This window comes from Lysinibacillus sp. A1 (assembly GCF_000801965.1).
GTDB classification, from domain to species: Bacteria; Bacillota; Bacilli; order Bacillales_A; family Planococcaceae; genus Lysinibacillus; species Lysinibacillus fusiformis.
In genome coordinates, this window is the sequence record NZ_JSZM01000032.1 from 57,672 (window position 1) to 105,475 (window position 47,804).

The 47,804-nt window shown below is 37.6% G+C and carries 45 protein-coding genes, 1 pseudogene and 3 riboswitches (1 of these 49 only partly in view); of the genes and pseudogenes, 34 read left to right on the top strand and 12 right to left on the bottom strand.

Translation table 11 applies throughout. The annotated features are described in order from the left end of the window. The 5 genes from PI85_RS20300 to PI85_RS20320 all read left to right on the top strand — a co-directional run. A protein-coding gene (locus PI85_RS20300) for a ring-cleaving dioxygenase (protein ID WP_036120898.1) crosses the window boundary here: on the top strand, positions 1–933 show its 3' portion. Its footprint begins 51 nt before the window's first position; 933 of the gene's 984 nt are visible here — the last part of the coding sequence; its start codon lies beyond the left edge, outside the window; its stop codon occupies positions 931–933. Positions 934–1,001: 68 nt separating this feature from the next. Continuing rightward, complete coding sequence (locus PI85_RS20305) at positions 1,002–1,619, top strand: nitroreductase family protein (RefSeq protein WP_036120895.1); 618 nt, start codon at positions 1,002–1,004, stop codon at positions 1,617–1,619. Positions 1,620–1,682: 63 nt separating this feature from the next. After that, on the top strand, positions 1,683–2,225 hold the full coding sequence (locus tag PI85_RS20310; RefSeq protein ID WP_025117582.1) for an NADPH-dependent FMN reductase: 543 nt from the start codon (positions 1,683–1,685) through the stop codon (positions 2,223–2,225). A gap of 129 nt (positions 2,226–2,354) precedes the next feature. Next, positions 2,355–3,755, top strand: a complete 1,401-nt coding sequence (locus tag PI85_RS20315) for an ATP-binding protein (protein ID WP_036120891.1) — start codon at positions 2,355–2,357, stop codon at positions 3,753–3,755. Next, positions 3,727–4,428 carry a response regulator transcription factor gene (locus PI85_RS20320; protein ID WP_036120888.1) on the top strand — a complete coding sequence of 234 codons (702 nt, stop codon included), beginning with the start codon at positions 3,727–3,729 and terminating at the stop codon, positions 4,426–4,428. The genes PI85_RS20315 and PI85_RS20320 overlap by 29 nt, the downstream gene beginning before the upstream one ends. A gap of 41 nt (positions 4,429–4,469) precedes the next feature. On the opposite strand, the gene PI85_RS20325 is transcribed toward PI85_RS20320, so the two are convergent. Then, the gene (locus PI85_RS20325) at positions 4,470–5,054 is read right to left on the bottom strand and encodes a YdhK family protein (RefSeq protein ID WP_036120885.1); all 585 of its coding nucleotides are present in this window, start codon (positions 5,052–5,054) and stop codon (positions 4,470–4,472) included. A gap of 116 nt (positions 5,055–5,170) precedes the next feature. Next, positions 5,171–5,766: pseudogene (locus tag PI85_RS20330) on the bottom strand (biotin transporter BioY). Positions 5,767–5,919: 153 nt separating this feature from the next. Beyond that, positions 5,920–6,111: riboswitch (cobalamin riboswitch) on the top strand. A 195-nt stretch (positions 6,112–6,306) separates the two neighbouring features. Here PI85_RS20330 and PI85_RS20335 point away from each other — a divergent pair. Beyond that, positions 6,307–7,353 carry an iron ABC transporter permease gene (locus PI85_RS20335; RefSeq protein ID WP_036120883.1) on the top strand — a complete coding sequence of 349 codons (1,047 nt, stop codon included), beginning with the start codon at positions 6,307–6,309 and terminating at the stop codon, positions 7,351–7,353. 5 nt (positions 7,354–7,358) lie between these two features. Then, positions 7,359–8,150: an ABC transporter ATP-binding protein gene (locus tag PI85_RS20340; protein ID WP_036120881.1), complete on the top strand. Its 792-nt coding sequence runs from the start codon at positions 7,359–7,361 to the stop codon at positions 8,148–8,150. A gap of 77 nt (positions 8,151–8,227) precedes the next feature. Here PI85_RS20340 and PI85_RS20345 read toward each other — a convergent pair whose 3' ends face one another. From PI85_RS20345 to PI85_RS20355, 3 genes are all read right to left on the bottom strand, one after another. Then, the gene (locus PI85_RS20345; protein WP_036120879.1) at positions 8,228–8,542 is read right to left on the bottom strand and encodes a multidrug efflux SMR transporter; all 315 of its coding nucleotides are present in this window, start codon (positions 8,540–8,542) and stop codon (positions 8,228–8,230) included. Next, on the bottom strand, positions 8,542–8,895 hold the full coding sequence (locus PI85_RS20350; RefSeq protein WP_036120877.1) for a multidrug efflux SMR transporter: 354 nt from the start codon (positions 8,893–8,895) through the stop codon (positions 8,542–8,544). Before PI85_RS20350 ends, PI85_RS20345 begins: the two co-directional genes overlap by 1 nt. Before the next feature lie 71 nt (positions 8,896–8,966). Beyond that, a complete protein-coding gene (locus PI85_RS20355; protein ID WP_036127390.1) occupies positions 8,967–9,548 on the bottom strand; it encodes a TetR family transcriptional regulator in 582 nt (193 codons plus the stop codon). 142 nt (positions 9,549–9,690) lie between these two features. Here PI85_RS20355 and PI85_RS20360 point away from each other — a divergent pair, with 142 nt between their 5' ends. The 4 genes from PI85_RS20360 (at position 9,691) to PI85_RS20375 (ending at position 13,298) form a co-directional block, all read left to right on the top strand. Then, positions 9,691–9,861 carry a hypothetical protein gene (locus PI85_RS20360; protein ID WP_200878310.1) on the top strand — a complete coding sequence of 57 codons (171 nt, stop codon included), beginning with the start codon at positions 9,691–9,693 and terminating at the stop codon, positions 9,859–9,861. Positions 9,862–9,930: 69 nt separating this feature from the next. Further along, a complete protein-coding gene (locus tag PI85_RS20365) occupies positions 9,931–11,097 on the top strand; it encodes an endonuclease Q family protein (protein ID WP_036120872.1) in 1,167 nt (388 codons plus the stop codon). A gap of 102 nt (positions 11,098–11,199) precedes the next feature. Continuing rightward, positions 11,200–12,822 carry an S-layer homology domain-containing protein gene (locus PI85_RS20370; RefSeq protein WP_036120867.1) on the top strand — a complete coding sequence of 541 codons (1,623 nt, stop codon included), beginning with the start codon at positions 11,200–11,202 and terminating at the stop codon, positions 12,820–12,822. Between the two features lie 107 nt (positions 12,823–12,929). Further along, positions 12,930–13,298, top strand: coding sequence for an ion channel (locus PI85_RS20375; protein WP_036120862.1), 369 nt, complete (start codon positions 12,930–12,932; stop codon positions 13,296–13,298). Between the two features lie 48 nt (positions 13,299–13,346). Here the strand turns inward: PI85_RS20375 and PI85_RS20380 are convergent, their stop codons facing one another. Beyond that, positions 13,347–13,634 (bottom strand): DUF2653 family protein, encoded by a 288-nt coding sequence (locus PI85_RS20380; protein WP_036120860.1) that lies wholly within the window; start codon positions 13,632–13,634, stop codon positions 13,347–13,349. Then, positions 13,622–14,086 carry a hypothetical protein gene (locus PI85_RS20385; protein WP_008176901.1) on the bottom strand — a complete coding sequence of 155 codons (465 nt, stop codon included), beginning with the start codon at positions 14,084–14,086 and terminating at the stop codon, positions 13,622–13,624. The genes PI85_RS20380 and PI85_RS20385 overlap by 13 nt, the downstream gene beginning before the upstream one ends. A gap of 184 nt (positions 14,087–14,270) precedes the next feature. On the opposite strand from PI85_RS20385, the gene PI85_RS20390 reads away from it, so the two are divergent. From PI85_RS20390 to PI85_RS20435, 10 genes are all read left to right on the top strand, one after another. Then, on the top strand, positions 14,271–15,287 hold the full coding sequence (locus tag PI85_RS20390; RefSeq protein ID WP_036120855.1) for a YdcF family protein: 1,017 nt from the start codon (positions 14,271–14,273) through the stop codon (positions 15,285–15,287). Positions 15,288–15,358: 71 nt separating this feature from the next. After that, entirely contained in the window at positions 15,359–16,645 is a 1,287-nt protein-coding gene (locus PI85_RS20395) for an SEL1-like repeat protein (RefSeq protein WP_036120852.1), read from the top strand. A 626-nt stretch (positions 16,646–17,271) separates the two neighbouring features. Further along, a complete protein-coding gene (locus tag PI85_RS20400; RefSeq protein ID WP_036120850.1) occupies positions 17,272–18,564 on the top strand; it encodes a globin-coupled sensor protein in 1,293 nt (430 codons plus the stop codon). Between the two features lie 190 nt (positions 18,565–18,754). Continuing rightward, on the top strand, positions 18,755–20,149 hold the full coding sequence (hemG, locus tag PI85_RS20405) for a protoporphyrinogen oxidase (protein WP_036120848.1): 1,395 nt from the start codon (positions 18,755–18,757) through the stop codon (positions 20,147–20,149). Positions 20,150–20,251: 102 nt separating this feature from the next. Continuing rightward, positions 20,252–20,351, top strand: a riboswitch (SAM riboswitch). Positions 20,352–20,440: 89 nt separating this feature from the next. After that, a complete protein-coding gene (locus PI85_RS20410) occupies positions 20,441–22,288 on the top strand; it encodes a bifunctional homocysteine S-methyltransferase/methylenetetrahydrofolate reductase (RefSeq protein ID WP_036120845.1) in 1,848 nt (615 codons plus the stop codon). Beyond that, positions 22,281–25,712, top strand: a complete 3,432-nt coding sequence (metH, locus tag PI85_RS20415; RefSeq protein ID WP_036120841.1) for a methionine synthase — start codon at positions 22,281–22,283, stop codon at positions 25,710–25,712. The genes PI85_RS20410 and metH overlap by 8 nt, the downstream gene beginning before the upstream one ends. A 100-nt stretch (positions 25,713–25,812) precedes the next feature. Beyond that, the gene (locus tag PI85_RS20420; protein ID WP_036120837.1) at positions 25,813–26,313 is read left to right on the top strand and encodes a GNAT family N-acetyltransferase; all 501 of its coding nucleotides are present in this window, start codon (positions 25,813–25,815) and stop codon (positions 26,311–26,313) included. A 108-nt stretch (positions 26,314–26,421) separates the two neighbouring features. Continuing rightward, positions 26,422–27,453, top strand: a complete 1,032-nt coding sequence (locus tag PI85_RS20425; RefSeq protein ID WP_036120834.1) for a fatty acid desaturase — start codon at positions 26,422–26,424, stop codon at positions 27,451–27,453. 321 nt (positions 27,454–27,774) lie between these two features. Beyond that, positions 27,775–28,725: a sensor histidine kinase gene (locus tag PI85_RS20430; protein WP_012291982.1), complete on the top strand. Its 951-nt coding sequence runs from the start codon at positions 27,775–27,777 to the stop codon at positions 28,723–28,725. Between the two features lie 16 nt (positions 28,726–28,741). Further along, positions 28,742–29,353, top strand: a complete 612-nt coding sequence (locus PI85_RS20435) for a response regulator transcription factor (protein ID WP_008173706.1) — start codon at positions 28,742–28,744, stop codon at positions 29,351–29,353. Between the two features lie 44 nt (positions 29,354–29,397). Here the strand turns inward: PI85_RS20435 and PI85_RS20440 are convergent, their stop codons facing one another. The 3 genes from PI85_RS20440 to PI85_RS20450 form a co-directional block, all read right to left on the bottom strand. Next, the gene (locus PI85_RS20440) at positions 29,398–30,372 is read right to left on the bottom strand and encodes a proline dehydrogenase family protein (RefSeq protein WP_008173705.1); all 975 of its coding nucleotides are present in this window, start codon (positions 30,370–30,372) and stop codon (positions 29,398–29,400) included. A 73-nt stretch (positions 30,373–30,445) separates the two neighbouring features. After that, positions 30,446–31,198, bottom strand: a complete 753-nt coding sequence (gene fetB, locus PI85_RS20445; RefSeq protein WP_036120829.1) for an iron export ABC transporter permease subunit FetB — start codon at positions 31,196–31,198, stop codon at positions 30,446–30,448. After that, positions 31,195–31,926 carry an ATP-binding cassette domain-containing protein gene (locus tag PI85_RS20450; protein WP_036120826.1) on the bottom strand — a complete coding sequence of 244 codons (732 nt, stop codon included), beginning with the start codon at positions 31,924–31,926 and terminating at the stop codon, positions 31,195–31,197. The genes fetB and PI85_RS20450 overlap by 4 nt, the downstream gene beginning before the upstream one ends. A gap of 103 nt (positions 31,927–32,029) precedes the next feature. Between PI85_RS20450 and PI85_RS20455 the strand changes: the two genes are divergently transcribed. Then, a complete protein-coding gene (locus PI85_RS20455) occupies positions 32,030–32,530 on the top strand; it encodes a methylated-DNA--[protein]-cysteine S-methyltransferase (protein WP_036120824.1) in 501 nt (166 codons plus the stop codon). Between the two features lie 76 nt (positions 32,531–32,606). On the opposite strand, the gene PI85_RS20460 is transcribed toward PI85_RS20455, so the two are convergent. Both PI85_RS20460 and PI85_RS20465 read right to left on the bottom strand, forming a co-directional pair. Beyond that, a complete protein-coding gene (locus tag PI85_RS20460) occupies positions 32,607–33,908 on the bottom strand; it encodes an ammonium transporter (protein ID WP_036120821.1) in 1,302 nt (433 codons plus the stop codon). A gap of 15 nt (positions 33,909–33,923) precedes the next feature. Further along, positions 33,924–34,265 (bottom strand): P-II family nitrogen regulator, encoded by a 342-nt coding sequence (locus tag PI85_RS20465; protein ID WP_012291989.1) that lies wholly within the window; start codon positions 34,263–34,265, stop codon positions 33,924–33,926. Between the two features lie 312 nt (positions 34,266–34,577). Between PI85_RS20465 and PI85_RS20470 the strand changes: the two genes are divergently transcribed. The 12 genes from PI85_RS20470 to guaA all read left to right on the top strand — a co-directional run bounded on the left by PI85_RS20470 (position 34,578) and on the right by guaA (position 47,804). Then, positions 34,578–36,038 carry a nicotinate phosphoribosyltransferase gene (locus PI85_RS20470; RefSeq protein ID WP_036120816.1) on the top strand — a complete coding sequence of 487 codons (1,461 nt, stop codon included), beginning with the start codon at positions 34,578–34,580 and terminating at the stop codon, positions 36,036–36,038. Positions 36,039–36,057: 19 nt separating this feature from the next. Further along, entirely contained in the window at positions 36,058–36,882 is an 825-nt protein-coding gene (gene nadE, locus PI85_RS20475; RefSeq protein ID WP_036120813.1) for an ammonia-dependent NAD(+) synthetase, read from the top strand. 157 nt (positions 36,883–37,039) lie between these two features. Further along, on the top strand, positions 37,040–37,360 hold the full coding sequence (locus PI85_RS20480) for a hypothetical protein (RefSeq protein WP_036120810.1): 321 nt from the start codon (positions 37,040–37,042) through the stop codon (positions 37,358–37,360). 208 nt (positions 37,361–37,568) lie between these two features. Next, positions 37,569–38,210, top strand: coding sequence for a hypothetical protein (locus PI85_RS20485; protein WP_036120806.1), 642 nt, complete (start codon positions 37,569–37,571; stop codon positions 38,208–38,210). Between the two features lie 59 nt (positions 38,211–38,269). Then, positions 38,270–39,535 (top strand): nitrous oxide reductase family maturation protein NosD, encoded by a 1,266-nt coding sequence (locus PI85_RS20490; protein ID WP_225316091.1) that lies wholly within the window; start codon positions 38,270–38,272, stop codon positions 39,533–39,535. Between the two features lie 2 nt (positions 39,536–39,537). Continuing rightward, entirely contained in the window at positions 39,538–39,990 is a 453-nt protein-coding gene (locus tag PI85_RS20495) for a nitrous oxide reductase accessory protein NosL (protein WP_036120802.1), read from the top strand. Further along, positions 39,987–40,790 carry an ABC transporter permease gene (locus PI85_RS20500; RefSeq protein ID WP_235318520.1) on the top strand — a complete coding sequence of 268 codons (804 nt, stop codon included), beginning with the start codon at positions 39,987–39,989 and terminating at the stop codon, positions 40,788–40,790. Before PI85_RS20495 ends, PI85_RS20500 begins: the two co-directional genes overlap by 4 nt. Further along, positions 40,787–41,467, top strand: a complete 681-nt coding sequence (locus tag PI85_RS20505) for an ABC transporter ATP-binding protein (protein ID WP_036120799.1) — start codon at positions 40,787–40,789, stop codon at positions 41,465–41,467. Before PI85_RS20500 ends, PI85_RS20505 begins: the two co-directional genes overlap by 4 nt. Before the next feature lie 192 nt (positions 41,468–41,659). Then, positions 41,660–42,604, top strand: coding sequence for a MoxR family ATPase (locus PI85_RS20510; RefSeq protein ID WP_036120796.1), 945 nt, complete (start codon positions 41,660–41,662; stop codon positions 42,602–42,604). Next, a complete protein-coding gene (locus PI85_RS20515; protein ID WP_036120793.1) occupies positions 42,601–43,782 on the top strand; it encodes a DUF58 domain-containing protein in 1,182 nt (393 codons plus the stop codon). Before PI85_RS20510 ends, PI85_RS20515 begins: the two co-directional genes overlap by 4 nt. Next, a complete protein-coding gene (locus PI85_RS20520) occupies positions 43,779–45,962 on the top strand; it encodes a transglutaminaseTgpA domain-containing protein (protein ID WP_036120790.1) in 2,184 nt (727 codons plus the stop codon). Before PI85_RS20515 ends, PI85_RS20520 begins: the two co-directional genes overlap by 4 nt. A gap of 32 nt (positions 45,963–45,994) precedes the next feature. Beyond that, positions 45,995–46,096, top strand: a riboswitch (purine riboswitch). A gap of 154 nt (positions 46,097–46,250) precedes the next feature. Then, a complete protein-coding gene (guaA, locus tag PI85_RS20525) occupies positions 46,251–47,804 on the top strand; it encodes a glutamine-hydrolyzing GMP synthase (RefSeq protein WP_036120786.1) in 1,554 nt (517 codons plus the stop codon).

Here is a 47,804-nt window from a genome sequence, read left to right on the forward strand (position 1 = left end):
GAAGAAAATTATAAATTCTTTACCTATGTATTAGGAATGCGCTTAGTGAAGAAAACAGTCAATCAGGATGACATTCAAACATACCATTTATTCTTTGCGGATGATAAAGGGAGTGCTGGTACAGATATGACGTTTTTTGATTTCCCTAACATTCCAAAAGGTGTACATGGTACAAATGAAATTTCAAAGACTTCCTTTCGTGTGCCAACAGATGCTTCTTTAGACTATTGGGAAAAGCGCTTTGACCGATTACATGTAAAACATACAGGGATAAAAGAACAGTTTGGTAAAAAAACACTATCATTTGTAGATTTTGATGATCAGCAGTATCAACTTATTTCTGATGAGCATGATACAGGTATCGCATCAGGTACGCCATGGCAGGATGGACCTATCCCACTTGAATTTGCTATTACAGGTTTAGGGCCAGTATTTGTTCGTGTAGCTGATTTTAATTACTTTAAAGATGTATTAGAAAAAGTAATGCTATTTACAGAGATTGGGGAGGACGGACATTTCCACCTATTTGAAGTTGGCGAGGGTGGCAATGGAGCGCAAGTGATTGTAGAACACAATACTGTGTTACCAGTAGCTCGCCAAGGATTTGGTACGGTTCACCATGCGGCCTTTCGTGTAGAGGATCGTGCAATATTAGATGAATGGACTGCACGTTTTGAAAGCTTTGGTTTCCATACCTCTGGCTATGTAAATCGTCATTTCTTTGAATCCTTATATGCACGTGTAGCGCCACAAATTTTATTTGAGTTAGCAACAGATGGGCCAGGTTTTATGGGAGATGAACCGTACGAAACGTTAGGAGAAAAACTTTCATTACCACCATTCCTAGAACCAAAACGTACACAAATTGAAGGACTTGTTCGCCCTATAGATACTGTAAGAAGTTCCATTACGTTCGATAAAGAATATGAGTAATATTTTTAATTCAGTAGAGAAATTTTTTCTCTACTGAATGGTTACATATTGAATTGGAGGTTTATTGAATGGAATTTTCCAAATTGATTGATAAGCGTCGCTCGGCGAACAATTTTTTAATGGACGTTAAAATGACTGAGGAAGATATACGCCCAATTTTAGAGGATGTCAAACTTGCTCCATCGGCCTTTAACTTACAGCATGCCAATTACATCGTTGTGTTGGATGAGGCTATGAAGGAAAAAGTAAGAGAAGCTGCATATGGTCAATATAAAGTGCATTCGGCTTCTGGGGTCATTCTTGTATTAGGTGATAAAAAAGCGTATAAAAATACGGCAGAACTAAGTCAAGGTATGGTCGATTTAGGGATTATCACAACGTATGAGTTAGAAGAAATAGTTGCTGAGAATACTCACTTTTATGAAGACCGCGGCGAGGAATTTATGAAAGATGAAGCGATTCGAAATGCATCTTTGTCAGCCATGTTATTTATGCTAGCTGCGAAAAATCGTGGCTGGGACACTTGTCCAATGATTGGCTTCGATAATCAAAAAATGCGTGAGCTTTTCAATGTACCAGAAGAGCAAGAAATAGCGCTCATGATTACAATTGGAAAAGAAAAAGAAAGCAGTCGTCGTTTACGTGGTTATCGTAAGCCAGTTGAAGAATTTGCCATTTATTATTAAAGTGGTATAAAATACAATAGTTATTTAAATACTAAGAATTATGTACATTTAGGAGGAAACATCGTGAAAGTAGTAGCCATCGTAGGGAGTATCCGTAAAGAATCTTATAATATGCAATTAGCTCAATTTATTGAAAAACGTTATACAGAGAAATTGGATTTAGAAGTGTTAAGTCTGAAGGATTTACCAATGTACAATCAAGATATCGAAAATGAAGCACCACAAGCAGTTCTTGATTTTAAAGCTAAGGTAAAGGCTGCAGATGCAGTGTTATGGGTAACACCAGAATATAATGGAACTGTTCCAGGTGTCATGGTTAATGCAATTGATTGGTTATCTCGTGTAGATAAAGTAATGATTGGCAAGCCATCTATTATTATGGGTGCATCAATGGGAAATCTAGGTACTGTAAAAGCACAATTACATCTACGTGATATTTTATTCTCACCAGGCATTAACTCACCATTATTAAGCGGCAATGATGTTTATATTGGTGCTGTGCATACAAAATTTGATGCAGAAGGTAATTTGACGGATGAAGGTACAGTGAAATTCTTGGATGTAGTCATCGATAACTTCTTAAACTGGGCAAAAAAATACATTTAATTTAAAAGCTAACCCATGAGTATATACTATACTTATGGGTCTTTTTCTGCTTGGATAGAGATTTTTTCTGCATGAAATCTTCATATTTTGCCGATATACTAGTAAGAAACTCTAAAATGGTGGTTACAGATGAGAAAATTATCACTAAAGCTAGGCATCATCTTTTTCATTACATTATTTTGTATTGAAACATTTATGATGTTTTTTTTACACGCCTCATTGACTAATTCTAGAGTGGAGGAAGAATTAGCAAGTTTGCAAGCGAGAGGAAACTCACATCGCACAATATTAGAACAGAACTTTAATAAGGAAACATTAGCACATGTCGTCTTGATGGAATCGGAAGAATCTACAGATGTAGTAGTGACAGATGCTGAGGGGACCATTTTAGCCTCCTCTCAACTGCATCCTGAAATGAAGAATCTGATAAAGAAATTAGATGGAACTATACCATACGAGGGAAAGATTCTACAAGATAACTGGCAACGGGCAAAAGCTATAGCTACTATTAGTCCTATGCAAAAAGAGCAGACAACGATTGGCTATGTCTTTATGTTTCAAAATACAGACTCGATTCATGCATTAATGAAACGCTTGAATAAACATTTCCTTATCGTGGGCATTGTTTCTGGCTTAGTCACCATTGCAGTCATCATTGTGTTATCTAGAAAGCTTGCCGAACCATTAATTCAGATGAAAGAGGCCACGTTGAAAATGAGTAAAGGGGACTTTACGGTCGCTCTTTCTACAAATGGCAAAGATGAGCTTGGGGATTTATCGAATGCCATTCAGCTACTATCAAATGAGTTAAATCATTTAAGACAGGAGCGCAAAGAGTTTTTATCCAGCATTGCCCATGAGCTTCGTACACCGATAACCTTTATTAAAGGTTATACCGATATTCTTTATAAACGCGATTTATCCGTGCAAGATCGACAAAAATACTTAGCTATTATATTGGAAGAGACGAATAGACTCTCACGATTAATAAAAGATTTATTTGATTTAGCTAAGATGGATGAAAACTCATTTGTTATTGAAAAAAAAAATCTAGATTTACAGGATTTTTTTACTGGTATTAAAGGGAAATTAAGTCCTGCTTTTCAAGAAAAAGATATCCACTTTGATGTGTGCTGTGAAAAGGGATTAACGTTATGGGCAGATGAGGCAAGATTAGAGCAAATAATAATTAATCTATTAAATAACGCATTGACCTATTGCGGACAGGGAGATACTACCACGGTAGATGTAAAGAAGGTCAATGGCGTAATAACGATCATAATTCGAGATACAGGAAGAGGGATTCCCAACAAGGATTTACCGTTTATTTTTGAGCGCTTTTACCGCGTAGAAAAATCTAGAAGTCGTGCATTGGGTGGTTCTGGACTAGGACTTGCCATTGTCAAGGAACTCGTACATGCTCATGGGGGAGAAGTGACGGTTAAAAGTGAACTAAATAAAGGGACCGTTTTTGAATTATCGTTTAAAGGAGTAGGAGCGGATGAAAACCATTTTATGCATAGACGATGAACCAAGAATGTTAGATTTATTGACTCTTTACTTAGAGCCCAGTTTTCAATGTAGAGCAATGTCTTCCATTCAAGATGCGCTCATTTATCTAGAGGAAGAGCATGTGGATTTAGTTCTTTTGGATATTATGATGCCAGAGATGGATGGATTTCAAGTGTGTGAAGAAATCAGGAAGTTTTGGCATGTGCCTATCATCATGCTTACGGCTAAAGGAGAGCATTCAGATATTGTAAAAGGTTTAAACATGGGGGCAGATGATTATATAGTAAAGCCTTTTGATGAGGAAGAGCTATTAGCACGTATACATGCTGTATTAAGGAGAACCAAGATAGAAGACAAGGTGGTTGTCTTTGAGGGGTTATGCTTAGATAAAGAATCCTTTGAATTATATTATCAACAAGAGGCAATCCCATTAACACCAAAAGAATTTTCCATGATGTCCTTATTTCTAGATTATCAAAATAAAGTGTTTTCTAGAGAACATCTTATTAACACAGTTTGGGGTTATCATGTATCCATTGAGGATCGCACTATCGATTCCCATGTCCGTAATTTACGAGAAAAATTAAGGAAAAGTGGATTTCCTGCTGATGATTACTTGCAAACCGTTTGGGGAATCGGCTATAAATGGCAGAAGTTTGCGGATCGCAAGACTTTAGAACATAAAAACTAAAAAACAACCTCTGCCAAATATACTGGGAGAGGTTGTTCAGATTATTGCGCTGTTAACTCATCTTCTGTTACCCATTTATGATTTTTCACTGCTTCACCATTCGTGGTTGAAATGTAATCAATCATATAAACTGTGGTTGGTACAGCTTCTTCAATGCGGACGGTTGCGTTTTTCATGCCTTCCATATGAGTAGCAGTCGTTTTTACCTCTGTACCAGGGGATAGTGGTGCTTCCCCTATATCCATTAATTCTTCATGGATAATCCATTTATGATTCTCTACACGTTTGCCACCTGATGTTGGATCATAAGAAATGATATAGGCTGTAGTTTTATAGGCACCAACAATCGTCGCTTCGGCACCCTTCATACCCTCCATATGCCCATCTGTCATCATAGCGGTACTTCCAACCGGAAATGCTGGATCTTCAGCTTTTCTTAATGTAGCCGGTACTTCTGCTGAGCTAGAATGGTTCATTGTGGAGTGATCCATTTCTGTTTGTTGCTCAGTCTCAGGAGTATTGTCTGAAGTTGATGAAGGCTCCGTTTTATCTTCAGAGCAAGCGGATAAAGTAAGTAAAGCAACTGCTGATAATAGTCCACCTGACCATCTTCGCTTGAATATCATATGAGATCCTCCTTTCTATTTGCCCTTACTGTAACAAACAAATATGCAGAAAAGATGGACATTCATTATTACAAAAAACTTCTTTAGTCTATTGACTAAAGAAGTGGATGGAAGCGTTATTGAATGGGCATGATTTTCAATGATTTTTGTAGTCGGTACGCTAACATACCAGCGAAAATAGCTAAAATAATATCTTTTGGGAGTGGGGAATCATCCAGAGCCATGCTAATCCATAGGAAAAATCCTCTGGCGCACTGGCCCATAGTTTATACGCAATAAACATCCAGTTTGTACCTACTAAGTAATTGATAGCAGTTGCGATGAATGCGGCTAGCATAAAGCTTTTCTTTGTACCACTTCGCTCTACCATTAAACCGGCAACATATGCTGCTAAAATAAAGGTGATAATGAATCCAAATGTAGGGCTTAATAGTTGACTGAACCCTCCACCAAAGTGAGCAAAGACAGGTGCTCCTGCTAATCCAATACACATATAGACAGTGCAGGCAAGCGCTCCCCTCCTACTACCCAAAATAAGTCCAGCTAAAATGGCAAAAAAGGTTTGTAGAGTAATCGGCACTCCTCCCACTGTCATAAAGGGCACAAAGGAAGTTATATTGGCACCGATCATCATGAGGGTGGAAAATAATCCAATATATGCAATATCTACAGTCTTTAATTTTGGATGGCTTTGTTCGGATACTGTTGACATGACTTCACCTCTAATTTCAAAGTATTTATCGTTAGTGTAAAAACGAAAACAAATGTGTTAACTTTATTGTAAGTATAGGTTAACTTAAGCGTGTTGGAAATTACTTGTAGACTAACTATCTATAAAACTGTATGATAGAATCGTCATAATTTTTTAACTTAACATACTATTGGTGTGACATTTTAAACAATGTCGCTTAAAAGGGAAGTCGGTGGAAGTCCGACGCTGTCCCGCAACTGTAACGAGGAGTCCTATCATGTTTATTTGCCACTGTTAAAAATGGGAAGGCTATTTATAGGATGATGAATCGAAGTCAGGAGACCTGCCAATAAGTAATACCTGTAATGCCCACGAGGATGCAAGCAATTACGGACAATAGCTGGATTTTCTGACTTTGTTTATTCGAGGGTATTTTTGTGCGTATTTTTGCATGAAATGCCCTTTTTTTATTGAGTGTCATCTGAAGTAAGATCATCTGACCTACATTATGCGAACGTATATTTAATTGCTTCATTCATCATCTTAGTAGGAGTTTAATGAATGAATAAAAAATTTATGTTATTTTCTTTAGTGCTTCTTTTCGTATTAATTGTATCCATGACATTTGCTGTAATGGTTGGATCTGTTTCGGTGACGCCATTATATGTATGGAAAGTAATTCTTTCGAAATTACCATTTATACAACACACTATAGAGCAAGATTGGAGTCGCTCACAGGAAATTATTATTTGGCAAATAAGAGTACCTCGCGTTATCCTTGCCGCTATTGTAGGAGCGGGTTTAGCCATTGCAGGGGCAGCGATTCAGGCACTTGTACGAAATTCCATTGCGGATCCATATATTTTAGGAATTTCTTCAGGAGCAGCAGTTGGAGCAACTTCAGTAATTATTTTAGGTGCTTTTTCATTTTTAGGTATCTACGCACTTTCTGTATCAGCCTTTATAGGGTCTTTGCTCGCAATTGGTTTAGTGTTTTTCTTATCGCGCGTAGGTGGCCGTGTCTCGATTTTTCGCTTGCTATTGGCAGGGATGGCAGTTTCCTTTATATTAACGGCCATTTCTAATTTTATATTAATGATGTCAAAGCAAGAGGGTGCTTTAAAGGCTGTTATGTTTTGGATGTTAGGCAGCTTAGCGGGAGCAAAATGGAATAATATTATTATTCCAGCCTCCATCTTTTTCATTGTGTTTGGGCTTTTATGGCTATTCTATCGAAATTTAAATTTGCTATTACTTGGGGAAGAGGCAGCAGTAACATTAGGGGTGAATCTTCAACGATTTCGCATACAGCTCATTTTACTTGTCTCACTTTTAACGGGGGTACTTGTAGCAGTGAGCGGTTCTATCGGATTTGTGGGATTAATTATTCCGCATATAGTACGATTAATTGTCGGTTCTAACTATAAATATGTAATACCGGTCAGTGCTTTATTCGGAGGGATTTTCTTAGTTTGGGCAGATGCATTAGCTCGAATTATTATTGCTCCACAGGAAATGCCAATTGGTATTATTACAGCCTTTTGTGGGGGACCGTTTTTCATTTGGTTACTCCGTCGTAATAATTATTCTTTCGGTGAAGGAGATTAACTTCCATGACATTAGAAGCAAAACAAGTATCATTCTCCATTTACGATCAGCGAATACTTCATGAGGTAAGTGTAAAAATAAAGGAAAAGCAATTTGTCGGGTTAATTGGCCCCAATGGTAGTGGGAAGTCGACATTGCTTAAAAATATGTATCGTCTCCTAAAGCCTGAAAGTGGGACAGTCTTGTTAAATGAACAAGATATTTTAAAGCAATCTAGTAAATCCATTGCTAAAAATTTAGCCGTTGTTAGTCAAGAAACACCCGTATTATTTGACTTTACTGTTCATGATTTAGTCAGTATGGGAAGGACTCCACATAAAAAGCTATTAGAGCTTGATCAGGAGCAAGATTTTCAAATTGTAAAAGATGCTTTGAAGCAAACGGGCATATTGCACCTAGCGAAACGAAGCTTTAGCTCACTTTCCGGTGGGGAGAAGAAGCGTGTTATGGTGGCAAGAGCACTCGCTCAGCAAGCACAGATACTTATATTAGATGAACCAACAAATCATTTAGATATTCAACATCAACTTCAACTGATGGATTTAATTCAAACTTTGCATCTAACAGTAGTAGCCGCTCTCCATGACTTGAATATCGCCGCCATGTACTGTGACCAAATTTATGTTTTACAGCGCGGACGCATTGTTTGCCATGGTACACCAGAAGAAGTACTTACACCATCATTGTTGCGAGAAGTATTTGGAGTATTTGCTGATATTCAAACACATTCACTGACGGGTAGGCCGTATCTTACATACGTCCCTGAACAATTTGCAAGAGGGGGCAACCTTATTTAGTTTGCCACGATCATTCAACACCATCTAATAAAAAAGGGCGCCATTTCATCTAAGAGGGCGCCCTTTGTCATCTACTATTAAGATACCGCTTTTAAACCTGCAACTCCAATGATAATTGCAATGATGCTGATGATTCGTGCAAGGTTTTTAGATTCCCCAAAGAACATAATATTGACCAGCACGGCACCTACAGTTCCAATACCAACCCAAACAACATAGGCGATGCTTAGTTGTAAATAGCTGAAGGAGGCATATAAAAGTGCAAAAGATAAACCAAAGCCTCCGACGTATAATAATAAATTTCGTACGGTTTTATGTTGACTATAAAAGCGTAATCCAATGACACCGACTATTTCCGCCACTGCTGCTAATATAACGAATATCCAGCCCATTATGCATCCACTCCTTTTGTCGTACTAGGACCCTTCGATGGATTATCCGCCAATTTTAGGCCAATAACGCCCAATACTAAAATAACCATGAATATCCCTTTAATCGCATTAAAATCACCATTGAAAATAAAAATATCCATTAATGTCGTACCGATTGCACCTGCTCCAGCGAAAATTGCGTAGACAGTACCTGTAGGGAGTTTTTCACAAGCCTTCGATAAGAAGTGAAAATCAACAGCGATAATAGATACAATAATGATCCAATGCCACCATGCATTTGCTACATTAAAACCGAATATCCAAAACAATTCAAATAAACTTGTTAGTCCAACATACATCCATTCTTTTTGCATAAATAAATTCCTTCCGTAGTAGAATATTATGACTGACATTCAGTCATTTTTTAGATAAAAGAGAACGCCACTTATGCGTGACGTAGGCCAAGTGCATGATATAAAAAGTCTAGAAGCTCAAGCTTAAGCTGCTGCATGGTTTCATCCTTGCTATCGTCAAACAAATAAATTTGTTCGGCAGCAGATTCGATTAGACCAATGATAAGCTTGGCTGATCGCGATGGATTAATGGAATCTCGAATGACTCCTTGTTGCTGAGCCGTTAATAAAAAATTACTCATCCAAGCATAGTAGGGAGAATAGATATTTTCCCACTCTTTCAAATGCTCAGTTTGTGCAATACCCGCATAAATAAGTGCAACGATATCCCCATATTCTTTCGTAATTAAGAAAATCATCTCCACCACTTCTTCAAGCTGCTGTTCAAAGGGCTTATGATCTGAAACACCTTCTTCGACAGTAGCCATAATGCGCTCTACCATATTTTTGGCAATAGCAGGCATAACCGAAAGACGCGATGGGAAATAAAGATAAAATGTTCCTTGTGCAATACCAGCTGCCTTTACGATATCTGAAACCTTTGTTTTTTCAATACCTTTTTCTCGAAATACTTCAAGGGCTGCTTGAATAATCTTTTCTTCCTTTGACATGATATCCCTCACTTTTGCCTTACTTATTAGTATGTTACAGGAGAGAAAAATGAATGTCAATAAAAAATGACTGATAGTCAGTCATTTCCGGCAAGTATAGTTGTTTTAATTTCAGGGAACTTTATGTTTGAAAGGATTGATGACAATGGATAACATTAAATTTGCACAATTAGATTCGCAGCAACTTGCGAAAATTAATGAACTGGAGAAAAAAATGGGTGTCACATTAGTTGCCTACGATTCATCATCTATGCCACCAAATAACTCTGGGGTTTTTGAGGAAAATAATAGCACAACCAATAATCATCCATCATAATAAATGTGAAATGCCTTGCAGTCATGTAAGGTATTTTCATTTTAAGTAGCGTTTAAGGAGTGAATGAACATGAAAGAGTTCTATGCTGATTTACATATTCATATTGGCCGCACAGCTAAAGGACGTGCTGTGAAAATTACTGGTAGTAAAACGTTGACATTAGCGCGCATATTAGAGACTGCTAGTGCAAGAAAAGGTCTGGACATCATTGGTATTATTGATTGTCATTCACCTGAGGTTATAGAGGAAATGAAAGAGATGATTGACCAAGGTGAACTCGTTGAACTGGCAGAGGGTGGACTGCGCTTTCAAGAAACGACACTGATTCCAGGTTCAGAAATAGAAATCTATGATCAACATTGCCATGGTCCCATTCATGTGCTTGCTTATTTTCCTACATTATTGCTCATGGAGCAATTTTCAAATTGGATGTCTCAGCATATGAAAAATATTCATTTAAGCTCACAACGAATTTACTGTGATGGAAGAACATTGCAACAAAAAGTTCATGAGTTGGGAGGGCTATTTATTCCTGCTCATGTATTTACCCCCTTTAAAAGTTTATATGGCAAAGGTGTCCATCACAGTCTAACCGAAGTCTTTGATCCCCAGCTAATAGATGCAATTGAATTAGGGTTAAGCTCAGACACAAATATGGTACGTCATATTAAAGAGCTTCAAGCATATCCATTCGTTAGTAATTCTGACGCACATTCTCTTGGGAAACTCGCACGAGAGTATCAAAAATTACGCTTAGCAGACGCAAATTTTGTAGAATTACAAATGGCTCTTCGTGAACAACAGGGACGAGTAATCATCGCCAATTATGGCTTGAATCCATTACTTGGTAAATATCATCAAACAGTTTGTGGTAAGTGCGGAGAACAACTTAGTAACGAAGCTATAATTTGCTCGAACTGTGGAAGTACGCAAATCATAAAGGGTGTTGCTTCACGTATACAGGAATTATCAGAGGATTTTTCCCACGAAAAAAATAGACCACCGTATATCCATCAAGTACCGCTCGATTTTATTCCTGGTATTGGTCCAAAAATGATGGAACGATTATTGCATGCTTTTGGAACAGAGATGAATATTTTACATCGAGTAACCATTGAACAGCTTGAACAAATTGTGCCACAAAAAATGGCCAAATTAATAGATGCTGCGAGAACAGGTCATTTAAATATTGAAGTTGGTGGTGGTGGAATTTATGGGAAGGTCCATATTGAGTAGCAAAAATGATTTAAAAAGATTATTGGTTTTTTAACCTATTTTTAACTCCCTTCTAGTAAAATAGTTAAAACAATTACTATTTTTAGGTAGGGGAGAGAATGTATGAAATTTTCAAAGAAATTCCGTTTTTTAGCCACAAGCATGCTTGCATTACAGCTAACAATACCTGTCGCTGCGAATGCTGAAGAAACAGGAGATTACATAGCACCAAGTTGGACTACTCAGGCAGATTATGTAGCTCTAGGTGATTCAATTGCACATGGGATGAATGAGGTCGGTGCAATCGGATTAGGCTACACAGATTTTGTTGCACAAGCTTTACAAAAAGAGGGCTTCATTACTTCTTATAATAAGGGCTTTGCGATGTCAGGCTATACAACAAAAAATGTGTTGGCAGATATTCAAAATGATGTTGCCAAAACAGTGACAGGTTTTGGCTATCCGGTGGAACAGGTTAAATTAAAAGCATCTATTAAAGAGGCAGAGATTATCACGTTAACTGTTGGCGCTAATGACTTACTGCCAATATTAAAAGAATCACAGACAGCCGGAATTGATACGCTAGCCATCATAAAGGCTACAAAAGAGGCTGTAACTAATATTGCAGCAATTTTAACTGAAATAAAAAAATTAAATCCACAAGCAGAAATTTATGTGATGGGCTATTACAATTCGTTTCCATATTATAGTGAGAGCTTACAAAACCAATTTAAAATATTATTGGCTACAATGAATACAACCATTAAAACGACAGTTGAAAAGGCTGGAGCGTTTTTTGTACCTACATCTGATGTTGTGGCAAAGGATGTTCCAACCTACCTTCCTAACCCAGAAAATATTCATTTAAGTGAAGCTGGTTATTTTGCAGTAGCAAATGAGGCGTTTTTACCAATCATAAAAACTAGCACCTTATGGGATGTAACGAAAGCTATTCAAGTCCATGTAAAAGATCGTAAAACGGTGGATGTAAATTGGCAAGAAGCGACGGATAATGTTGGTGTAGAAAAATACAAAGTATATGTAAATGACAAATTAACTTCAACAGTACCTGCTGATACAACCGAGACGACACTTACAGATTTGACTGAGCATACAGCCTACACAATTACAGTAAAAGCAATGGATGCTGCTGGTAATGAAAGTGTTCAAAATCCAACAGCGACTTTCACTACAGGAGAAACAATTCGTTTTACAGATACAGCAAATCATTGGGCAAAAGATTATATACAGCAAGCAGCAGAAGCAGGGATGATGAATGGCTATCCAGATGGCACATTTAAACCTAATCAAAATGTGACACGCGCACAAGTAGCCTCTATACTAGTGAGAAGTTTGGGAATAACAACGCAGGAAAAGGCGCCATTTACAGATATCGCTAATTATGATGAGAAAACACAGTCGGAAATTGCGGCAGCGTATGCACATGGCATTATTAAGGGAGCCGATGGGAAGTTTAACCCTGCAAAACCTGTAACACGCGCTGAATTAGCAGTGATGATTGAGCGTGCCTATGAGCAACAATTTAAACAGCCTTATATTGTCCAAGGAAGTGCACCATTTATAGATATTGCATCTTATAATGCAGAGACAAAGCATGCCATTACGATGTTATTTGAGCTAGGAATTGTGTCGGGAGATGGACAGAAGTACTCACCGGCAGCTTCAACTACAAGAGGGCAGGCAGCTAAAATGATGGTGAATCTGAATCAATTATTCAGTCAATAAAAAATAAAGGTAGAGGTGAAATAACATCTCTACCTTTTGACGTTATGTCTATAAACAAAGTATAGTCTTACTAGACTGAATATAGTAAAAAAGAGAGGGAAATGAGGATGTTTTCATTTATTTTATCTGCCAAAAGATTAGTTAAAGGATTGTGGCGTTCATTTAAACGACCACAGTTTCTATCATTATTTACGACACTATTCCTCATCATTCTATCGGGTACTTTGTTTTACAAGGGGACAGAGGGTTGGTATTGGCTAGATGCTATGTATTTTGCTGTAGTCAGCTTGATTCCAACAGGCGTAGAAACGGGGCTATACCCAACAACCTCGTTCTCCAAGATTTTTACAATGATCTATCTGATTGTAGGTACAGGTGTAATGTTTATTATGTTGCTCTCGCTTGGCCGCTCTATTGTAGACTTTTCTTTAAATGAGGAGGAAGCGGTTGCGGTTAAGAAACGTTTGAAAAAGTAAAATAGCCGTACAATGAATCTGGTGAAAGATTCATTGTACGGCTATATTTTATGAAAGCTTTGCTATAATGCCTTCTTCATCGTCTAAAACAAGTTCAATACCTGTTGAAAAAGGATCACCATGTAGAACATCTTTTATCCAAACACGCAAGGCACCAATCATGGCTCCAGTATTGAGTATTTCGATTTGACTATTTACTTCAACCTCCGCACCGAAGCCTGTGTCATCATCGTATGTCAATTCGACGATAACATCCTCTGGGCGAATGCTCTTATAATACGCTTGGGATAAACAAATAGCGTTAATAATATCTTGCTCGTTAATTATTTGTGCCATTGGGCTTCCTCTTTGCGTTTTTTATCTTTAAACATATTCATAATTTTTACGACTAGCATCACAATAACGGCAATTGCAGCTACGTTAATGAGCAAACCTAAAATATTTCCTAGTAACCCCATACCGCTAAATAAGCTACCGAATAATAAACCTGCAAGTCCCCCAAGCATTAATCCTTTCATAAGGCCACCTGAGAAGAAACCACCTTTTTTAGTTGTATCAGCTTTATTTGTTGAGTTTGTGTTGTTTTTATTTGTTGTGGCATTTTTTTGATCTTTAGAAGTGTCCTGTGACTTCTGGATATTTGAGCTATTGTTATTGTTTGAGAAGCCTTTTTTACCGGATTTATAGGATTTAGCCTCTGCTGTTGGTGTATCAGAGATGAATAATGTTGCACCAACTGTGGAAAATATTAGTGTCGCTGCAAATAGAGCGGCAAGAATTTTTTTCATTACTTACATTCCTCCAATATAATTTTTGGTTTGGTCATAAACTAGTTCTTATATAGTAATATTACATGAACTTTATTAAAAAATAAAACCAATACCTTCTAGAAATAAGCAATATCAAAAAATTTGAACAAATAGTGACAGATGAAGTATTTGTGAAAATTATACAATAGAAAGGGGTGAAACGATGCTAGTCACATTTATAACCTTCATCTCCATTTTTATATTGCTGTATCTGACAGAAAAAAGGCGTTTCCTCAACGCGGTAGCTCTTGGTTTAATAGGTGTATATATAATCAGAGCGTTCATTATACACTATCCTTTATTACTGCCAAATGATCAGGGAATCGTTTCAGAAATGGGGATTTTTATTATGCTAGGAAGCTTTCCTAGTATCATGTTTATTTTATCTATAGCCATGTTTTTCAATAGTAAGGTTTTGTTAGAGAAGGAAGGACGTAAAGTAAGGAATTTAATGTTAGCTATTTTGGGGCTAAGTTTTGTTATTATGATGATATGGTATGTATTCGTCATTTTTATTCAGATTGAAAATGTGCTTTGGCATATTCTTTTCTTCTATGCGTTTTTAATTTTTGGCTATACAATGTTTTTATACACAAGTGTCCTAGCATATGCTATATTGTATCATTTCACACCTATTCGCTATGAACCAAATTATATAATAGCGCTAGGATCAGGGGTAATTGGCGATAGAGTTCCACCACTTTTAGCAAGTCGCTTAAATGAAGCGGTAAAGCAATACAAAAAGTACGGGGAAAGACCGTTTATCATTGTCTCAGGTGGTCAAGGGACTGATGAAAAAGTATCAGAGGCCAGGGCTATGAAAACATATTTATTAGATGTCCATGATATTCCTGCGAATAAAATTCTAATGGAAGATCAGTCGACCAATACAGAAGAAAATATGATTTTTACGAAAAAGATAATGGATCAACATGCTCAAGGCGAAAAATACCGTTCCATATTTGTAACAAATAATTTTCACGTATTTCGCGCAAGTCTCTATGCAAAAAAAGCAAAACTAGATGCAGAAGGGGTTGGCTCAAAAACAGCCTTCTACTATGTTCCTAATGCATTTACAAGAGAATTTATAGGCTTATTAGAAATGAATAAGTGGGCCCATATTACAGTTTTTTTAATCATTACGCTATTTATAGGCTTACTGTTGCGAGCATATGTGTAACCAAAATTCAACTGTCTTCCATATAATAGTGGCAAGGCAGTTTTTTACATAATGTGCAAGGGAGGAAAACAATGTACGAGCAAATTTTAGCTAAGCGCAATAAGGAACGCATTCATTCCCTACAAGAAATCATACAAACGAAAAATACATGGTTTGCTCAACATATAAAATTACTAACATTCACTGAAGTTAACTTAACAGCCTTGCAAAAAATACTGTATCAAATAGTGCGAGGGTTATTAAAAGATCAGCAACAGCGACATTTGCAAATTGTCCATTCAGATCAAACTCAATCTGTGCAGGACAATGTATTAACGCTGTTAGCAGAGTATGATGATGTGTTGCGTGATGCTATTCCACAACCAATCTATATACTCATTTGGCAAATTTCATCCCTCGAAAGATTAACAAGCAGAATAGAAGTGGTTGATGATGTACTTGATGTTGTTGAATGGTATTTCTGCCATCAGGATAATCAAGTCAAGATTTTAGATGAAGAAGACTTAGATCATGAGGTAATGATTGATTTATATAAAGAGGCGGTTGAGGATCAGGACACGGATGCACAATATCAGCTAGGGGAGTATTACAATGCTAAGGAAGGGGATTGTTTTCAGCCTGAAAAATCATTAAAATGGTTCGAATTAGCTGCTGCCCAAGGAAATGTAGATGCGCAATATGTGCTAGGGAATTTTTATTTTGAGGGAGTCGGTGTTGAGGAGAATTACACTCAGGCTTTTTCTTTATATGAAAAGGCTGCTTTACAAGGGCATGCCGATGCTGCCAATAATTTAGCGGATATGTACTTTAATGGAGAGGGTGTGTCGCAGGATTTTACTCTAGCAAGAAAATGGTTTGATTTTGCAGCTAGTAAAAATGTGGCGGAGGCTATGTTTACGCTAGGAATCATGTATGAGCAAGGATTAGGAGTCAAAAAAGATACGAATGCAGCTTTTAATGCGTATAAAAAGTCTGCCGAAACAGGATATGTAGAAGCGCAGTATCGTCTAGGTGGTATTTATCTAGAGGGGCGTCTTGATCAAGTAAAAGATATGAATCGAGGTTTATTTTGGTATGAAAGAGCAGCAGAGCAATTTCATATCGATGCCTTTTATGATTTAGGTTTTATTTGGAGTAAAGGCTTAACAGGCATTCGAAATATTGAAAAGGGCATTCATTGGTTTAAACAGGCTGCTCTGCAAGGGGATGCAGATGCGAAGCTACAGCTTGGTCATATATATAATAAAGGTGAGGGAGTCGCCAGAAATCTGAAGGAGGCTATTAAGTGGTATTCACTTGCTGCAGATGCTGGCATAGAAGAAGCCGCAAAATTAGTAGAGGAACTTAAGGAATTGTAAATTTTATATTAAAATTTCATGGTTCATTAAGATTATTTATATGGTCTAACATAATAATCCTTTTGTATTGCATGAGGGTTTATTTATGAGTATTTATAATTATTTAGAATAAGGGTATAAAATATTAATATAGTGAAATTTAATGATGATCGATTGAAAAATAGAAAAAAGATAAAAAAAATAAGCATAATCAAACAAACAAATGAAACAAAAGGCTACCAATAATATTGTGGTAGCTTTTTTTTGTTGAAATTCAGACAATGTAGCAGTAAGGACTTTATATACATATTATGTAAAAATATGGTATAAATAAAATTGACAGTATTTTTTAAAATGTTTAAGGTAAATGAGTAATTTTGAAATGAATCATACATAAATAAATCGACTATAGTCAATGTATAGAGAAAATCTGTTAGTTGAGCACAATTCACCTTTTATTCATGATAGAACAATGTGTGGCTGCTTTTGGAGGAAGCAGTGTGACAAATGAAATAGCTGAAGCAAATGGGATCATCGTATATGGTCAGCCTATGAATCGGTATTTTTTGTTGTATCAATCAATATGCTAAAAGGTATTTGTTGTTTCTCAGCCTGTTAAAGTAAACGGAACGAAAGAGGGAAGATAAGTGATTTTTCAAAAACAGAGTAAGACGAAGGCGTTGGATTTACAGCAATATACGGTGAAAATGGAGCTGTCTAATCGCCAATTAATGGTGAAGCAAATTGAAATGCTGAATGTAACGAAGCAAGACTTACAATATTTAAAAGCATTCCAACCGTATGTTATGGACAATGTTGATCACATCGTAAACCGTTTTTACAATATGATCGGTACCGAACAACATTTGGTAAATATTATTAGTCATCATAGTTCTGTAGAAAAGCTTAAAATAACGTTACGGCAGCATATTATTGAAATGTTTAACGGAACGATTGATGAGGAATTTTACCAAAGGCGTGTGAAAATTGCAAAGGTGCACGTACATATTGGGCTTAGAACACAATGGTATATTTGCGCGTTCCAAGATTTATCTCTCTCATTTATAGACTTGGTTGAACAGCATATCGATCATCCACGAGATCAGTTTAATACAATAAGGGCCATATCTAAAATTTGTAATTTCGAGCAGCAACTTGTTTTAGAGGCATATGAAAATACAGTTGAACAGCATAAAGAAAACATGGAACTAGAAAAAGAAGCAATTGAACGGCAAATTGTACAATCCTCTGAATTGCTTGCGACCATTTCACAGGAAACTAATAATTCGTTTTGCAGACTAAGTGAGCAGTCTGGGGAAATTGAACAATTGGCAAAGAGATCGCTAGAAGTGTCTACTCTCGCTGAAAACCAAGCACTGGATGGACGTGAATGTTTAAAGAAACAATCACTAAATATGCATAATATTATTCAGTCTCTTCATGATATAGAAGAAAATATTGAACAATTATCTGATATGTCGAAGGAAATGGAAACAATTATGAGTGTCGTAACCAATATTGCCAATCAGACCAATTTGTTGGCCTTAAATGCCGCTATTGAAGCGGCCCGTGCCGGAGAAGCAGGGAAGGGATTTAGTGTAGTAGCTGATGAAGTACGTAAATTATCCATTCAAACAAAGGAATCTGTCACCGCTGTTGCATTATTGTTGCAAAAAACGAGTGAACGCACCGGGAAATTAGAGCAATCTCTCATTCATATCCAAGAAGAAGTGGCATCTGGTGAGGATAATATGTTACACACGGAAGGTCAATTTACAAATATAGTAGGGGCAATGACAGAAGCAAAAGATCAAAATGATTGCATGGCGACGAAAATACAAGCAATCGCAGGTATATTAAGTGGGCTGGGTAGTTCTTTTACTGAAGTAACGAACTCAGCAGAAAAATTAGCTAGCTTTGCCCAAAATTTAAAAAGCTAGATCACTAGTAACCATATTAAACACTATAGTACTCATTATAATGTGTGTTTAGTAAGCATAATTTTTGGAGCTAGAGCTATCTCATAGTTGAGGTAGCTCTATTTTTGCTAAATTTGTAAAGGGTTTAACGTAATTTTCAATGAAAATAAGTTTATACTGTAGACAGAACTAAAAATAGGGGCGGTTTACTATGAAAACAGTTGTTGTATTAGGTGGCGGCATTACTGGTTTATGCACAATGCATTATCTACAACGCCAAGTGAAGGAAAAAAAATTAGATGTTCAGCTAGTGCTCGTAGAAAAAAATACATATTTAGGTGGCAAACTATATTCAGCCTATGAACAAGGTTTTATTATGGAAACTGGTGCTGACTCTATCGTAGCTCGCCATAAAGGTGTAATGGAGCTAGTGCAGGAGCTAGACTTTGAAGATCATCTCGTTTACAACGAAACAGGTGTATCCTATATTTATACAAATAACGAGTTGCACGCCATTCCAGCGGATTCTACTTTCGGTATACCTATGAGTGTGGCATCACTTGAGGAAAGCACTCTTATCTCAGATCTGGCCAAACAAGAAGCTTTAAAAGATTTAACTTTACCCAATGCAGGTTTTACAAAAGAAAGCTCGATAGGGGAATTTTTAACTTATTATCTTGGCGAAGAGCTTGTGGAAAATCAAATTGCACCTGTTTTAGCAGGTGTCTATTCTGGTGATTTACACCAACTTTCTATTGCTTCTACTTTACCGTATTTAATTGACTATAAAAATGACTATGGAAGTATCATAAAAGGTTTTGATGCGAATCGTGAGCAATTTGTTAAAGCTGCTAATAAAAAATTTATTTCATTTCAAAATGGGTTATCCTCTTTAATTGAGCGATTAGAACAGACATTAACAGAGGTAGATATCATTAAAGGGGTAGCCACAAATCATGTCCAAAAAATGGGGAACCAATATTCGATTACATTAGCAAATGGTCAAAACATTGAGGCAGAATATGTTGTTCTAGCGCTACCGAATGAAGCGGTTCAAAGTATATTACAGGATGACTCCTTAACACATTATTTTGATCAGTTTACTACAGCATCAGCCATTACTATTTATCTAGGCTTTGATGTGTCTGATGCAAACTTACCAGCGGATGGAACAGGCTATATTGTATCCCATAATTCTGATGTCACTTGTAATGCAGCGACTTGGACGAGTCGCAAGTGGAAGCATACATCGAAAAACAATCAACTACTTGTTCGCCTATTCTATAAGAGTATTAATCCGGCGTATGAGCAGTTACGTAAAATGACTGACGACGAATTGGCAGCCATCGCTTTAGAAGATGTTCGGAAAAGCCTAGGAATAGATGAAAAGCCAACCGTTGTGAATGTCACAAAGTGGATTGATCAAATGCCTAAATATGACTTAGCTCACCGGGAAGCGCTGCAAGGCTTACTATTAGAGCTGAATGAAAACTATCCAAATTTATCGATTGCGGGTTGCTCTTATTTTGGAGTAGGTATTGGTGCTTGCATTCAAAATGGGAAAAAAATTGGTGAAGAGCTTGCAGAAGAACTATCCAATTTCTAAGTTTTTAAACGAAAAATTTCTTTGTTATGTGAAATAGTCTTGACTCATTCGTCTGTAAACGATATGATTCTTTTAATTATTTAAAAAATTCATACTTAATAATTCTTATCAAGAGAAGCAGAGGGACTGGCCCATTGAAGCTTCAGCAACCAACTTTTTGTCAGGTGCTAAATCCAGAAGACCGTTGAGTCGAAGATGAGAAGGAACAATAATGATGAGTCGTTAAAGCCTTCTTTTTATATAAAAGAAGGCTTTTTATTATACAGAAATAGAGGAAGAGAGGCTAGTTTTATGGGATTGCTTGAAAGGTTACAAACGCATGTATTGACGGCAGACGGTGCAATAGGCACAGTGTTGTATGGCTATGGATTGGAGTATTGTCATGAGGAAATGAATGTTCAGAGACCTGAATTAATTGAAAAGATTCATAGAGAATATATCGCAGCGGGTGCTGATATTATTCAAACGAATACGTACGGTGCCAATGCCATTAAATTAGCTCGCTATGGATTAGAATCAAGTGTTCAACAATTTAATGAAGCAGCTATTACTATTGCTAAGCGAGCAGCAGCGGATGGCGGTCAATTTGTTTTAGGAACGATTGGTGGTATTCGTGGCATTCGTAAAAGCGATGCAACATTAGATGACATATTAGCGACCGTTGATGAGCAGGCAAGTGTGTTACTTGCAGGAAATCCTGATGGTCTTTTACTCGAAACTTATTATGATTTTGAAGAATTAACAGCGACATTAAACATGCTACGCGCCAAAACTAATATACCGATAATTGCTCAAGTATCTATGCATGAGCCTGGTGTTTTACAAAATGGTATGTCTTTAAATAATGCGCTACATGAATTAGAGACTCTTGGTGCAGATATTGTTGGTGTCAATTGCCGTCTTGGTCCATATCATACGATTCAAGCGTTTGAGGGAGTAGAACTTCCGGAAAAGGCATTTATGTCAGCCTATCCAAATGCTTCGCTATTAGATTTAGAGGACGGGCGTGTTGTTTATGAGTCGGAGGCTGATTATTTTGGTCGCGCTGCTGTTGAGCTGCGTGATCAGGGTGTTCGTTTAATTGGGGGCTGTTGTGGTACGACACCAAAGCATATTGCAGCCGCAAAGAAGTATTTAGAAGAGCTATCACCAGTTAGTGAAAAGCATGCGAAGCCTGCAAAGATTGAGATTGTTCGTGATGCTGAGCCAGCTAAATTTGAACCACTTCATGAAAAGGTAAAGCGTGAACGCTCGGTCATTGTAGAGTTGGATACACCTAGACACTTAGAAATAGATGGGTTTCTTGAAGGGGCCAAGCAACTATATGAGGCAGGTGCCGATGTAGTTATGATGGCAGACAATTCATTGGCATCCCCACGTATTAGTAATATTGCAATGGGGGCGTTATTGAAAAGCTCTAATGGCGTACGCCCCCTTACACATATTACCTGTCGAGATCGTAATTTAATTGGTCTGCAATCACATTTAATGGGGTTAAATGCCTTAGGAATTCATGATGTGCTAGCTGTTACAGGTGACCCAACCAAGGTTGGAGATTTTCCTGGTGCCACTAGCGTCTATGATGTCTCCTCGATGGAGCTGATCCAATTAATTAAACAATTAAATGAAGGGGTTTCTTTCTCAGGGAAACCATTACGGAAAAAGGCTAACTTCTCTGTGGCTGCTGCATTTAACCCAAATGTTCGTGTATTAGATCGTGCTGTGGCACGCTTAGAAAAAAAGATGGAGCATGGGGCAGACTATTTCATTTCACAGCCTGTTTATACAAAGGAAAAAATTATAGAAATATATGAAGCAACGAAGCATTTACAAGCACCGATTTATATTGGCATTATGCCCGTTACGAGTTATAAAAGTGCAGAGTTTTTACATCATGAGGTGCCAGGCATAAAATTATCTGAAGATGCTTTATCAAGGATGAAAGCATGTGGTGAAGATAAGGAACGCGCCACACTTGAGGGGATTGCAATTGCCAAGGAATTAGTAGAGGTGGCTGCGCAATATTTCAATGGCATTTACCTTATTACACCATTTTTACGCTACGATGTGACATTAGAATTAATGAAATATATAGAGCAATTGGATGAACAGAAAAAAGGGGTAAGTATAAATGGCTAAGCACTTGATTGAAGAACAACTTGATAAACGAATATTAATTCTCGATGGCGCAATGGGAACCATGCTGCAAAATGAAAACTTATCAGCCGATGATTTTGGTGGGGAGGACCTAGATGGCTGTAATGAAAATCTAGTGCTTACTAGACCTGATGTCATCGAGAAAATTCATCATAAGTACTTAGAGGCAGGGGCAGATATTATTTGTACAAATACATTTGGGGGAACACCTCTTGTATTAAATGAATATAATCTAGGTGCAAAAGCGGAAGAAATTAATAAACGTGCAGTCGAAATTGCTCGTCAAGCAGTTGACAATTACACGACTTCCGATTGGCCCCGCTTTGTTGCAGGCGCAATGGGCCCTACAACGAAGACGTTGTCAGTAACAGGCGGTATTACATTTGATGAATTAGAAGAAAATTTCTTTGTGCAGGCAAAGGCATTGATTGAAGCTGGGGCAGATGTGCTATTGCTAGAGACAAGTCAGGATATGTTAAATGTGAAAGCAGGTACCCTTGGGGTAACTCGTGCTTTCGAGGTAACCGGTAAAGAATTACCTGTGATGATTTCTGGAACAATTGAGCCTATGGGGACTACTCTTGCAGGGCAAACCATTGATGCCTTTTATATTTCCATCGAGCATATTCAACCATTATCGGTAGGCTTAAACTGTGCGACGGGACCTGAATTTATGACGGATCATATTCGCTCATTAGCAGAGCTGTCAACGGGGTATATTAGCTGTTATCCGAATGCAGGCTTACCTGATGAAGAAGGATGTTATCATGAGTCTCCAGAATCTTTATCGCAAAAATTAAAAGGATTTGCAGAAAAGGGTTGGCTCAATATTGTAGGTGGATGCTGTGGTACAACTCCAGCACATATTGCGGCTATACGTGAAATTTTAAAAGATGAAAAGCCTCGTCAGCTACCAGAAAAAACGCATGGTCACGCAGTATCAGGTATCGAGCCACTTTTATACGATGATTCTATGCGTCCGTTATTTATTGGGGAAAGAACAAATGTTATTGGTTCTCGTAAATTCAAAAACCTAATTATTGATGGTAAATTTGAGGAAGCAGCTGAGATTGCAAGGGCGCAAGTGAAAAATGGCGCACATGTCATAGATATTTGCTTGGCGAACCCAGATCGTGATGAATTAGCAGATATCCGTGGCTTTATGCAGGAGGTTGTGAAAAAAGTTAAGGTTCCACTTGTTATTGATTCCACAGACGAAAAGGTTATTGAAGAGGCCCTCAAGTTTTCGCAAGGGAAGGCCATCATTAACTCTATAAACCTAGAAGATGGCGAAGAACGGTTTGATGCCGTATTGCCATTAGTGAAAAAGTACGGTGCCTCGTTAGTTGTGGGAACAATCGATGAAACAGGGATGGCAGTCGATCGTCATCGGAAGCTTGAAATTGCTGAACGTTCCTATCAATTACTAACAGAAAAATGGGGAATGCAACCTGAAGATATCATTTTTGACCCATTAATGTTCCCAGTAGGAACGGGAGATGAGCAATATATTGGCTCAGCACTTGAAACAATTGAAGGAATTCGTCTCATTAAAGAAAAAATGCCCCGTACATTAACGGTGCTTGGAGTTAGTAATATTTCGTTTGGCTTACCACCGGTTGGACGCGAGGTTCTCAATGCTGTATATCTTTATCATTGTACACAGGCTGGTTTAGATTATGCCATCGTCAATACTGAAAAGCTAGAACGGTATGCATCGATTCCAGAAGCGGAAATTAAACTAGCCAATGACTTGTTATTTAATACTAATGATGAAACATTAGCAGTATTTACTGATTTTTATCGTGATAAAAAGAAAGAAAAAACTGAAGCAGATATTCCAAAAACTGTAGAAGGTCGCTTAGCCTACTATATATTGGAGGGGACCAAAGAAGGACTTATTGCTGATTTAGAGGCTGCCCGAGAACTATTTGAGTCACCTCTTGATATTATAAATGGACCTTTAATGAATGGGATGGCTGAGGTTGGTCGTTTATTTAATGATAACCAATTGATCGTAGCAGAGGTTTTACAATCTGCTGGAGTGATGAAGGCTGCTGTTGCTCATTTAGAGCAATATATGGAGAAGAACGAGGAGAGTGCAGGCAAGGGGAAAATGGTGCTTGCTACTGTAAAAGGTGATGTGCACGATATTGGAAAAAACCTTGTTGATATTATTTTAAGTAACAATGGCTATAAGGTTGTAGACTTAGGTATTAAGGTGACGCCTGCTCAATTAATAGAAGCTATTCGCAAGGAAAAGCCAGATTTCATTGGGTTATCAGGTCTATTAGTTAAATCAGCACAGCAAATGGTCACTACTGCCCAAGATTTCAAAGAGGCAGGAATTGATGTACCAATTTTAGTAGGTGGAGCTGCGCTTTCCCGACGTTTTACAGAAACAAAAATTGCTGATGAATATGGTGGTCCTGTTATATACGCAAAGGATGCGATGCAGGGATTAGAGCAGGCCAATTTATTAATGGGTGAGGGGACACGTGAAAATTTCTTAGCAGAAATAGCGGAATCTCGCCAAAAACGTTTAGAGGCAGATGAAAAACGAGCAGCTCGTCCTGTCAAAGTGATTACAATAAAACCTGCTCGTACAGTAAAGGAAGCACCCGTATTTTTACCGGCTGATTTGCGTCGTCATGTAAAGAAAGAATATGCTGTTTCACATTTATATCCATATGTGAATATGCGGACATTGCTTGGGCACCATCTGGGGTTAAAAGGGCAAGTTCAACCATTACTAGATGCTGGCGATCCAAGAGCAACTGAGCTTAAAGATTTAGTGGATGATTATTTAAAAAGTGATCTATTAAAGCCTTCAGGTTTATATCAATTCTTCCCTGCCCAAGCAGATGGAGATGATGTAATTATTTATGATCCAGCAGATAACAAAACAGAAATTGAACGTTTTACTTTCCCGCGTCAGCAGGTCGAACCTTTTTTATGCCTGGCTGATTTCTTAAGAACGGTAGAAAGTGGAGAAATGGATTATGTTGCACTTATGGTAGTGACAGCAGGGCAAGGAGTTATGGCAAAAGCTCGGCAACTAAAAGAAGATGGTAAATTCCTTGAAAGTCATGCCTTACAGTCGACGGCATTAGAATTAGCAGAGGGCTTTGCCGAACGTATGCATCAAGAAATTCGCGATCAATGGGGTTTCCCAGACGTGACAGACTTTACGATGCGCGATCGTTTTGCGGCTAAGTATCAGGGACAACGTTTTTCATTTGGTTATCCAGCATGCCCAAACTTAGAAGATCAAGAAAAATTGTTTGGTTTACTAAAGCCTGAGGATATTGGCGTTCATTTAACGGAAGGCTTTATGATGGAGCCAGAAGCATCTGTATCGGCGATTGTTTTTGCTCATCCTGATGCTCGATACTTCAATGTATAAGGCGTAAAATAGGAGGATATAGATAGTGGATGGATTGCCTATCTATATCTTCTTTTCTTGCTATTGAAGGGGAGGATATTTTCGGAAGGACGTGAGGAAAATGATTCGATTGATGGAAGAAAAAGATATACCTGAGGTGTTAGAAATTTATAACGATATTATTTTAACGAGCAAAGCAGTCTATCGATATGAAATTCAATCGTTAGATGAAAAAAAGAAATGGTTTAGCGACCAGCAAACATTAGGAAATCCGTTGTTTGTATATGAAGATAATGGGATGGTCGCTGGCTTTGCAACTTATAGTCAATTCCGTCCTTATCCGGGTTATAAATATACAATGGAGCACTCCGTTTATGTACATAAGGACCACTATCAAAAAGGTATTGCAACGAATCTTATGCTTAAGCTAATAGAGAAAGCGAAGGAACAAGGGGTAAAGACATTGGTTGCTGGTATAGATGGAGAAAATATTGGTAGTATTAAAGCACATGAGAAACTAGGCTTTGAATATGCAGGAACCATTAAAAATGCAGGCTATAAATTTGAACAATGGTTAGATCTTGTGTTCTACCAACTGCAGCTGACTGGACCCAATTCATAAAAGGATATGACAAATGTCATATCCTTTTTGTGATGTTTGCGTCTGTTGCTGACTTATACTCTTGTTTTATGATGAGGTCATAAGGAAAAGGAAACGAGGGAGTAAAAGATGGCAACAATTAAAGAAAAAACAAAAAAATTACGCCAAGATGTAGCGCCTTTTGCTAAATCAGATATGCGTAAAAGTGTTTTTCAAATGATCAATACCATTGTACCGTTAATTGCTTTGTGGGTGGCAGGTTACTTGTTAGTGGATGTTTCACCTTGGCTAACAGCTGGTTTAAGCGTTATTTCAGCTGGTTTTGTCGTAAGAACTTTTATTATCTTTCATGATTGTACGCACGGGTCATTTTTCAAAAGTAAAAAGGCAAACGATTGGGTTGGATTTTTTACTGGAGTGTTAACGTCATTCCCATATGAAAAATGGAAGCGTGAGCATACAATTCACCATGCAACAAGCTCAAACTTAGACAAGCGTGGTATCGGTGATATTGATATGATGACTGTGGAAGAATATATGCAAGCCTCAAAGGGTCAACGATTATGGTATCGCTTCTATCGTAATCCATTTGTAATGTTTGGTTTAGGACCTTTATATATGGTACTTGTTTTAAATCGTTTTAATCGTAAGGATGCAAAGAAAAAGGAACGTACCAACACAATGTTAACGAATATTGTCATTGTCGGAGTTTGTGCCGCTTTAATCTTCTTTATGGGCTGGCAAGCATTTTTATTAGTCCAAGGTGTGACACTATTTATTGCAGGTGCTTTAGGAATTTGGTTATTTTATATTCAGCACACATATGAAGATTCTTATTTTGAACATGATTCAGAGTGGGATTATGTGAAAGCAGCAGTAGAAGGTAGCTCATATTACAAATTGCCGAAAATTTTACAATGGGTTACTGGGAATATCGGTTTCCATCATGTCCATCACTTGGCTCCTCGTGTACCTAACTATAATCTTGAAAAGGCTCATAATGAAACGCCGCCATTACACACGGCGACAACGATTACTTTACGAACTAGTTTAGAATCATTGCGTTATAAGCTATATGATGAAGAGCAAAGTAAATTTGTAACGTTTAAAGAAGTCGAATTAATTATAAAACGGAAAGCAAAAGGCAGTATTGCCGCTTAGTTAAAACAGCCATCTCAATTAGAGAGATGGCTGTTTTAAATATAGCCGAGAAAATAAGCATGTATGGGCAAAAAAATAATTTTCTTGTTATAATAAGGGAAAAGTAGGAAAGAGCGTGAGATTATGTTGAGAAAATGGCATAGTATTATTCCGAATAGTCCTATGCTCAGTATATATTTATGGATTATTTTTTGCTTTCTACCGTTTTTCTTCATTTTTAGAAAATCATCTTATATAGAAATCTCTATAGGCATTACGTTTCTAATGCTATATTTTATTTTCTATCGATTTTCCATGAATTCGAAAAGCGGACTAGTATATATGTGGATCAGCTTTGAAATGGTTATTAATATTGTCATGACGATTTTATATGGTTATGTTTATCTTTCCATTTTTACAGCATTTTTTATTGGAAATATACGAAGACCAGTTGGTTTCTATATTATGTACGGTCTACATATTGGCTTTACAGTCATATCTACAGGTGCCGGCTTTTTTGTTGAGCTTCACTTATTTTTATCACAATTACCTTTTGTCGTGTTAACTATTTTAGCTGTTGTTCTACTACCGCTAACGATCTATTCCAAAAACAAACGCGAGAACTTAGAAGGGCAGTTAGAAACGGCCAATGAGCGTATTGCAGAGTTAATTGTTTTTGAAGAACGACAACGTATTGCACGTGATTTACATGATACACTGGGGCAAAAATTGTCTATGATCGGTTTGAAAAGTGATTTAGCATCAAGGTTGATTGAGCGTGATCCACAGCAAGCTTTAGTTGAAATAAAGGATATACGCCAAACTGCCAGTATCGCCTTAAAAGAGGTTCGTGAATTAGTTTCAGACATGCGTACAGCAAAATTTGAAGATGAGCTTATGCGTATTTCTCAAATATTAAAGGCAGCAGAAATGGAGTTTGTCTTTGAAGGCGATAAAAATGCCTTGCAAGTGCCACCGCTTGTAGAAAATGTTTTGTCTATGTGCTTAAAAGAGGCTGTTAATAATGTTGTGAAACATAGTGGTGCGACAAAATGCGAAATAGCTTTCCATCAAAATTTTAAAGAAGTTTACTTAGTAGTTCGTGATAATGGACAAGGCATTACGAAAAAACAAGCATGGAAAACTGGGAACGGATTAAAAGGAATGCGTGAGCGATTAGAGTTTATCAACGGTTCCTTCAAAATTGAAAGTGTGGACGGCACGACGTTATCAGTAACCATTCCAGTGGCTATTACGCATCAAAGTGTGAAAGAAAATCTGAAGAACATATAGAAAAGAGGCTTGTGACATGATACGAATTGTGATTGCTGAAGATCAGGGGATGCTATTAGGCGCTCTTCGCTCTTTACTTAGTATGGAGGAGGATATGGAGGTCGTTGGCTTAGCAAAAAATGGTGAGGAAGCATTGATGCTTGTTAAAGAGCACCAGCCTGATATTTGTGTTATGGATATTGAAATGCCAGTTAAAACTGGCCTTGATGCAGCAGAAGAAATGCATGGCTCTGGCTTGGATTGTAAAGTCATTATTTTAACTACATTTGCTAGACCAGGTTATTTCGAGCGTGCTAGAAAAGCTAGTGTAAGGGGATATTTATTAAAGGATAGCCCTATTGAGGAATTAGTTTCTGCCATCCGGACTATTATGGATGGTAAACGAATTTATGCCCCTGAGCTCGTTGATTTTGTGTATGAGGATGATAGTGAAAATCCATTAACTGAGCGAGAAAGTCAGGTGCTGACTCTTGTGGCAGAGGGCAAAACAACGAAGGAAATTGCCGCAGAACTATTTTTATCTGCTGGAACTGTTCGTAATTATATTTCAACGATTTTAGAAAAATTAAACGTAGGCAATCGTATTGAAGCCATTGCACGCTTTAAAGAAAAAGGATGGAATAAATAAGAAAAGAACCTTATCGCATGGTAGCGGCAAGGTTCTTTTCTGTTTTACTTATTGCGTTTTGTCAAGCGTCCAAGAACGAATGCACCTGCAGCTACAGCAAGAACTGTATTCGTCTTTTTCGTAAACACTTGTTTTGTGACAAGGTTAAGGTTTTGAGGACGTTCAGCTAGACGACGCATAAAGTAACCGTACCAATCTTCCCCGAATGGAACGTACACACAGAAGTTATAGCCTTCTTTAGCTAGCTCTTTTTGCATATCTGTACGGAATCCATAAAGCATTTGGAATTCGAATTTATCAAGTGGAATATTATGATCAGCTACAAAGCGTTTAACGTGAGCAATAATATTATGGTCATGTGTAGCAATGGACGTAAATTTACCATGTAGTAAATGATATTCAATTAACTCAATAAAGTTTAAATCGATATCCAATTTATCTTGATAAGCAACCTCAACAGGCTCTTTATAAGCTCCTTTTACGATACGTAAACGGTAGTCCTTGAATTTTTCGATATCGTCTTTGGCACGGTAAAAGTAAGATTGAATGACAGTTCCAACATTATTAAATGTTTTAGACAACTCTTCTACCATATCAAAAGATGTTTGAAGACGCCCAAAGTCCTCCATGTCGAAGTTAACAAATATATCATAAGCAGCCGCTTTTTCAACAATTTCATACAGATTGTCATAGCAGAAATCTACATCAATATCTAAGCCTAATTGAGAAGGCTTTAATGAAATATGTGCTTTTACATCATTTTCATGAATAGCTTCTACCACAGAGAGAATTTTATCTTTTGCAGCAGTTGCTTCTTCTTTACTTGAAACAAATTCACCAAGGTTATCTACTGTACATGAGATATTATGTGCATTCAGTTCTTTGATGCTTGCAATTGTTTCTTCAATATTTGTACCAGCTACTACACTTTGTGCTCCTAATTTTAGGCCATATTTCTTTGCAGCACTATTCAATAGTTGGTTTTCGGAAAGCTGGATGAAAAAATCGCGTAATAACATGGTCATTCTCCTAACTGCATTTTCTTTTTAGTATATCATAAATTATTAAATCTATATTAAATCTGCTTAACAATTATTTCATTTCAAGTATTTGCATACGCTCATTAAAAAGTGCAGGATAACTTAAAAAACCAATCATGATACTTGATAATGTCGCCGTTGTTAGGAGAGCGAAGATGATCAAAAGTTGAAATTGTACAGCCTGAATGGGGTCGGCACCACCAATAATTTGGCCGCTCATCATACCTGGTAGCTGTACTAAGCCAATTGTTTTTTGGCTTTCAATCGTGGGGATCATACTCGCTTTTACGGCATTGATAAGTTGTCGATGAACAGCTTGTTTGGGTGTGCCTCCAAGTGACAAAATTAATTCCATTTGATCTTTATGGCTAGTAATTTCAGCCGTAAATCGGTTTAAAAATAAAATGGATAACACCATTGAATTGCCAATTAACATACCACTAATTGGAATAATATACTGAGCGGTCGCTGGCACAATGTTAAAGCCAAGCAAGACACCTTGTGTAATAATTTCTATCATCACAAGTGTCAGTGCTATTTTCCAGGTGATCCCTTTAATACCTTCTCCTTTTTTTCGAGCATTAAACGTAGCGACTAGTATCATTAACGCAACCATAAGAAAAATATATACATAACTATTTGCATCAAAGACAAATTTTAAAATATAGCCAACAGAGAGCAATTGAACGATAGACCGAAGGGTTGCAATAAGCGTATCTTTTTCAAGTCCTAATTTTAATGTTTTGGATAGCAGTAGAGGGATGCATACGAAAATTAATGTTAGTGATAAAGACGTATAAGTCATATGTTAGCCCCCTGTACAAATTCTGCTACGCGTGGGTTAGTCGGTGCTTTAAGTAAAGCGCTCTTGCCAGTTTCAATTAGCTCCCCATTCATCATGACCCATGTATAGTGTCCAATCGTTAATGCTTGTTGCAAATTATGAGTAATCCAAATCATCGTTACATTATATTTTTTATTAATAGTGGCGATGAGCTTTTCAATTTCCTTAACAGATTGGCGATCCAGTGCAGAAGTTATTTCATCTAATAATAAGATAGAGGATTGATTAATAAGTGTTCTTGCTATAGAAACCTTTTGACGCTGTCCTCCTGATAATTCATTTGTGGATTGGTGTAAGAAGCTTTCATCTAAACCAACATCCTCTAAATATTGAATGGCCTCCTGTTGAGAGAGTGTTTTTCCCTGCAATGTCCGTGGAAGTGCAAGGTTTTCCTTTACAGTGCCAGCAATCATAGGAGCAGCTTGTAGGGCGATACCAACATGTCTTCGTAATGCTGAGGGCTCATAATTTGAGACGGGCTTATTATCAATGAGGATATGTCCGTTTGTCGGTGAAAGAAGGCCATTACATAATTTAAGCAGGGTTGTTTTACCTGCACCAGAAGGGCCGACGAGAGTGGTAATTTGACCTTTTGGAAACGACCCAGTAATTGACTTTAATATCATTTTGTCATTTACTGAGAATTGAACTTGTTGAAAGTGAATGGCAGGCTCGTATAGCGTATTCATGTAGTGAAACTCCTTTGCTATAGTCAGTAAAATAACTGTAGCATGAAATGAAGGAAAGATGCAGTTTAAATATAAGATTTTAGAAATGAAGGGAGAATAGGGAATGGAGATATTGTATTTCGATACGTTAACGTTTGCACAAGGTGCTATGTACATCGTAGCCACAACTGATGGACTTGCCTATATTGGAACGCCTAATGCATCATTTGATGAGGTTAAGGAGTGGGCAAAAAAGCCTTTTAAAGGTTATAGCTTTGAAGAAAATAAAGAAAAATTGCAACCATATAAGGAACAATTAACTGCCTATTTTAACAAGGAACTAACAGACTTTGATGTACCTATCCATGTGAAGGGTACACCTTTTCAATTAGCTGTGTGGGACGCCCTAAAAGAATTACCCTATGGTTCAACAACATCGTATGGAAGCATCGCAGAACGTATTGGGAACCCCAAAGCAGTTAGGGCTGTAGGTAGTGCTATTGGTGCGAATCCAATATTAGCTATTATTCCATGCCATCGTGTCATTGGCAAAAATGGACAATTAACAGGTTTTCGTAGTGGACTAGATGTAAAGCGATTTTTATTAGAACTAGAGAAAGCTTAATACTTTCATTAGCCATCAGTTCAAAAAGAAAATCTGCCTGCTACTTTATGAATAGCAGAGCAGATTTTTCTTCTGTCTATATGTGCTGTTCTTCCTGTTGTACAGTATTTTGTGTTTTACCGAAATGTGTTAAACGATGGGCAAAGGTTTCTCCTCGAACCGCAGAGCTTTTAAAAATATCTTGGAATTCGTAGGCAGGCGCTCCGTGTTCCATGACATCTAAACCAGCAATTTCCTCTTCCGCCGTTACACGTAAAGGTACAAAAGCTTTAATGATAAATATACCAGCTGCTACAGATACACTAACCCAGGCTATTGTAGCGATCACACCGATTGCTTGAATTCCTAGCAAACTCAAGCCTCCACCATAAAATAAGCCTTGCCCGTTACTATCAAATAATCCAACAGCTAATGTCCCCCATACTCCGCAAATACCGTGTACAGCAATTGCACCAACTGGATCATCTACTTTTAGCTTCCACTCAATGAATCGCACACCTTCAACAAGTAATGGAGCGGCGATCAGGCCAATTATAATAGAGCCGATAATGCTGACATTCGCTGCACCCGCTGTAATTCCTACTAGTCCTGCTAGTGCGCCATTTAATGTGAGGGAGCCGTCAATATGTCCATAACGGAACTTCGTATAGAAGGAGGTTGCTACGACACCAGCGGCCGCTGCAAAAAATGTATTTGCGATGACATTCGGAACAAGTTCAGGATCGGCAGCTAAAGTGGATGCGCCATTAAAGCCAAACCAACCAAACCAAAGTAAAAATACGCCTAATGCTCCTAATGGAATACTATGACCTGTAATAACATTTACTCGACCATTTTCATATTTACCTAGTCGTGGTCCAACCATAACTGCGGCGATAAAGGCAGCTACAGCTCCCGTTAAATGAACGACTGTTGAGCCAGCAAAATCCACAAAGCCTAAATCAGTCAACCAACCTTGGCCACTCCAAACCCAATGGCCTACAACAGGATAAACGACTAATGACATAAGTATAATGATTCCGATATAAGCAAAAATATTAGTACGCTCTGCCACAGCACCAGATAAAATAGTTGCTCCTGTTGCAGCAAACATTGTTTGAAAAATAAAGAATGAAAGATCATCGACTCCGTTTAAAGCAAAGCCACTTATGCCGAAAATACCACCTACACTGTCACCAAACATAATTGCGTAGCCACATAAAAAATAGACAATTCCCCCAAGGGAAATAGTTAGAAAATTTTTCATGATGATGTTAACAGCATTTTTTGAACGTGTAAATCCTGCCTCTACCATAGCGAATCCAGCATGCATAAAAAATACTAAAATTGTGCCTAACACCACCCAAATTAAATTAACAGATAACAATAGTTCATCCATCTATATCGCCCCCCTTTATTCTACTGCAATCGATCCGACTTCTTTTGTTCGGATACGAATTGCTTGTTCTACTGGATAAATGAAAATTTTTCCGTCCCCAACCTTGCCAGTGGCTGCTTCGCGCAATAGTATTTCTACAATGCCATCTACTTTACTATCATCTACAATCATTTCTAATTTCAATTTAGGTAAAAACTCAATTTCATACGTATTACCACGAAATAAACCAGTCCTCCCTAATTGACGGCCACAACCTGCGATTTCAGATACGCTTAGTCCTGCAATCCCTTGTTGTGCCAGACCGTCCCGAACGGCTCCAAAAACCTCAGGACGAATGATGACTTCGATTTTTTTCATCTGTACCAGCTCCTTACGTAATTTTAATTTACATGTTAAATCGTCTGAAACAGTAGTGCAATTACTTTTTTGAAAACCATGTTATGTTTTATTACACAGATTATTTTCGTTCTCGAAATAGTTGCTGAAAAAAGGTTTTAGAATGGGAATGAAAGCGGTACTAAAATTTGTGTCTAAAATATGAACAGTTCTAAATTTTCTGACTATTTATGTTAGAAAACCTTACATTAGAGAGTGTGAATGTCATACGCAAGAATTTGGGTATATAGTGTATACTAGGACTAATTATCAAAGCGGAAGAAGGGGTTTCTTGTGAGATCAAACTATGCAGATGATAGCTTAGCGCTACACACAGACTTATATCAAATCAATATGGCCGAATCCTATTGGGCTGATGGGATACATAATAAAAAAGCAGTTTTTGAGTTGTATTTTAGAAAATTACCATTTGGCAATGGTTACGCAATATTTGCTGGCCTAGAGCGGATGCTGGATTATTTACGGAATTTCCGTTTTAGTGATTCTGATATTGCGTATTTACGTGATGAAGTTGGTTATAAAGAGGATTTTATTGAGTATTTAAAAGATATTCGATTCACAGGGGATATATATTCGATGGTAGAGGGAGAGCTTGTTTTTGCCAATGAACCGATTGTTCGAATAGAAGCTCCATTAGTGGAGGCTCAGCTTATAGAAACAGCATTATTGAACATCGTTAATTATCAAACATTAATAGCGACGAAGGCTAGTCGTATTAAACAAATCATTAAAAATGAAGTGGCTATGGAATTTGGTACACGACGCGCACAAGAAATGGATGCAGCTATTTGGGGTACACGTGCAGCATTTATAGGTGGTTTTGCTTCCACTAGTAATGTCAGAGCAGGTAAACTGTTTAACATCCCAGTGTCTGGTACACATGCACATGCGTTGGTACAGGCCTATAAAAATGATTATGATGCTTTCCATTCTTATGCAAAACGTCATAGCGATTGTGTTTTTCTTGTAGATACGTATAATACTTTGAAATCAGGAGTTCCAACGGCTATAAAAGTAGCTAAAGAATTAGGAGACAAAATTAATTTTATCGGTATTCGTTTAGATAGTGGAGACATTGCGTTTTTATCAAAAGAGGCTCGTCGCATGCTAGATGCTGCAGGTTTCCATGATACAAAAATCATTGTTTCAAATGATTTGGATGAATACACAATCTTAAATTTAAAAGCTCAAGGGGCAAAAGTAGATGTTTGGGGAATCGGTACGAAGCTTATTACAGCTTATGACCAGCCTGCATTAGGTGCTGTTTACAAAATGGTTGCCATTGAAAACAGCGATGGTCAACTGGAGGATACCATTAAAATATCAGCGAATGCTGAAAAAGTATCAACGCCAGGTCTTAAAAATGTATATCGTATTATCGATAAAAAGAATGGCAAGGCAGAGGGAGATTACATTGCGATGCAAGATGAAAACCCTCAGGAGGAGGAACGTATTAAAATGTTCCACCCAATTCACACGTTTGTCTCTAAGTTTGTCACGAATTTCGAAGCGAAAAATTTACATCAGCATGTCATTCATAATGGAGAAATTAACTATCATAACCCAACGCTTGAGGAAATGCGTGATTATGCAGCCGGAAATTTAGAGCTGCTATGGGATGAATACAAACGTGCGATGAATCCTGAAGAGTATCCAGTCGATTTAAGTCAAAAATGCTGGGATAATAAAATGCGCAATATTGAGGAAGTTCATAACATGGTTAAGCAAATGTAAAAAGGGAGTGGTGGAAACAATGACTTTACAACAACAAATCATTGAAGAATTACGTGTACAACCAACTATCAATGCGCACGAGGAAATACGTAAGTCCATTGATTTCTTAAAGGAATATGCGAAACATTATAGTTTTGTGAAAGGATTTGTTCTTGGTATCTCTGGTGGTCAGGATTCAACATTAACAGGAAAACTAGCGCAACTAGCTGTTGACGAGCTAAATAATGAAGCTGGTGAAATGAAGTATTCATTTTGGGCGATTCGCTTACCATATGGAGTGCAAGCAGATGAGCAAGATTGTCAGGACGCTATCGACTATATTAAGCCGACGGGATCTTATACAGTGAATATAAAAGATGCTGTCGATGCGAGTGTGAGGGCCCTAGCAAATGCAGGTGTTCAGCTGAATGATTTTGTTAAAGGGAACGAGAAAGCACGGGAGCGTATGAAAGTGCAATATTCGATTGCTGCAATGAATGGAGCAGTCGTATTAGGAACGGATCATGCAGCCGAGGCCATCACAGGTTTTTATACTAAATTTGGTGATGGAGGAGCGGACTTAATGCCAATCTTTCGTTTGAATAAACGACAAGGGAAGCAGTTATTGGCAGAGCTCAAATGTCCTGAACATCTTTATATGAAGGTGCCAACAGCAGATTTGGAGGAAAATCGCCCATCTTTGCCAGATGAAGTGGCTCTTGGGGTGTCCTATGATCAAATTGATGATTATTTAGAGGGGAAGGAAATCCCAGAAGAACCTCGCCAACTACTGGAAGGATATTATTTACGTTCGCAACATAAACGTCATATGCCTATTACAATATTTGATGTTTTTTGGAAGTAAAATAAGGGAAAAGAGTTATAAAAGTGAATCTCACTTTTGAAAATAGCTCTTTTCTCTCTTTTTTTATGCAATTTGGTTCTATGTTGTTAAATATCATCATATAATGTCGATATAATTACCTATAAGGATTATAAAATGTAAGGGAGGGTAACTAAATATGAGGACTTCTAGAGTAAATGCAACGACAAGTAGTGTTTTTCGTCAGGAAAATCAATATTTACATGCAGGTGATATTAGCCATAATTTTGGGCAAAATCCACAAAATCTATTTAAAAATAGTTTGCAAAGAAATAAAGAGAAGAAGCGCAGTTCAATAAATGCGCCAAATCAGCAGCAACAGCATCAACATACAGTGCCTATCCATATGGATAGTACGAATGATTTGCAAATACGTCGTGAATTAAATGAAACTGCGTTAAAGCTTAGTCGTTTAAGCAGACAAAAGAAGCGACTTAATAGTTACCGTTCTTCCATATAAAGACCAGACTCTCCACAGCCAAACATGTGGGGAGTTTTTTTGTATTTGAGTGAAAAAGAAGTGCTAAATTCAAATTATTTGAAATGAAGATGTTCATTGAATGTTCAAGATAATTTTTCCAATTCTTCACCGCGATTTTTTACTAATTTCACAACTAATCTGTATTGTTGAATATGGCAACAGAAAACTAAATTTGGAGGGAATAGTTGTGAAAAAATTATGGTTACCAGCATTAATATTATTATTTGTACTAGCAGCATGTACTAGCGAAAAACCTCAGGTAAAGGAGAAGGAATCAGAGCAAGGCGCTACTGAAATAGAAACGAAGGTAATGGATGATTCTGTACAAGTTGCTTCACTTGTAGATCCGCGTTTACAAGAGCCGGAGGAGGATACAGTTTGTGAAATGTGTAATATGAAGGTTTACATGAAGGATCATGAAATGGGCATATTTTCAGCGCAAGCGATAAAAGAAGATGGGACTATTGCTTTTTATGACGATATTGGCTGTTTATTGAATGCGGAGGTTGCTAATGAAGAGAACAATGCAAAATTTGTCCGTGATTTTGTGACGAAGGAGTGGGCGAAAGTAGAAGATGTAACAATTGTGAAAACAGAGCTGAAATCTCCGATGAACTGGGGCTATATATACTTCGTGAACAAAGCGGAAGCAGATACATACATCCAAGAAAATTCGAATGCTTATATGGAGAAACTACAAAAAATTAAAGATGACGCATTGGAACGACGTAAGAAAATGATGAAAAAAAAGGCTGAGGGAGAGAATGGAGATTCTAGTTCTATCCATTCAAGTGATATGAATCATGGGCAAGAGGGACATGGTCATTAAAAGCTTAGACTAGGGGAACTTTCCTCTAGTCTTTTCATGCTGAATAAGGGGGGACGGTAATGAAACGAATAGGATGGTTCGTATTGTTTTTTCTATGGACATGTCAAACAGCAAATGCGGAGTTTGATCTTCAATTTGCTATTGATCAAGCGAAACCTGGAGAGATTGTTCATATTCCTGCCGGTCGTTACCAAGGAAATTTTACCGTAAAGAAATCGATTAAACTCCAAGGAGAAAAAGGGGTTGAACTTTATTCCCAAAATACTGAACCTGCATTAAAAATAGACGATACGGCTAATGTCTCTGTTGAAGATATAATGATTTCTGCCAAAAACAAAGGGATTGTTGTTAGTGAAGTGGAGAATTTAAAACTGAAAGCTATTGAAATAAAGGATGTACAAGTGGGTATCCATATTCAACGTTCTAAGCATATTCAACTATTAGAAAATAAGGTTGTTGGTAATCAATTACATTATGCTGAAAAAGGCAATGGGATTGCTGTGTTTAAAAGTGATGACATTGCTATTGAACACAATGCAATTGATTTTGTGCAAGATGGGATATATGTAGAAGAAGTGCGACATATCAATGTGCGACAAAACGAAGTGACAAACAGTCGTTATGGAACGCATTTTATGTATTCAAGTGATGTGAAGGTGCTTTTTAATTCATATTTATATAATGTGACAGGTCTTATGGTAATGATGACTACGGACTTAGAAATAGCGAGCAATACAATTAGTAACCATAATGATTTCAATAGCTATGGCCTTTTAATGTATGACACACAACAGGCGAAGGTGAGAAAAAATAGTATTCGAAATAATCGGGTAGGTGTAGCGATGCAAAAATGTTCAGTCATACAAATACAAGAAAATGGGTTTCAGATGAATCAGACTGCCTTAGAAGGAACAAAGGTAGATAATCACTCTATCATCAATGATAATCAGTTTACTGGAAATATATTAACGGCAAGATCAGACCAACAAGGCTTGCGATTAGTTCGCAATTTTTATGATGATTACCGAGGGATAGATGTTGCGGGAGATGGTTTCGGAGATGTTCCCTACGTGGCTGTGTCGAGCTTTGGTCAATGGATGGTGAGACAACCAGTTTATCAATTTTTTGTGGCATCACCGAGTGTTATGATTCTGACGTCACTTGATCAGGAAGTGAATAAAACAGAACAAAATTTGCTTGTAGATAACGAACCAAGATTAATTAGCCATACGAAAGAGAAGTCGTTTTCCATCAATATCTTACAATTTATTATTGGTTTAGTTGTATCTATGAGTGGATTTTGGCTATGGAAAAGAGGGGTGTAAGTATGACGAGGTGGATAGCCATTCTAGTTATATGCAGTACAATATTGGGCGGTTGCAGCGAAACGACGTATAACCCACGTGATATTATCCGTGAAACAGATATTTGTGAAATTTGTAATATGAGCATCGTTCATCATGAATATGCTGGACAAATTGTGCTCACAAATGGAGATTATAAGATTTTTGATGATATTGGCTGTTTGATGGATTATCTGGCGCTAAATGGTGAGGAAGAAATTGGCGCAGCCTATATTAAAAATAATGCAAATAATGAATGGATTGACGTTTATAAAGCTACCTATGTGTACAATGCAGGTTATTGGACTCCGATGAACTATGGAGTACTTGCATTTGCAACGAAGGATGAGGCGCAGGAATGGATGACCAATGAAGGAGAGGGGCAATTATTAGCCTATCAAGATTTGCTGACGTTTAAATGGGGGATTCATGAATGATGTTTGTGAAAATAGAGTTGAAGCAAATTTTAAGAAGCCATTGGATGCAACTAGTAGCTTTTCTTTTTACTTTTGTATTTGTAGCCATTATTGTCATTCAGCGAATGGCATTACCTGATGTGGAGGGCTTTACACGTCAAACGGCATCATTTTTAAATGTGTTATTGTTTCTATTACCTTTATTTATTATCACCATTGGAAGTATGAGTATAGCAGGCGATATTGAATCTGGCTGGTTTTCGTTATTAAAAACATATCCAATGAAAATATGGCAATATATTATAGGGAAATATGTGGCTATATCACTTGCCTTTTTATTAGTTGTGCTTGTGGCATTTGGCGTTGTCTTAGCAATAGGTGGTCTATTAGGCGGCGTCCAGTTACCGATTATTTTAGTGATCCTTACGCTATTATGTATCTTTATATTTGTCTCATTAGGTATTGTACTGGGGGCAATGGCTAAAACAAGATTATTTGCACTAGCCTTATCACTTGTTGTATGGTCCTTTTTTTTACTGCTTATTTCTTATGCGTTAATGGCTCTAGGTACAGTTGTAGCGGGCCATGTTTTACAAAAGCTTACCATTATATCGATACATATTAATCCTGTAGAATGGCTACGCTTTGGTTATTTTATATTCACCAATCAGGCTAGTGTGCTTGGTCCAGCATTTTATGGTATCACGAGGTTTTATTCGTCAACTTTAGGTCATATGTTGTATGTGGTGGTGACACTTCTTTGGATCCTTCTACCACTTTTGCAAGCTACTAAGTTTTCAAAGGAGGTCACACGGCGATGATTCTTTTAGAAGCCAAAAATATAGCCAATGTCTATGAAAATGGTAGAGGTTTAAAAGAAGCTACCTTTACATTACATTCTGGTAAAATTTTAGCGTTGGTTGGGGGCAATGGTGCTGGAAAGAGTACGTTGATCCGTTTACTAACGGGTCAAGAGAAGGGAAAGTCCGGAGAAATGATATGGCATAAACCAGATGTCATTCGTTATATGCCTGACGACGTAAATTTTCCAACCATGCTAACGGCAGCTGAAATTTTTAATCTATTAGCTTCTTTAAAGCAGGTAGATCAAGATGAACAAGAGTGCATATTAAAGCGTGTTTCCTTGTGGGATGTTCGTAATCAACCAGCTAAACAATTTTCTAAAGGGATGCTTCAGCGATTAAATCTTGCGCAATGTTTACTTGGAAGTGGATCTTTGCTGATCTTGGATGAACCGACAAATGGTCTTGATCCATTTTGGATAGCGCAATTAAAAAATGTAATGTTAGAGGAAAAGAACAAAGGAAATACGGTCATATTCTCTACTCACTTGCTGTCTTTTGCTGAAGAAATAGCAGATGATGTATTAGTTTTACATGATGGGGAAATTATTATTTCTGGTGAAATCACTGAAATTTTCACACAAGAAAATTCTACATCTTTGGAAGAAATATGGTTAAAAAGATTAAAATTGTAACATTCTAATGAATAGTAACGTTATATACTAAACAAGGCTTGTTTGACTACGTTCAAGCAAGCCTTGTTTAGTATGTGTTATCGAAGGGAAGAAGTTTCTGATAATTGTTTTACTAGACATATTTCGATATGCTTATGATAAGTTATCGTGCAATTCACACAATTGTTGGATGAAATGGAGGTTTTTTAATTTATGAATTCTCAAATACAAAATGTGCTAGAAAATATAGAGAAAGTGATGATTGGAAAGAGAGATGTGGCTGAGCTAAGCCTTGTTGCTTTATTAGCGAGGGGGCACGTATTGTTAGAGGATGTGCCTGGTGTTGGGAAGACAATGATGGTTCGTTCATTGGCAAAATCCTTCGATGCGCAGTTTAAGCGAATTCAATTTACGCCAGATTTATTACCCTCCGATGTGGTGGGAATCTCTATTTATAATCCGAAGTCATTGGAGTTTGAATTTCGTCCAGGACCCATCATGGGGGATGTTATTTTAGCCGATGAAATAAATCGTACCTCGCCCAAAACACAGTCAGCTTTATTGGAGGGAATGGAAGAAGCTTCTGTTACTATTGATGGTAAAACACTTGTTATAAATCAGCCGTTCTTTGTAATGGCCACACAAAATCCGATCGAACATGAAGGAACTTATCCATTGCCTGAAGCACAGCTTGATCGTTTTTTACTGAAAATAAAGATGGGCTACCCTACTAGAGGGCAGGAAGTGGAAATTTTACGTCGCGCGGAAAATGGCAAAGCGATTGAAAAGATCGATGCAGTATTGTCTGTAGCTCAATTGATTGAGTTACAAGAGCTCGTTCAAGGGGTGTACGTTGAAGATTCAGTAAAAAATTACATGGTGGAGCTTGCTACTCAAACTAGAGAAAACAGCTATGTTTATTTAGGTGTAAGTCCCAGGGCGACATTAGCCTTAATGAAGGCTTCTCAAGCCTACGCATTTATGAAAGGGCGTAGCTATGTAACACCTGATGATGTCCAATACCTTGTCCCTTTTGTCTTTAGTCATCGTTTAGTTTTAAAACCAGATGCTCGCTATGATAATGTAACGGCAAGTGAAATCATTGAACGTATCATTGCCAAAACACCAGTACCAACAAAAAGGTTTGCAGAACAATGAAGCAATGGAAAGCTTTTTTAGAGAAAAGTAAACATTTCCTATTAGTAGTTTTCTTAATGATTGTAACGTTTTGTTATGCGATGTTCCAAGGTGGATTTGTTAGTTGGTTTGTATTTTTTACGGTAAGTCCATTTTTAGTGTATGCCTTATTTTTCTTTGTTGTTAGAGAAAGTATCTTAGTAGTAGAGCGCAAAATTGAGCCAGCACATGTAGAACGTGGTCAATCAGCGAGGGTCATGATTTCAATCGAAAGAAAAACACGTTTTCCTTTTGCTTATATGATGATGGAGGAACTTGTAGATAGTGAGGGGTTAGTTCAGGCGAAGCTTCAAAGTTCAGCTGCTATAAAATTTGTTGGCTTTAGAAAAAATTTTAACTGGCATTATGAATTAGTAAATATGCCTCGTGGCGAACACCGTTATTTGGGTATTACTGTCGCTTTCTATGATTTTTTTGGTTGGGCAAAAAAAATGGTGGTGGCCGAGAAAGAACAAACTATTTTAGTGTACCCAAGGCTCAGAGAAATGAAATATTCGGCACTTCAAACAAAATATGATGTTGGGCCAATGATGTCTCCTTATTCCATAGTAAAGGATACTACTATGGCTGTTGGGTTACGAGAATATGTTCCTGGGGATCGTTTTTCATGGATTCATTGGAAGTCATTCGCGAAAACCCAAACCTTACAATCTAAGGAATTTGAGGATAGACAATCTTCTGAGCTAATGTTAGTGCTTGATGCCAAGAAATCAACGTTATTTGAGGATAAGATTGAGCTAGTAGCATCTATGCTCAAGATGATCGTGCAGGAACTTGGTGATATTTCCTTTATTTCTGCTGGAGAAGAGACAAAGGTATTCCCTGTTATACAAGGTGAAAAGCAGTTAGATCAGGTTATGTATCATTTGGCAGCTATAAAATCTACTGAGAATGTAAAATTTCGATTTTATGACCAGCAAGCCTTTAAGCAAGTAGCGACATTGCTTTATGTGACTAATGAAATATCAGAAGAATTCCTACATACTCTTGCGAATATAGTGAAAAGTTGTATTTGTTTTGTCGTGGCAAAACAGCCACCTGTGCAGTCTGAGGTTACTTTGCGTTATAAACATATTCAAATTGTTTATGTAGATCCAACAGATTTTTATCATGTATTCACGGAGGTGAAGAAGCCGTGAAACAAACAGTCGGGGAATTTTTAGAGTTAGCGGTCGCCTATATTATTGTCTTCTTTATTTTGCGTGAATGGCTAATACCCATTATGCAATTAACTAATACAGGAGGGTTTCATCTCTTCCTAGTTTTTATTGGCTTGTCCCTAGCCTTAAGTTTATTTCGAGTACATCCTTTATTATCAGGGATTGTAAAGTTTGGTTATATGACTTGGTGCATTGTCTTTATTTATAGCGAAAGCCCTGTGCTTTCTGGACAGTCCATATCCTTCTTAATAGCAGAATGGAAAGGGAATATGGCCGCCATTATATCAGGTGATTTTGGTCTAGTATCCGATGCCTTTAGAACAGTGCTATTTCTAGTGTTAATATGGATGCTTGTTTACTTAATCCACCATTGGGTCTCCGTAAGGAAAAATATATTTTACTTTTTTGCCATGACAGTATTCTTTATTGCTACGTTAGATACGTTTAGTGAATACAATGGAAAAACAGCTATTGTTAAAGTGGTCATTTTAGGATTAATGATGACAGGTGTCCTATTTGTCAAACGTTTATGGCTTCAAGTGGGTACAACGAGCAATACGTTTGGGAGATGGAAAATTGTTATTCCGATGCTTGTATCCGTATTACTTGTCGGGTCTATCGCCTTCTTTTTACCAAAGACAGGGCCGACATGGGCAGATCCTGTGCCGTTTATTCAAGGTGTTACTGGACAAGATGGAAATGGAACAGGCATGAAATCAGTCGGCTATAGTCAAGATGATAGTCAATTAGGTGGACCTTTCCAAGGGGATAATACATTAATTTTTACTGCGTCTTCACGTGATCGTCATTATTGGCGTATTGAAACGAAAGATACTTATACGTCAAAGGGATGGATTTTGTCAGAGGGGAACTTCGGAAAAAATGTATATGAGGCAAATGCGCCGATTATGACCTCTTTACAAGTAGGCTCACCTGAAAACGAGCGTCAAATACAACTGGACATTGCGACCTCGATGCCATTTTTAATCCAAACATACGGCTTGTTATCTGTTTCTGCTCAAGATTCCACATTATTTATTCAGGATGAGCAGACGGAAAAGATGACTATAGAGCAGCAGAATGATACATCTACATCTTTATTAGGCTATACTTTATCGTATAGTGAGCCTGTCTATAGTATGGAACAGCTGCAATTATCATTCCCAGCCACACTTGAAACGTTAGATTCATCATTTGATCGCTTTATGCAGCTGCCAGCGCAATTACCACAGCGTGTAAGAGATTTGGCCCTGTCGATAACACAGGATAAAACTACGGTTTACGATCAAATTAAGGCAGTAGAAGGTTATTTTAGGACGAACGGTTTTAGGTATGATAAAAAACAAGCGGCTATTCCGGCAGAAAATCAAGATTATGTTGATCAGTTTTTATTTGATACAAAAGTAGGTTATTGTGATAATTTCTCAACTTCGATGGTAGTGCTTTTGCGTTCAATAGGCATTCCAGCTCGCTGGGTCAAAGGATTTGCGCCTGGTACTGCAGGACCCATGTCTGATGGTCTGAGAGAGTATCGAATTACCAATGATAACGCGCATTCATGGGTAGAGGCATATATACCTGGTACAGGTTGGATGGAGTTTGAACCTACAATAGGCTTTAGCGGCAACGTTAACATTGATTATGATATACCATTAGATACATCCGAACAGGAGGAAATAGTACAGCCAGAGCAAAAACCTGAGCAACCGCAAAAGCAGGAACAAGTGTCTAATAAAGAACAAAGTAAATCAATGTTTAGCCTAGATATGCTATGGACTTGGTTGAAAAAGTTTGCTTATGTTTGGATAATCGTCTTCGTTTTATTGATGGTCAGTGGGATTGCTTTATACTTGCAGCGCAAAACTTGGCTTCCAAAAATGCATGTTCGAGTCTATCGTAAAAAGACTGCCAATTGGTCTACCTTTGATTCCTCCTATCATATTCTTCTGAAGCAATTATCACGTATTGGATTGCGTATGAGGGATGGGGAAACGTTGCATATGTTTGCAGAACGTGTGGATGCATCATTAGAGACAGATCAAATGCAAAAGCTAACGGCTGTTTATGAGCAACATGTTTATGGGAAGGATAAGCATGAAGTGGATTTCATGAAGCTGAAAGAAAGTTGGGAATATTTAATCAATCGCACTATCGGTTGATTTTAACTTAGACAAAGAGTAAAATGAAAAAAATTAAATGCAAGGATTGCTTTCATATAAGTTCGATAATAAGGTTCGGATGTTTCTACGAAATCACCATAAATGATTTCTCTATGAAGGCGGATGTATTCGCTAGGTGAGAAGTATAGTAAATCACTTTACTTTGCTACGCATTCGCCTTTATAAATCAACATGAGCTTTTTGAACGCGTAGAAAGATTTTACTTTCTTCGCGTTTTTCTTTGAACAAATGAAATATCCTTTAAAAATAGTAGAAGAGGTGGAAATTTTGACAGCTAGCCCTTTATTAAAAGAGCAAGAAAAAATCGTTGTACTTGACTTCGGTAGCCAATTTAACCAATTAATTACTCGTCGTATCCGTGAGTTTGGTGTATTCAGTGAATTACATCCACATACAGTAACTGCAGAAGAAATTAAAGAAATGAACGCAGCCGGTATTATTTTTTCAGGCGGTCCAAACTCTGTTTATGATGAAAATGCTTTCCATGTGGATCCAGCCATTTTTGAATTAGGCCTACCAATACTAGGTATTTGCTATGGTATGCAATTAATGGCACATACAAATGGTGGTAAAGTAGAAGGCGCTGAAACTCGTGAATATGGTAAAGCTGAAATCAAAGTAACTGCTTCCAATAAATTATTTGGTGAGTTACCAACTGAGCAAATCGTGTGGATGAGCCATGGTGACCATGTAACAGAAGTTCCTGCTGGATTTGAAGTTATCGCAACGAGCGCATCATGTCCGATTGCAGCAATGGCAAATGTAGAACGTAAACTATACGCTGTTCAATTCCACCCAGAGGTACGTCACTCTGTTTATGGTAATGATTTATTACGTCAATTCGTATTCGATGTTTGTGAAGCAAAAGGTGATTGGTCAATGGCCAACTTCATTGAACTTGAAATCGCGAAAATTCGTGAAATTGTAGGCGATAAAAAAGTTTTATGTGCGCTTTCAGGCGGTGTTGACTCATCAGTTGTAGCGGTTCTTATTCACAAAGCAATCGGTGACCAATTAACTTGTATGTTCGTAGACCACAACTTAAACCGTAAAGGTGAAGTTGAGCAAGTAATGAAAACATTTACTGAAGATTTTGATATGAACCTTATTAAAATTGATGCTCGTAAACGTTTCATGGACAAACTTGCAGGTGTATCAGATCCGGAGAAAAAACGTAAAATTATCGGAAATGAATTTATTTATGTATTTGATGAAGAAGCATCAAAGCTTGAAGGTATGGATTTCTTAGCACAAGGTACTCTGTATACAGATATTATTGAATCAGGTACTTCAACAGCGCAAACAATCAAATCTCACCATAATGTTGGTGGTCTTCCAGAAGATATGCAATTCAAATTGATCGAACCATTAAAAACTTTATTCAAAGATGAAGTACGAGCATTAGGCTTAGAACTTGGTCTGGATGAAAAAATCGTTTGGCGTCAACCGTTCCCAGGTCCTGGATTAGGTATCCGTGTACTTGGTGAAGTAACAGAAGAAAAATTAGAAATCGTTCGCGAATCTGACTTCATCTTACGTGAGGAGATCGCCAATGCTGGCCTTGATCGTGACATTTGGCAATACTTCACGGTATTACCTGATATCCGTTCAGTTGGTGTAATGGGCGATGCGCGTACGTATGATTACGCAATCGGTATTCGTGCGGTAACATCTATCGACGGTATGACTTCTGACTGGGCACGTATCCCATGGGATGTACTAGAAAAAATCTCTGTCCGCCTAGTAAACGAAGTAAAACACGTGAACCGCGTAGTGTATGATATTACATCTAAGCCACCAGCAACGATTGAGTGGGAATAG

Bases quoted from the DNA above. Each gene is read 5' to 3' on its own strand.
- PI85_RS20370 (WP_036120867.1), top strand. From the start codon at position 11,200: ATGAAATTTTCAAAGAAATTCCGTTTTTTAGCCACAAGCATGCTTGCA.
- PI85_RS20500 (WP_235318520.1), top strand. From the start codon at position 39,987: ATGATGTTTGTGAAAATAGAGTTGAAGCAAATTTTAAGAAGCCATTGG.
- PI85_RS20340 (WP_036120881.1), top strand. From the start codon at position 7,359: ATGACATTAGAAGCAAAACAAGTATCATTCTCCATTTACGATCAGCGA.
- PI85_RS20335 (WP_036120883.1), top strand. From the start codon at position 6,307: ATGAATAAAAAATTTATGTTATTTTCTTTAGTGCTTCTTTTCGTATTA.
- PI85_RS20460 (WP_036120821.1), bottom strand. From the start codon at position 33,908: ATGGATGAACTATTGTTATCTGTTAATTTAATTTGGGTGGTGTTAGGC.
- metH (WP_036120841.1), top strand. From the start codon at position 22,281: ATGGCTAAGCACTTGATTGAAGAACAACTTGATAAACGAATATTAATT.
- PI85_RS20395 (WP_036120852.1), top strand. From the start codon at position 15,359: ATGTACGAGCAAATTTTAGCTAAGCGCAATAAGGAACGCATTCATTCC.
- PI85_RS20365 (WP_036120872.1), top strand. From the start codon at position 9,931: ATGAAAGAGTTCTATGCTGATTTACATATTCATATTGGCCGCACAGCT.
- PI85_RS20325 (WP_036120885.1), bottom strand. From the start codon at position 5,054: ATGATATTCAAGCGAAGATGGTCAGGTGGACTATTATCAGCAGTTGCT.
- PI85_RS20385 (WP_008176901.1), bottom strand. From the start codon at position 14,086: ATGAAAAAAATTCTTGCCGCTCTATTTGCAGCGACACTAATATTTTCC.
- fetB (WP_036120829.1), bottom strand. From the start codon at position 31,198: ATGACTTATACGTCTTTATCACTAACATTAATTTTCGTATGCATCCCT.
- PI85_RS20360 (WP_200878310.1), top strand. From the start codon at position 9,691: ATGGATAACATTAAATTTGCACAATTAGATTCGCAGCAACTTGCGAAA.
- PI85_RS20410 (WP_036120845.1), top strand. From the start codon at position 20,441: ATGGGATTGCTTGAAAGGTTACAAACGCATGTATTGACGGCAGACGGT.
- PI85_RS20435 (WP_008173706.1), top strand. From the start codon at position 28,742: ATGATACGAATTGTGATTGCTGAAGATCAGGGGATGCTATTAGGCGCT.
- PI85_RS20305 (WP_036120895.1), top strand. From the start codon at position 1,002: ATGGAATTTTCCAAATTGATTGATAAGCGTCGCTCGGCGAACAATTTT.
- PI85_RS20495 (WP_036120802.1), top strand. From the start codon at position 39,538: ATGACGAGGTGGATAGCCATTCTAGTTATATGCAGTACAATATTGGGC.
- PI85_RS20440 (WP_008173705.1), bottom strand. From the start codon at position 30,372: ATGTTATTACGCGATTTTTTCATCCAGCTTTCCGAAAACCAACTATTG.
- PI85_RS20390 (WP_036120855.1), top strand. From the start codon at position 14,271: ATGCTAGTCACATTTATAACCTTCATCTCCATTTTTATATTGCTGTAT.
- nadE (WP_036120813.1), top strand. From the start codon at position 36,058: ATGACTTTACAACAACAAATCATTGAAGAATTACGTGTACAACCAACT.
- PI85_RS20490 (WP_225316091.1), top strand. From the start codon at position 38,270: ATGAAACGAATAGGATGGTTCGTATTGTTTTTTCTATGGACATGTCAA.
- PI85_RS20315 (WP_036120891.1), top strand. From the start codon at position 2,355: ATGAGAAAATTATCACTAAAGCTAGGCATCATCTTTTTCATTACATTA.
- PI85_RS20425 (WP_036120834.1), top strand. From the start codon at position 26,422: ATGGCAACAATTAAAGAAAAAACAAAAAAATTACGCCAAGATGTAGCG.
- PI85_RS20450 (WP_036120826.1), bottom strand. From the start codon at position 31,926: ATGAATACGCTATACGAGCCTGCCATTCACTTTCAACAAGTTCAATTC.
- PI85_RS20515 (WP_036120793.1), top strand. From the start codon at position 42,601: ATGAAGCAATGGAAAGCTTTTTTAGAGAAAAGTAAACATTTCCTATTA.
- PI85_RS20350 (WP_036120877.1), bottom strand. From the start codon at position 8,895: ATGCAAAAAGAATGGATGTATGTTGGACTAACAAGTTTATTTGAATTG.
- PI85_RS20430 (WP_012291982.1), top strand. From the start codon at position 27,775: ATGTGGATCAGCTTTGAAATGGTTATTAATATTGTCATGACGATTTTA.
- PI85_RS20465 (WP_012291989.1), bottom strand. From the start codon at position 34,265: ATGAAAAAAATCGAAGTCATCATTCGTCCTGAGGTTTTTGGAGCCGTT.
- PI85_RS20375 (WP_036120862.1), top strand. From the start codon at position 12,930: ATGTTTTCATTTATTTTATCTGCCAAAAGATTAGTTAAAGGATTGTGG.
- PI85_RS20455 (WP_036120824.1), top strand. From the start codon at position 32,030: ATGGAGATATTGTATTTCGATACGTTAACGTTTGCACAAGGTGCTATG.
- PI85_RS20420 (WP_036120837.1), top strand. From the start codon at position 25,813: ATGATTCGATTGATGGAAGAAAAAGATATACCTGAGGTGTTAGAAATT.
- PI85_RS20380 (WP_036120860.1), bottom strand. From the start codon at position 13,634: ATGGCACAAATAATTAACGAGCAAGATATTATTAACGCTATTTGTTTA.
- PI85_RS20505 (WP_036120799.1), top strand. From the start codon at position 40,787: ATGATTCTTTTAGAAGCCAAAAATATAGCCAATGTCTATGAAAATGGT.
- PI85_RS20320 (WP_036120888.1), top strand. From the start codon at position 3,727: ATGAAAACCATTTTATGCATAGACGATGAACCAAGAATGTTAGATTTA.
- PI85_RS20345 (WP_036120879.1), bottom strand. From the start codon at position 8,542: ATGGGCTGGATATTCGTTATATTAGCAGCAGTGGCGGAAATAGTCGGT.
- PI85_RS20510 (WP_036120796.1), top strand. From the start codon at position 41,660: ATGAATTCTCAAATACAAAATGTGCTAGAAAATATAGAGAAAGTGATG.
- hemG (WP_036120848.1), top strand. From the start codon at position 18,755: ATGAAAACAGTTGTTGTATTAGGTGGCGGCATTACTGGTTTATGCACA.
- PI85_RS20480 (WP_036120810.1), top strand. From the start codon at position 37,040: ATGAGGACTTCTAGAGTAAATGCAACGACAAGTAGTGTTTTTCGTCAG.